Consider the following 56,164-nt stretch of genomic DNA (forward strand, 5'->3'; position numbering starts at 1 on the left):
GGCCTGTCCGCCGGCCGTGTGCAGTCGGTGGCGGTGCGTCTGGTGGTTGAGCGCGAACGCGACATCAAGGCGTTCGTGCCGGAAGAGTACTGGGAACTGCATGCCGATCTGCTGGCGAAGGGTGAAACCGCGCTGCAGATGGAAGTGACCCACGCGCACGACAAACCGTTCAAGCCGGTCAACCGCGAGCAGACTCACGCCGCGGTCAAGTTGCTGGAAAAAGCCCGCTACACGGTGCTGGATCGCGAAGACAAACCGACCAGCAGCAAGCCGGGCGCGCCTTTCATTACCTCCACGCTGCAACAGGCCGCCAGCACCCGCCTGAGCTTCGGCGTGAAGAAAACCATGATGATGGCGCAACGGCTGTATGAAGCCGGCCACATCACCTATATGCGTACCGATTCCACCAACCTGAGCCAGGATGCGCTCAACATGGTGCGTGGCTACATCGGCGACAACTTCGGCGATAAATACCTGCCGAAGGCGCCGAATCAGTACAGCAGCAAAGAGAATTCGCAGGAAGCGCACGAAGCGATCCGTCCTTCGGACGTGAACGTGCTCGCCGAGCAGTTGAAAGACATGGAAGCGGATGCGCAGAAGCTGTATCAGCTGATCTGGCGCCAGTTCGTCGCCTGCCAGATGACGCCGGCGCAGTACGATTCCACCACGCTGACGGTGAAAGCCGGTGATTATCAGCTGCGCGCCAAGGGCCGTACGCTGCGCTTTGACGGTTGGACCAAGGTGATGCCGGCGTTGCGCAAGGGCGATGAAGATCGCACCCTGCCATACGTCGAAATCGGCAGCGAGCTGGATCTGCAGAAACTGATCCCGAGCCAGCACTTCACCAAGCCGCCGGCGCGCTACAGCGAAGCCTCGCTGGTGAAAGAGCTGGAAAAACGCGGCATTGGCCGCCCGTCCACCTACGCCTCCATTATCTCGACCATTCAGGATCGCGGTTATGTGCGGGTGGAAAGCCGCCGCTTCTATGCCGAGAAAATGGGTGAGATCGTCACCGATCGTCTGGAAGAAAACTTCCGCGAGCTGATGAACTATGACTTCACCGCGCGCATGGAAGACGGCCTCGATGAGGTCGCCAACAACCAGGCCGAGTGGAAAGCGGTGCTGGACGAGTTCTTCGTCGACTTCAGCGAGCAGCTGGAAACGGCGGAGAAGGATCCGGAAGAAGGCGGCATGCGGCCTAACCAGATGGTGATGACCAGCATCGACTGCCCGACCTGCGGCCGCAAGATGGGCATCCGTACCGCCAGCACCGGCGTGTTCCTCGGCTGTTCCGGCTACGCGCTGCCGCCGAAGGAGCGTTGCAAAACCACCATCAACCTGGTGCCTGAAGCGGAAGTGCTCAACATCCTCGAAGGCGACGACGCGGAAACCAACGCGCTGCGCGCCCGCCGCCGCTGCCAGAAATGCGGTACGGCGATGGACAGCTATCTGATCGACAACCAGCGCAAGCTGCACGTCTGCGGCAACAACCCGGCGTGTGACGGCTATGAGATCGAAGAGGGCGAGTTCCGCCTGAAAGGTTATGACGGCCCGGTGGTGGAGTGCGACAAGTGCGGTTCGGAAATGCACCTGAAAATGGGGCGTTTCGGCAAGTACATGGGCTGCACCAACGAGAACTGCAAAAATACCCGCAAGATCCTGCGTAACGGCGATGTGGCGCCGCCGAAGGAAGATCCGGTGCCGTTGCCGGAGCTGCCGTGCGAGAAGTCCGACGCCTATTTCGTGCTGCGTGACGGCGCTGCCGGCGTGTTCCTGGCGGCCAACACCTTCCCTAAATCGCGCGAGACCCGCGCGCCGTTGGTGGAGGAGCTGGCTCGCTTCAAGGATCGTCTGCCGGAGAAACTGCGCTACCTGGCCGATGCGCCGGTGGCGGATGCCGAAGGCAACAAAACGCTGGTGCGTTTCAGCCGTAAAACCAAGCAGCAGTACGTCTCCTCTGAAAAAGACGGCAAGGCGACCGGTTGGTCCGCGTTCTACGTGGACGGCAAGTGGGTCGAAGGCAAGAAGTAAGGGCGATGTCCTGCCTGCAAGATGAAAAACCAGCCCTGGCGGCTGGTTTTTTTATTGGTGAAAAGGGGCAAACGGATCTATCCTTTGCTGTTTTTATCCCTCCGACACCGCCGTTTCACGTTGATACCAATGCAAAATAATCGTTATCATAGTGTGACGCGGATCTATACTTGAAGCTGCATCGTGGTATAGTGGTTATATAAAAAGTTTTTTTATTATTAAAGCTTATTAACAACGGCGTTTTCTTCACCATCAGGGTAGAACACGGGGTTTATGGCTTGTGAGTTTCAGCATACCGGGGCGACACCGATATACCTGGCTGCGGGTAAGCCGCAGTGTTTAACCTAGGATGGTATAAGATATGAAATTGCAGCAGCTTCGTTACATTGTGGAAGTGGTTAACCACAACCTGAATGTCTCCTCGACGGCAGAAGGGCTCTATACCTCTCAACCCGGCATCAGTAAACAGGTGCGCATGCTCGAAGATGAGCTGGGCATCCAGATTTTTGCCCGCAGCGGCAAGCACCTGACCCAGGTCACCCCCGCCGGCCAGGAAATCATTCGCATCGCGCGTGAAGTGTTGTCCAAAGTGGACGCCATCAAAGCCGTTGCCGGTGAACACACCTACCCGGACAAAGGCTCGCTGTACGTCGCCACCACGCACACTCAGGCTCGTTACGCATTGCCCAACGTAATCAAAGGCTTCATCGAGCGTTACCCGCGCGTCTCGCTGCACATGCATCAGGGCTCGCCGACGCAGATCGCCGAAGCGGTCTCCAAGGGCACCGCCGATTTTGCCATTGCCACCGAGGCGCTGCACTTGTACGACGATCTCATCATGCTGCCGTGCTACCACTGGAACCGTGCGGTGGTGGTGAAGCCCGATCATCCTTTGGCGGGAAAAAGCAGCATCAGCATCGAAGAACTGGCGGCTTACCCGATCGTCACTTACACCTTCGGCTTTACCGGCCGCTCGGAGCTGGACACCGCCTTCAACCGCGCCGGTCTGACGCCGCGCATCGTCTTTACCGCCACCGACGCCGACGTGATCAAAACCTATGTGCGTCTGGGACTGGGGGTAGGGGTGATCGCCAGCATGGCGGTGGATCCGGTGCAGGATCCGGATCTGGTGACGGTGGATGCGCGCGACATCTTCACCTACAGCACCACCAAAATCGGCTTCCGCCGCAGCACCTTCCTGCGCAGCTACATGTATGACTTCATTCAGCGCTTCGCGCCGCACCTGACGCGCGACGTGGTCGACAGCGCAGTGGCGCTGCGCTCCAACGAAGAAATTGAAGCGATGTTCAAGGACATCAAGCTGCCGATTAAATAATCGTTGACGATATCAAATCAAACCCGGTTAGGCGCCTGCCAAACCGGGTTTTTTTAGCCCGGAAACCCGCACCTTCCTTGTTTCTCAGGATCATCCTGAAAAGCCACCGTCCTCTTTTCAACCCGTTCACCTCTAAGTAGACTGCAAAACGTTCGGATAATTGAATAAGGAAATTCAACGTTATGCAGGCTTAACTACGCTGATTTATCAAGTGATGGCAAGATAGCGAAATTACGGTGCTATGGAGTGGGGACATTCGACGTGTTATCGGGTATCGAGCATTACATTAACAACCCAAACTGTTCGGATCGTGAAAAAGCCGCCATTCCTCCAGGAACATACTGGATCGTCGACAGACCACAGGGCAGTATTGCAAATCAAATTCGTTCTGAGTTGGTTGACCTGTATCATCTCTACAAGAATCGCCATTCTGAGTGGTTTGGTCTCTTCAGCAATGAAACTATGAGTGACTACCTCGCCGTAAATGGCGTCTTTCGAAACAGTTTTAGACTGCATCCACTTAACACAGATGGCACCGGTGTTTCTTGGGGATGTATTACTCTCTATCAGGCATCTGACTTTCAGATCCTTCGGGATGCGCTGCTAAGGCGTAGAAAGGTGAGAGTGCCTGGAGGTCGAGGGCTGATGGCGTACGGTCGTATAGATGTTCAAGGTGAGCCTGATTACAGTAAATGCGTGGTATCACAATGAAAAAAAGTCTCTGGATTGTTCTGTTCTTGTTGCTAACCTTTTTGTTGTTGCGCTACCTACCAGACGGAATTTTCGACAGCTTCGTTTCCAACAACATAGAAATTAGCGGTGATGGTGAAATAGGGATGAATAATTTCGACTCGGCTGTCATTGCCATTAAATTGGGGGTCTCTGCTATCATTGCTGCAGTTGTGCTCACAGTATGTCGCCGCCTGGTGCGCAAACCCCGTTAAAGCCGCGAGATTTTCCCTGCCAAAATGCCGCCTCGTTGCGGCGTTTTCGTTGACGCGTGGCCTAACCCCTTGGCTGCGCTCGCACTTCCTTCTTCTTGATTGTTCCCGCCTATCGTTGTGATCAAATCGTGTTGTTATCAAAACGTTAACTTGTCTTTGTGGTATCTTTAAACAAGACCTCACTGATTACCCTGTTTTAGTCACAATAAGAAATGGAGGAGCTATGTCGTCCGATCTTCGTGAAACAAGTCTGGATAAGCTGGTTGCGCTGAATAGCGAATATTACTACTACAGTCTGCCGCTGGCGGCGAAGCAGCTGGGTGCTATCGACCGGTTGCCGAAATCGATGAAAGTGCTGTTGGAGAACCTGCTGCGTCATGTGGATGGCGATACCGTGCAGGTTGACGACCTCAAGGCCATCGTCGCCTGGTTGCAAACCGGCCATGCTGACCGTGAAATCGCCTACCGTCCGGCGCGCGTGCTGATGCAGGATTTTACCGGCGTTCCGGCGGTGGTGGATCTGGCGGCGATGCGTGAAGCGGTGCGGCGGCTGGGCGGCAATGTCGACCAGGTGAACCCGCTGTCACCGGTGGATCTGGTGATTGACCACTCGGTCACCGTCGATGAATTCGGCGATGACAACGCCTTCGAAGACAACGTGCGTATCGAAATGCAGCGCAACCACGAGCGCTACACCTTCCTGCGCTGGGGGCAGAAAGCCTTCAACCGTTTCCGTGTGGTGCCGCCGGGCACCGGCATCTGCCACCAGGTCAACCTCGAATACCTCGGCCAAACGGTGTGGCACAGCGACGAAAGCGGCCGCCGCGTGGCCTATCCGGATACGCTGGTGGGCACCGATTCCCACACCACCATGATCAACGGCCTGGGCATCCTCGGCTGGGGCGTGGGCGGCATCGAAGCGGAAGCGGCGATGTTGGGCCAGCCGGTGTCGATGCTGATCCCGGATGTGGTCGGCTTCAAGCTGACCGGCAAGCTCCGCGAGGGCATTACCGCCACCGATCTGGTGCTGACCGTCACCCAAATGCTGCGCAAACACGGCGTTGTCGGCAAGTTCGTCGAGTTTTACGGCGACGGTCTGGCCGATCTGCCGCTGGCGGACCGGGCGACCATCGCCAACATGTCGCCGGAGTTCGGCGCCACCTGCGGCTTCTTCCCGGTGGATGACGTTACGCTCGGCTATATGAAGCTCAGCGGCCGCAGCGCCGAACAAATCGCACTGGTGGAAGCCTACGCCAAAGCGCAGGGCATGTGGCGCAATCCGGGGGATGAGCCGGTCTTCACCAGCTCGCTGGCGCTGGACATGTCGACGGTGGAGGCGAGCCTCGCCGGGCCGAAACGCCCGCAGGATCGCGTCGCGCTGCCGAATGTGCCGCAGGCGTTCAAGGCCGCTACCGAGCTGGATATCGGCGGCCACAAGGCCAAGACAGACGGCAAAACCTTTACGTTGGACGAGCAGCAGCACGAATTGCGCGACGGCGCGGTGGTGATCGCGGCGATCACCTCCTGCACCAACACCTCCAACCCGAGCGTGATGATGGCGGCCGGCCTGCTGGCGAAAAACGCCGTCAAGAAAGGGCTGCGCAGCAAACCCTGGGTAAAAACCTCGCTGGCGCCGGGTTCCAAAGTGGTGACCGACTACTTCGACAGCGCCAAACTCACCGCCTATCTGGAAGAGCTGGGGTTCAACCTGGTGGGATATGGCTGTACCACCTGTATCGGCAACTCCGGGCCGCTGCCGGATCCTATCGAGCAGGCGATCAAAGAGGGCGATCTGACCGTTGGCGCGGTGCTGTCGGGCAACCGTAATTTCGAAGGGCGCATCCACCCGCTGGTGAAAACCAACTGGCTGGCCTCGCCGCCGCTGGTGGTGGCTTATGCGCTGGCGGGCAGCATGAAGATCGATCTGACCAAAGAGCCGCTGGGCGAGGGTAATGACGGTCAGCCGGTCTATTTGAAGGACATCTGGCCGAGCAGCCAGGACATCGCTCAGGCGGTGGAAGAAGTGCGCACCGAGATGTTCCACAAGGAATACGGCGAAGTGTTCGATGGCGACGCCAACTGGCAGGCGATCCAGGTGACCGGTTCGGCGACCTATCAGTGGCAGGAGGATTCTACCTATATCCGCCATCCGCCGTTCTTCAGCACCATGCAGGTGAAGCCGGATCCGGTGCAGGACATCAAAGACGCGCGTATTCTGGCGATTCTGGCCGACTCGGTGACCACCGACCACATCTCGCCGGCGGGTAACATCAAGCGCGACAGCCCGGCGGGGCGTTACCTGAGCGAGCATGGCGTAGCGCCGCAGGATTTCAACTCCTACGGTTCACGCCGCGGCAACCACGAAGTGATGATGCGCGGCACCTTCGCCAACATTCGCATCCGCAACGAAATGGTGCCGGGCGTGGAAGGCGGCTATACCCGCCATATTCCGTCACAACAGCAGCTGTCTATCTACGACGCCGCCATGCAGTACCAGCAGGAAAAAGTGCCGCTGGCGGTGATCGCCGGTAAAGAGTACGGTTCCGGCTCCAGCCGCGACTGGGCGGCGAAGGGGCCGCGCCTGCTGGGCGTGCGGGTGGTGATTGCCGAATCCTTCGAGCGTATTCACCGCTCTAACCTGATCGGCATGGGGATTTTGCCGCTGGAGTTCCCGCAGGGGGTGACGCGCAAAACCCTGGGGCTGACCGGGGATGAGCAGATCAGCGTTGGCGGCCTGCAACAGCTGCAGCCGGGCCAGACGGTGCCGGTGCACATCACCTATGCCGACGGGCGCAAGGAAGTGGTCGACACCCGGTGCCGCATCGATACCGGCAATGAGCTGACCTACTACGAAAACGACGGCATCCTGCACTATGTGATCAGGAAAATGCTGTAATTAATCAATAAAAAGGGCGCCGTAAGGCGCCCTGATTGTTTCCGCGGCGGTGGCGATCACTTCTGGTCGAGCAAATGGCCCATTTTGGCGGCCTTGGTGGCCAGATAGCGTTCGTTCTTCGGGTTGCGACCGACGATCAACGGCACGCGTTCGCTGATGTTGATACCGGCTTCGGTCAGGATCTCGACCTTTTTCGGGTTGTTGGTCAGCAAACGCACCGCGTCGACGCCCAGCAGTTTGAACATGTCGGCACACAGGGTGAAGTCGCGCTCGTCGGCGGCGAAGCCGAGTTGGTGATTGGCTTCCACGGTGTCTGCGCCCTTATCCTGCAGGGCGTAGGCGCGGATCTTGTTCAACAGGCCGATATTGCGGCCCTCCTGGCGATGATAAAGCAGGATGCCGCGGCCTTCTTCCGCAATCTGCTCCAGTGCGGCTTCCAGTTGAAAACCGCAGTCGCAGCGCAGGCTGAACAACGCGTCGCCGGTCAGGCATTCGGAATGCACGCGTGCGAGCACCGGCGCTTCGCCGGAAATATCACCGAATACCAGTGCCAGATGGTCATGTCCGGTCGCCAGTTCTTCGAATCCTACCATCAGGAAATCGCCCCAAGGTGTCGGCAGTTTAGCCTCTGCCACCCGTTTCAGCTGCATGTCACTCTCCACAAAAACCTACGATTCAATCATTGTCGCGCATCCTAAGTCCGGTTCAGTAAATTGACCAAGACTAAAACGTGCTACGCCGATCTCTATTTCGTTAATTATCGGCTATTTTGCCACAACTTCTTGCCGGGCGGTGCTCAGCAAACCAGCAGATGGCGTTTTCTGACCACCTATTATTGCGATAGGTTTCCTATCTGTTTAATTTTTCGCGTGTTATCAATATTGCACTCTTGTTACACTGCAGCCTGATTCACGCAGAGGAAAACGGGAATGTATGAGATAGCAAAACGTACGGCGGGCGGCGCGCTGCTGCTGCTGTTGATGCCGCTGGTCGTATGGGCATCCGGCTGGCATTGGCAGCCCGGCGGTAATGATCGGCTGCTCAAAGCGCTGTTCTGGGTGACCGAAACCGTGACCTCGCCGTGGGGCATTCTGACCAGCGCTATCCTTTGCGGTTGGTTTTTGTGGTGCCTGCGCTTTCGGCTGAAAGCGGCCATCGGTCTGGCGATCCTGCTTTCCGCCGCGTTGGTGATTGGGCAGGGGGTCAAGTCGTTGATCAAGGATCGGGTGCAAGAACCGCGGCCGTTTGTGGTATGGCTCGAGCAAACCCACGGCGTGGACGGAAAATATTTCTATTCGCTGCATCGTAAAGAGCGCAGCGCGCTGGTGCGCGAGCAACTGCAAGACCAGACGCTGGTGCCGAACTGGCTGCGCAAGCACTGGCAGTTTGAAACCGGCTTCGCTTTCCCGTCGGGGCATACGATGTTCGCCGCCACTTGGGCGCTGCTGGGCGTCGGATTGCTGTGGCCGCGCCGCCATTATAAAACCGTCGCGCTGCTGATGGTGTGGGCAACGGGGGTGATGGGTAGCCGTCTGCTGCTGGGCATGCACTGGCCGCGCGATCTGGCGATGGCTACGCTGATCAGTTGGCTGCTGGTGGTGATCACCTGCTGGCTGGCGCAGCGTTGGTTCGGCCCGTTGACCCCGCCGCCAAAAGAGCAGCAGGAAATCGCGGCGCGCAAGCCGGAGATATGAACGATATGTGACCGCGTCACAAAATAGGCGGCATCGGACCGGTGCCGCATTAACCGCTTACATTTTCCCGCCATTGCAATTCGCCCGGTTGCCCCCATATCCTTATAAATTCGACGTTTTGAGAAGCTTTCTCATCAATTTGTTCGCTAAGACCGTTTACTGCCGAATATGCCAGCAGATATGTGGTTTTATCGTGCGGCAGGGTTTCCCTGCCGCAGCGGGAAATGCTAACTTAAGGGTTAGGGACGCCACATTTTGGCATCGTTCATCCGATTCACTCGGCATCGCGGGAAAGAATGTGAAATATTTGCTGATTTTTTTGTTGGTTCTGGTGATCTTCGTGATTTCCGTCACCTTGGGTGCGCATAACGATCAGGTGGTCAATTTTAACTATCTGGTTGCGCAGGGGGATTATCGCGTATCGACCCTGTTGGCCACGCTGTTTGGCGCCGGTTTCGTTCTCGGCTGGATCATTTGCGGCCTGTTCTACCTGCGCACGCGTATTGCGCTGGGTCGCGCCGAGCGCAAAATCAAAAGGCTGGAGCTGCAGCTTGAGCAGCCCGCTGAACCGGCGGCTCAGCCTGTTGTCAGCAAGGAATAATCCTCTATGTTAGAACTGCTGTTTCTGTTGCTGCCCGTGGCTGCCGCGTACGGTTGGTACATGGGGCGCAGAAGCGCTCAGCAGGATAAACAGCAAGAAGCCAACCGCCTGTCGCGCGAATATGTGGCAGGGGTGAACTTTCTGCTTTCCAACCAGCAGGACAAGGCGGTCGATCTGTTCCTCGACATGTTGAAAGAGGACAGCAACACCGTTGAAGCCCACCTGACCTTGGGTAACCTGTTCCGCTCGCGCGGCGAAGTCGACCGCGCCATCCGCATCCATCAGGCCTTGATGGAAAGCGCCTCTCTGACCTTCGAACAGCGCCTGCTGGCGGTGCAGCAACTGGGCCGCGACTATATGGCGGCCGGGCTGTACGATCGCGCGGAAGACATGTTCAGCCAGTTGACTGACGAAGCGGATTTTCGCGTCTCGGCGCTGCAGCAACTGCTGGTGATCCATCAGGCGACCAGCGACTGGCAGAAAGCGATCGACGTGGCGGAAAAGCTGGTCAAGCTGGGCAAAGAGAAGCAACGCGTCGAGATCGCGCACTTTTACTGTGAGTTGGCGCTGCAGGCGATGGGCAGCGACGATCTCGATCGGGCGATGAGCCTGCTCAAACGGGCGGCCGCCGCCGATAAACAGTGTGCGCGCGTGTCCATCATGTTCGGGCGCATCTACATGGCGCAAAACGACTACGCCAAAGCGGCAGAGTCGCTGCAACGCGTTCTGAGCCAGGATAAAGAGTTGGTCAGCGAGACGCTGCCGATGCTGCAGGAATGCTACACGCATCTGCCGGAACAACAGCACAACTGGGCTGAATTCCTGAAGCGCTGCGTGGAAGAGAACACCGGCGCCACCGCCGATCTGATGCTGGCCGAGATTATCGAGCAGCACGAAGGGCGCGACGTGGTGCAGGTCTATATCAACCGCCAGCTGCAACGCCATCCGACCATGCGGGTGTTTTACCGGCTGATGGATTATCACCTGGCGGACGCCGAAGACGGCCGGGCGAAAGAGAGTCTGCTGCTGTTGCGCGATATGGTCGGCGAGCAAATTCGCACCAAGCCGCGTTACCGCTGCCACAAATGCGGCTTCACCGCGCACTCGCTCTATTGGCATTGCCCGTCGTGCCGCGCCTGGTCATCGGTTAAACCGATCCGCGGTCTGGACGGCCAATAATGCGGCGGGGCGACAAAACAAAACGGGGCGATTTATCGCCCCGTTTTTTATGTTCGTCTGTTCGTCGCTTATTTTTTCTTGCCGCCTTTGGCGCCGGTTTTCAACAGCTGGCGGAGTTTCTTCAGCTCTTTCTGGCTCAGCGGCTGTTCAATTTCTTCTTCGGTGCTTTGATTGTCGATCTCGCCGTGGTGCAGGTCATCCGCCTTTTTGGCCGGTTTTTCTGCTTTGGTGGCGGGCGCGCTGAAACTGCTTTCCAGGCGCTGGCACACTTCCACGCTCAACGAAAATTCGTTTTCAGCGGCGGCGGCACGGATTTTTTCCTTGAGTTCCAGAGGAATTTTTATGGTAAGTGTCGATATCTCGCTCATTTTGAAAGCCTTTCTGCAGGAAGATGCCTTCAAGCTAAGCCACTGGCGATCGGGTGTCTAGTGTGTAATAAAAATTTAATATTTATGTAACAAATGAGGGCGGGGCAAACGCGGGTTTTTTTAGGCGAGAAACAGAGGCAGGGCCCGAGCGTGCGGGCCCTGTACCGGAAACATTATTTGTAGATGATCGCGGTGCCGCTCAGCATGTTGTTACCGCCGGCGGAGATGATGCGGTAGCTGCTGGCGCCCTGAGCGTCGGCTTTAGCGGCCAGCTTTTTTTCCAGGCTGCTGAGGGTGGTCGCGTGGCCTGCGGAAACGATGCCGGTGGCGGTCAGGTTATCGGCCTGCTGGCTATTGATCGGTTCAGCGGCGAAAGTGGCGAAAGAGGTCAGTGCGATAGCGGCAGCGGTTGCAAAATATTTGATGGTTTTCATAGGTGACTCCAGTCTGTTCATTTAGGAAGGAAGCCATTCGCTTCCGATGGGTTGAATAATAAAGCATCTACGTCGATTGAAAATCTGATAATGCTGAGTAATTCATTCAAAATATCTGATCAACAATTTACGCATCTTTACGGCGTTTTACGCTGCGTGGTTTATCGCTAACGCGCTTTCGTTGACGCGCCATGACAAAGGTGAGCGGTAACATGACAGAGCGCCGGTGCGCGCTGCGGCTGGGATTTCTGGCCTTCGGCATGTAGAATGCGGCGGTCAGTTTCGCGGGTGAGTCCCTGATTATGTCTATTTTACAGAAGGTAGAAGAAATGAAGTCTGAGAATAACACTAATAACAATGACTTAAAATCATCTCCAATCGTTGTGGCGTTAGATTACGCCGATAAGAACGCCGCGCTGGCGTTCGCCGACCGTATCGATCCGCAAGACTGCCGGCTGAAAGTGGGCAAAGAAATGTTCACGCTGTTTGGGCCGCAATTGGTGCGCGATCTGCATGGGCGCGGCTTCGACGTATTTCTTGACCTGAAATTCCACGATATTCCCAATACCACCGCGCATGCGGTCGCGGCGGCGGCCGAACTGGGCGTTTGGATGGTCAACGTCCATGCCAGCGGCGGCGCGCGCATGATGACCGCCGCTAAAGAAGCGCTGGCGTCATTCGGGGCGGATGCGCCGCTGTTGATTGCCGTGACGGTGTTGACCAGCATGGAAGCGGAAGACCTGCGCGGCATCGGCATTGAGGCCAGCCCGGCGGAACACGCCGAGCGCTTGGCGCGCCTGACCCGCGACTGCGGGCTGGACGGCGTGGTGTGTTCGGCACACGAAGCGCAGCGGCTGAAGGCGGCCTGCGGGCAGGCTTTCCAACTGGTTACGCCGGGGATCCGCCCAGAAGGCAGCGCGGCGGGCGATCAGCGCCGTATTATGACGCCGGTGCAGGCGCAGGCCGCCGGCGTGGACTACATGGTGATTGGGCGTCCGATCACCCAATCTGCCGATCCGGCCGCGACGCTGCGCGCGATCCGCGCCTCTTTGGCCTGAGGAACCGCCGATGAATGACGATAACAGCCGCCTGGTGTATTCCACGGACACCGGCCGCATCAAGCAGGAAGAGGTTAAACCGCAACGCGCCAAGGGCGACGGCATCGTGCGCATCCAGCGTCAGACCAGCGGCCGCAAGGGGAAGGGCGTATGCCTGATCGCCGGCGTCGATCTGGATGATGCTGCGCTCGACAAACTGGCGGCCGAGCTGAAAAAGAAATGCGGCTGCGGCGGTTCGGTGAAAGACGGGGTCATCGAGATCCAGGGCGATAAACGCGATCTGCTCAAGCAACTGCTGGAAGCCAAAGGCATGAAGGTCAAACTGGCGGGCGGTTGAGGTGAATCGCCATGCCGCGGTGCAATGCCGTGGCATGGCTTGAGGTTGTTGCTGCCGGGGATTAGCCCGTTAACGGCAAAAGAACCATAGACTTAAAGTAAAACAGACCTGAAATCATCGTTATTGGTTAATACGTCAAAGCGCCAAAGCGCTTTTGCCAGCCTGTCGGCCGAGGGCGCTCGGTCAGGTTATTTACCAACCTGGTGACCGATAATGCCCCCTACCGCAGCCCCGCCCAGCGTACCCAACGCGCTGCCGTCTGTCAGCACTGCGCCGCCGACTGCACCTGCGCCGGCACCGATAGCGGTGTTGCGATCGCGTTTGGACATGTTGGAACAGGCACTGAGTGAAAACGCCAGAGTCAGTGCCAGAGCGGCGGTGGCGAAACGTTTATTGATAATCATCATAATGACTTCTCCTTAGCATTGGCTATATGGAAGTGCCCTATAAGTATAGGCGTTAACCATAAATCAGGCCTGCTGTTGATTCCCGTACAGTATCGATATAAAAAATGGCATTTTTTGTTAACGGCCGAATAATTAGCAGGTTACGGCCCAAAAGTCGCCGAAACTGAGTATAGGTTTCTCGGGAAGGATAAACAGGTAAATAGTCTTAAAATCCTGCGGTGCAAGGGGAAAGACGCGCGGCGTGGCCCGCGCGGTGCGGCGGTGATCTGCGTTATTCGTTGACCAATTCCACCTGTACGCCCTGACGTTTCAGCTGATGCTGATACTCCAGCGCCAAACGCGAATCGGTGATCACCCGGCTGATTTGCCCCGGCTGCGCCAGCGGGTTAGGCTGGATCTGGCCGAATTTGCTGGAATCCGTCAGCACGATATTCTCCACGCCCTTGGCCAGTACCGCGCTGACCACGTCGGCGCGCATCATGTCGCGGCCGGTAAAGCCGGTTTCGGCCTGAAAGCCGTCAATGCCGATAAACGCCTTGTTGAAATGCACCTGCTGAATGCACAGCCGCGTGAGCGGGCCGACTACGGTCTCGCTTTTCTTCTGGTACATGCCGCCCAGCACAATCACGTCGCAGTCGGTTTCTTTCAGCAGGTTGGCGATGTAGTGGCTGACGGTGATCAGCGTAATGCGCTTGCGCTCGGCGATGTAGCGCGCCAGCAGGGCGTTGGCGCTGCCGCTCTCGATAAAGATCGTCTCGCCGTCGTTGACCTGCGCGGCGGCGTATTGCGCCAGCCGCTGCTTGAGGGTGAAATTGGACATCATGCGGGCGTCGACGTCATCACTCTCCAACGCCACGGCGGAGCCGTGCACCCGCTTCAGATAACTGCGTTTTTCCAGCAGGTTGAGATCCTGCCGGATGGTGACTTCCGAGACGCCCGAGGCGCGCGCCAGCTCATTGACGCTGATCCGCCGGCGATCGTTAACCAACTGCAATATGGTCTGTTGTCGTAAATTCATATCGGCCTGATGATGCGGCCGCCAAGGCGCGGCCGCTAAGAGTCAAAGGTTTAAAGAGTATGTTCTGTGCGCGCAATAATATCATCCTGCGCCTCAGGGGATAATGCGGTAAAGAAGGCGGAATAGCCAGCTACGCGAACCACTAAATCACGATATTGGTCAGGGTGTTGCTTCGCCGCCAGCAGCGTTTCGCGCGACACGATGTTGTACTGCACATGCCAGCCGCGATAGCTCTCGAAGAAGGTGCGCAACATCAGCATTAGCTTTTCCCGATCGCGCGGGTTGTCCAGCGTCGCCGGGTTCAGCTTTTGGTTGAGCAGCACGCCGCCGAGGATCGCCTCGGTCGGCAACTTGGCGAGTGAATTGAACACCGCCGTCGGCCCCAGGTGGTCGGTGCCGGACGCCGGACTGGCGCCTTCCGCCAGTGGCGCGTGCGCCTTACGTCCATCGGGCGTGGCCAGAGTGGCGGCGCCGAAGGGCACGTTGGCCGAAATCGACGAGGTGCCGGCGTAGTAACCGCCGCCGATCGGCCCGCGGCCGAAGCGGGTGTTGCGATACTGCTTCAGTTCTTCGATATAGGTTTGGTAGGCGCGCACCAGCAGCCGATCGACCTCGTCCACATCGTTGCCGTATTTGGGCGCGGCGTTGAGCAGCCGCTGGCGCAGCTGCTCGCCATCCAGCCCGGCGAAGTCGTCGGCCAGCGCGGTCGCCAGCTGCTGCTGGCCGATCGCCCCCTGGTCGAACACCAGTTTGCGCACCGCCGCCAGGCTGTTGCCCAGGTTGGCGATGCCGACCTGCAGGCCGGAAACCCAATCGTATTTGGCGCCGCCTTGCTTGATGCTTTTACCGCGTTCGATGCAGTCATCCACCAGCGCGGAACAGAGGATATCGTGGGCATTCTCTTCCAGTACGCTGTCCACCACGCATTCGATCTCGATCGACTTGCGCGTGTAGTAGCGGATTTGCCGATCCCAGGCGGCTAAGACCTGCTCGAAATCGACGAAGTTTCCTTTGGACAGCGCTTGTTCCTGCGGCATGAATATTTGCCCGGAGGTGGCGTCACGGCCCTGTTCCAGCGCTGCCAGTAGCACGCGGGCGAAGTTGATGAAGCTCATGCCGGTGCAACGATAGCCCCATTTGCCGCCGACGGCGGTCTCGATGCAGCCGATGGCGGCGTAGTCGTAGGCGTCTTGCGGCTCAACCCCCAGCTTGATGAATTCGGGAATGACGATTTCGTCGTTGTTGAACGCCGGCATGCCGAAACCGCAGCGGATCACCTGCACGCAGGCGTCGAGGAAGTCGGCGCTCATCCCGGCATGGTAACGCACGCTGAGGTTGGGTTGGGTGGAGCGCAGGCGGCCGCAGGACTCGAGAATGGCGTAGGACAGCGGGTTGACCGCATCGCATGGCCGGCCGTCGATCAGCTTCTGTCCGCCGATGGTGACGTTTTGGTACAGCGGGCTGCCGGCGGAAGCTTTGGAATGCGAGCCAGAGCGGATCTTGTTGACCTCCAGCAGCTTCAGCCAGCAGCTGTGCAACAGCTCGATGGCGTCTTCCCGCGCCAGCTTTTGCTCCAGCTCCACCTCACGTCGATACCAGGGATAGAGGTATTGATCGAGGCGGCCGAAGGAAACCGAATGGCCGTTGGATTCGATCTGCAACGTCAGTTGGATGAAATAGCACAGCTGCAGCGCCTGCCAGAAGGTGTGCGGCGGGCGATGGGCGATCCGGTCGCAGTTGCCTGCGATGGCCTGCAGTTCGGCGCGCCGCCAGTCGCGCGGTTCGTTTTGCGCCATGTCGCGCGCCAGGCGGGCGAAGCGCAGGATGTGCTCGCTCAGCGCCGCCAGCGCGATGTCGATGGCGTTGAGAAACTGCGCTTTGTGCAGATCTTCCCACTCGGTCAGGTGCAGACGGCCGCGGCGCGCGTTCACTTTTTCACGCAGGCCGTCGAGACCTTTCTCCAGCAGCAGCGGGAAGTTAACCGCCAGGTGGGCGTCGCCGGAGGTCATGTTGCCCTCGGCCTTGATGATGCCGGTGGCCAGCAGCGCCTTTTGTTCGTCGGTGAACATGCCGTAGCAGCGATCCTGCACCGTTTGGCCGCGCCACCAGGGGCACAGGCGATGCAAAATCGCCTTGTTCTCTTCGCTGATCGAAAAACCGGCGCCCGGCCGGTCGGCCAATTGGTCTATTTCGTTTTCTATCCAGCCGACGGTGTATTCGGGAAAGATCGGCGCGGCGCGCAGCTCGCTGGCCTGGTTGCCGACGATCAGTTCGTCGTTGGCGATCCAGATGGTGCGCTTCGCCAGATGGTTAGCCAGCGCCAGCGCGCGGCGCACCGGCAGCGGCCGATCCTGATGCTGTTGATAGGCTTCGGTATAGTGCTGCGCGCGTTCGGTGCACACCGGCGGTTTGACGATGTGAATCAGCGCGTTCTTATGCGCCTGAATGCGGGCGCTGAGGGTGGTCAAATCCAACGTGGTCATGGCGTTATCCTCGCAAAATGGCGGTCAGGCCTTTGGCGCCGGCATAGTCTTCGGCGAAGGCCAGCAGATCGGGCGCGTCCAGCGGCGTGCGGGCGGCGCGGTAGGGCTCGCCGAGCAGGTGGTACTTGTTGATGCCCAGCGTGTGGTACGGCAGAAAGTGGATCTCCGACACGCCGATCTCGTCGGCGGCGAAGTCGACGATCGCACGGACAGAGCGACGATCGGCGTTGAAATCGGGGATCAGCGGCACGCGCACGGTCATTGGCACGCCGTGCGCCGCCAGCCGGCGGAAATTGTTCATCACCCGGCGGGCGGAGCCGCCGGTCCAGGATCTAAAGCGCGCTTCGTCGGTGTGTTTGAGGTCGGCCAACAGCAGATCCAGCCACGACAGCGAAGGCGCGATGTAACGCCACGGAACGTGCAGGCAGGATTCGACGGCGGTGTGGATGCCGGCTTCGCGGCCGCGCCGTAGCAGTTCCGCTGCAACCTCCGGCTGCATAAAGGGTTCGCCGCCGGACAGCGTTAAACCGCCGCCGCTGCGCAGGTAGAAAGGCTTATCCCGCATCACCTCGGCCATGATATCGTCGGGGTTGACCGGGCTGCCGCACAGGCTGAGCGCGCCGGTCGGGCAGGCGGCGGCCAGCGCCGCGTAGTCGTTTGCGCTGATGACTTCACGCTGCAGCGTCAACGCCTCTTCGTCACGCTGCAGGCCTTGCGGGCAGCGCTCGGCGCACAGCGTGCAGCCGCTCAGGCACAGGCGTTCGTCAAACAGCAGGTCTGCATGGCGCGAGCGGCTTTCCGGGTTCTGACACCAGCGGCAGCTCAGCGGGCAGCCTTTTAAAAAGACCACGCTGCGGATGCCGGGGCCGTCATGGGTCGAGTAGCGCTGCAGATTGAAGAACATGAGTCACCCGTTTGGCGTTGCTGAATCTTTCGCCATTAAAGATGTTTCGAATGAAAGTTGAATTGATTTTGATCAAAAGTTAGCGCGGTTTTTGCCCTATGATGATCAGAGTTTGAGTCCGCCCACAGAACATGACACAGGAGTCCGTGATGGAGCTTTATCTCGATACCGCCGATGTGACCGCGGTAAAACGCCTGGCGCGCATTCTGCCGCTGCACGGCGTCACCACCAACCCGAGCATCGTGGCGAAGGAAGGCAAGCCGATCTGGGAAGTGCTGCCCGCGCTGCGCGACGCCCTCGGCGGCACCGGCAAGCTGTTCGCGCAAGTGATGGCGGCCGATGCGGAGCGCATGGTGGCGGAGGCGGCGCTGCTCAGTCAGCGCGTCCCGGGGCTGGTGGTCAAGATCCCGGCGACCGCCGAAGGGCTGGCGGCGATCAAGAAACTCAAAACGATGTCCATCCCGACGCTGGGGACGGCGGTGTACGGCGCCGGGCAGGGGCTGTTGGCGGCCTTGGCCGGGGCGGAATATGTGGCCCCTTACGTCAATCGGGTGGACGCGCAGGGCGGCGACGGCATCGAAATGGTGCACGAGCTGCAGCAGTTGTTGAGCCTGCATGCGCCGTCGGCGCAGGTGCTGGCCGCCAGTTTCAAGACGCCGCGCCAGGCGCTGGAGTGCCTGTTAGCCGGCTGCCAGGCCATCACGCTGCCGGTGGACGTCGCGGAGCAGTTCCTCAGCGCGCCGGCAGTGCAGGCCGCGGTCGAGAAATTCGAACAGGATTGGCAGGGGGCGTTCGGCTCAACGCTGTTAGGCTAAAGCCAGTAAAAAGGGCGCCGCGGCGCCCTTGCTTGATGCTCGGTTCGCTTAGCCGCGGCCGGTCTCCTCTCGCAGTGCGGCGCTGACCTCGTGCACCGTCGGTTGTTCGGAACGCAGCGCCCGGCGGATGGCGAAGAAAGCGGCGATCAGCATGGTCACCGCCACCAGCATAAAGAACCCGCACAGCGCGGCGTTGATCTGGTTGCTGAATACGATGGTTTCCATGTCTTTCAGCGATTTGGCCGGCGCAATAATCGTGCCTTGCTCGATGCCGGTGGAGAATTTCTTCGCCTGCGCCAGGAAGCCGATGCTCGGTTTTTCGTGGAAGATCTTCTGCCAGCCGGCGGTCATGGAGGTCACGAACAGCCAGGCGGTCGGCAGAATTGTCACCCAGGCGTAGCGCTGCTTTTTCATCTTGAACAGCACCACGGTGCCGAGGATCAGCGCCATCGACGCCAGCATCTGGTTGCCGATGCCGAACAGCGGCCACAGAGTATTGATGCCGCCGAGCGGATCGACCACCCCCTGATACACGAAGAAGCCCCAGCCGGCCACCGCCACCGTGGTGCCCGCCAGGTTGCCGAACCAGGAGCGGTTGTTGGCCAGCTGCGGCACCGCCACGCCCACCAGATCCTGCACCATAAAGCGGCAGGCGCGGGTGCCGGCGTCGACGGCGGTCAGGATGAACAGCGCTTCGAACAGAATGGCGAAGTGATACCAGAACGCCATCATCGCCCGGCTGTTGAACACCTCACTGATGATGTGCGCCATGCCCACGGCGAAGGTCGGGGCGCCGCCGGCGCGCGACAGAATGGAGTTCTCACCCACCTCTTTGGCGATCAGCGCCAGCGTTTCCGGCGTGACGATAAAGCCCCAACTGTTGATGACCTGCGAAGCATTTTCCACCGTGGTGCCGATCAGCGCCGCCGGCGAGTTCATGGCGAAGTAAACGCCCGGATCCAGCACCGAGGCGCAGATCAACGCCATGATGGCGACGAAAGATTCCATCAGCATGGCGCCGTAACCGATAAAGCGCATGTGGCTTTCGCGCTCCACCAGCTTCGGCGTGGTGCCGCTGGAAACCAGCGCGTGGAAGCCGGAAATGGCGCCGCAGGCGATGGTGATGAACAGGAACGGGAACAGGGCGCCGGCGAACACCGGGCCGCTGCCGTCGATAAAGCGTGAAACCGCCGGCATTTTCATCTCCGGCATGGCGAAGACGATGCCGATGGCCAGGCCGATGATGACGCCGATTTTCATAAAGGTGGAAAGGTAGTCGCGCGGCGCCAGCAGCAGCCACACCGGCAGCACCGAGGCGACGAAGCCATAGATCACCAGCACCCAGGTCAGGGTGGTGCCGTGCAGCGTGAAGAATGGCCCCCAGTAGGGATCTTGCGCCACGTTGCCGCCGTAAACGATCGCCAGCAGCATCAGCACGAAGCCAATCACCGAAATTTCGGCGATCTTGCCCGGCCGGATAAAACGCATGTAGATGCCCATGAACAGCGCGATCGGGATGGTGGCGGCGATGGTGAACAGCCCCCATGGGCTGTCGGCCAACGCTTTTACCACCACCAGCGCCAGCGCCGACAGGATGATGATCATAACGCCCAACGCGCCGAGCATGGTGATCACCCCGGCGAACGCGCCCAGTTCTTGCTTGGCCATTTCCCCCAGTGAACGCCCGTCGCGGCGGGTGGAGATGAACAGCACCAGGAAATCCTGCACCGCGCCGGCCAGCATGACGCCGACCAGGATCCAGATGGTCCCCGGCAGGAAGCCCATCTGCGCGGCCAGGATCGGCCCCACCAGCGGCCCGGCGCCGGCGATCGCGGCGAAGTGGTGGCCGAACAGCACCCATTTGTTGGTGGGCACGTAGTCCAGGCCGTCGTTATGGCGTTCCGCCGGGGTCAGACGACGGTCATCCAGCTCAAAGACCTTGTCGGCGATGAACCGGCTGTAGAAGCGGTAGGCGATGCTGTAGCAGGCGACGGCGGCGACCACCAGCCAGACGGCGTTGACGTGCTCGCCGCGGCTTAGCGCCAGCATGGCGAAAGCGAAGGCGCCGACCAACGCCACCAGCAGCCAGATAAGTCCGGACCTGATGTTTTTCATGAAACAACTCCTTGGCGTGCAGAGGTAAAAATCAACGTTGTTATTAGGAATGACGTTTTAACAGTAGAAGTTTTGCCGCCGAACCGCGGCAGGTCGGATGAGAAATGTGAAGCCGGTGGGGTTTTAGTGTAGAAACAACGTGATGAAACAGCGTTGGCGCAGGCTGTCGCCCACATAATCCTGAGCAGTTATTCATTCGGCATTTTCACGGCGCGTACAGCGAATTATCGTCGTTTTTTATCTGGGCACGGTGTCTGGCGGATTATTATTTTATCTGTCGAGGTGTGCCGAAATAAAATTACTCATGCTGTGTTATACCTTTATTTTCACCCATGGGCTTAATTATTCATCAAATAAATAATAAAGCTACTAAAGGAATTTAATTATGATAAATAAAATCATCGAAGGGTATTTACCTCAGCTCACGGCCATTCGGCACGATATTCATCAGCACCCTGAATTGGGTTTCGAAGAGTTCCGCACCAGCGATCTGGTCGCGGATTATCTGAGCTCGTGGGGCTACGAGGTGCATCGCGGATTGGCGGGCACCGGCGTGGTGGGGACGCTGCGGGTGGGCGACGGCGTTAAACGCCTTGGGCTGCGCGCCGATATGGACGCCTTGCCGATAGAGGAAAACAACGGCAAACCCTGGCGCAGCAGCGTGGCCAACCGCATGCATGCCTGCGGCCATGACGGCCATACCACCATGCTGCTCGGTGCCGCCCGCTACCTGGCGCAAACGCGCAACTTCAACGGCACGCTGCACCTGATTTTCCAACCGGCGGAAGAGATGCTGAACGGCGGCGCGCGCATGGTGGAGCAGGGGCTGTTCGAACGCTTCCCCTGCGACGCCATCTTCGCCATGCACAACATGCCGGGGATGGCGCTCGGCGAGTTCTTCTTCCAACACGGCCCGTTTATGGCCTCGATGGATCAATTCAACGTGCGGGTGCAGGGGCGCGGCGGCCACGGCGCCATCCCGCAGCTGGCGGTCGATCCGGTGCTGGTGGCCTCGCATATCACCGTTGCCCTGCAGAGCATCGTTTCGCGCAATATCGATCCGCTGGAGGCGGCGGTGATCACCGTTGGCAGCATCAAGGCCGGCGAGGCGGCCAACGTGATCCCGGACAGCGCGGAGATGAAGCTCAGCGTGCGCTCGCTGGATCGCCAGGCGCGCGCTACGCTGCTGGCGCGCATTCCGGCGCTGATCGAGGCGCAGGCGGCAAGCTTCGGCGCCCACGCGACGGTGGAACACGTTAACGGCACGCCGGTGTTGGTCAACGACGAAGCGATGACCCGTTTCGCCCACCGCGTGGCGGAGCAGCAGTTCGGCGCCGCCCGCGCGCACTACGGCGCTAGGCCGCTGATGGGCAGCGAAGACTTCGCCTTTATGCTCGATGCGCATCCGCAGGGCTGTTACCTGATCGTTGGCAACGGCGACGTCGAAGGCAGCTGCATGGTGCACAACCCGGGATATGACTTCAACGACGGCTGCCTGGCGGCCGGCAGCCAGTATTGGGGGGCATTGGCTGAAGCCTATTTAAAATAAACGCGAAAAATAATAACAGGGAAGATAATGATGAGTGAAAATACGGCTGAAACCCAAACGGAAATAATATCGGCCCCGAAGATCGGTGGCAAAAAGATCATCTTCGCCGCCTCCTTCGGCAATGCGCTGGAATTTTTCGATTTCGGTATTTATAACTTCTTCGTCATTTATATTAGTGTGCTGTTCTTTCCGCCGTCGAGCGATCCTAATTTGGCGTTGCTGTTGGCGTTCGCCACGTTTGGCGTCAGTTTTTTCATGCGGCCGCTGGGCGGTATTTTGATCGGCGCCTATGCCGATCGCCATGGCCGCAAGCCGGCGATGATCCTGACGATTTCACTGATGAGCCTGGGCACGGCGATGATCGGTTTTGCGCCGACTTACGCCAGCGCCGGCTATTGGGGAACCGTCACACTGGTGGCGGCGCGTTTGATCCAGGGCGTGGCGGCGGGCGGCGAGGTGGGGGCATCGATGTCGTTGCTGGTGGAGTCGGCGCCACCTAACCGGCGAGGCTTCTATTCCAGCTGGTCGCTGGCGACGCAGGGCATCGCCACCGTGGTCGGCGGTGTCACCGCGCTGGCGCTCAGCGCGGTCTTGCCGGTGCTTTCCGGCGAGCCGAACGCCATGGCCGAGTGGGGATGGCGCATTCCGTTCTTTATTGGCGTGGCGCTGGCGCCGCTCGGTTGTTGGCTGCGTCTCGGATTGGAAAGCGACCGGCCGCCGGTGTCGCGGGCCCATGAACCGCCGGCGCAGCTGCGACGGCACTCGCGGGCGGTGGTGCTTGGCGTGATGCTGACCATTGGCGCTACCGTCGCCACTTACATCTCGATGTATTATCTCGGCACTTACGCGGTGAAATACTTAGGCATGCCGCAAGCCTACGGCTATGCCGCGATGCTGCTGGCGGGGCTGGTGACCTTCGGCGGCAGCCTGTTGGTCGGGCACTGGTGCGATCGCTATGGCCGTTTGCCGCTGATCCGGGGCTCGCGCATCGCTATCTTGATCGTGGCCTTGCCGGCGTTTTGGTGGCTGAGCGCCGCGCCGCATCCGGCGGTGCTGCTGCTGATTGTCGCGATATTGGTCGGATTGACCACGCTCGGCTCGGTGCCGACCATGCTGATGATTTCGGAGCTGTTTCCGCAGCGCATTCGCGCATTGGGGTTTGCGTTGGTCTATAGCCTCGGCGTGGCGATTTTCGGCGGCTTTGCCCAATATATCGCCTCGCAGTCGATCGCGTTGAGCGGCTCGCTGCTGGCGCCCGCCGTCTACCTGATGCTGGCGACGCTGGCTTCGCTGGCGGTGCTGCCATTGCTGCGTGAAACCGGCGGCGATCCATTGCGCTAGCGAGCGCGGGCGAAAAAAAGCGCCGGCGGTTTTCACCGTCGGCGCTTTGCGTTGCGACCGTTTCAGGCTGGCGTTCAGGCCACCGGACGGGCGATCACGCTGCGGGTTTCCATGCGCACTTCGGCGATGGTGACCTGCAAGGTATCGCTTTGGCGGTAAACCACTTCACCTTTGATCTGCACGGTGCCGGTTTCCTGGCTGCACTGCATTTCGTCACGCACTGCGTGAATGAACGGCGCCGGGATGAAGGCAACCGCGCCGTTGTCCAGCAGGCGCACACGCAGGCCGCCACGGGTTACGTCGATAATCTCGGCGTTGAAGCGGGTATCGGTGCCGGCCTTGTCCTGCAGGAAGCGGGCGTACAGCCAGTCGCCGACGTCGCGTTCCGCCATGCGGTTCAGGCGGCGGCGCTCCGCCAGCTGCACCGTCACGTCATCCTGCGGTTTTTCCGCCGACTGCTGGTTGATGACCGCCTTCAGCAGGCGGTGGTTGACCATATCGCCGTATTTACGGATCGGCGATGTCCAGGTGGCGTAAGCCTCCAGACCCAGACCGAAGTGTGGCCCTGGCGTAGTGCTGATCTCGGCGAAGGTCTGGAAGCGGCGGATGCGGCTGTCGAGGAACTGGGTCGGCTGCGCGTCCAGGTGGCGGCGCAATTCGCAGAAACCGTCGAGGGTCAGCAGCTTCTCGGCTTCGGCTTCGACGCCGTTGGCCTGCAGTACGGTGACCGCTTGCTCAACCAGCGCAGGATCGAAACCGGTGTGCACGTTGTACACGCCGAAGCCTAGGCGATCGCGCAGCACGATGGCGGCGCAGACGTTGGCGGCGATCATGCACTCTTCAACAATACGGTTGGCGCTGCGGCGCTGCTCGGTAACGATCTCCAGCACGTCGCCTTTTTCACCCAACACGAAGCGGTAGTCCGGGCGATCTTTGAATACCAGCGCATGCTGGTGGCGCCAAGCGTTACGCGCGTCGCAAACGCGTTTCAGCAGGGTGATCTGTTGCGCGATGGCGTCGCTAGGCGGTTGCCAGCCGGCAATGCCGTCCAGCCAGTCGGAGACTTCGTCGTACACCAGTTTGGCTTTGGACTCGATCTCGGCGGCGAAGAACTGAATATCTTCGCCCAGCGCGCCGTCGGCGGCGATGGTCACGCGGCAAGCCAGCACCTGACGGCGCTCGTTAGGGCGCAGCGAGCACAGGTTGTCCGACAGATCGCGCGGCAGCATCGGGATGTTGAAGCCCGGCAGATAGTTGGTGAAGGCGCGCACGCGGGCGATATCGTCCAGCTTGCTGCCTTGCTCGACATAAGCGGTCGGATCGGCGATGGCGATGGTCAACTGCAGCGAACCGTCACCGTTGTCGGTCACGTACAGCGCATCGTCCATGTCTTCGGTGCTGGCGCTGTCGATGGTGACGAATTCGAGCGCGGTCAGATCTTCACGCACCAGCGCAGCGTCCGGCTCGCTGAGAGCCTGCATCTCCGGCGCCTCTTTTTCCAGATTGTGACGCGCCAGCGTCACCCACCACGGGGCGAAATGGTCTTCACCGTCGGTGATAAACTGGGTCAGGTCGGCGTTGAAGCCGCGATCGCCTTTCAGCGGATGACGGCGCATTTCCGCCACCGCCCAGTCGCCGGCCTGGAAGTTGTGGGTCAGTTCACGCACCGGGCGGCACGGAATCGCCTCTTTCAGCAACGGATGATCGGGCACGATGGACAGGCGATCGTCGCGCTTTTGCACGCGGCCGACGAAGCGCGACAGGAACGGCTCGACCAGGGTTTCCGGCTCGGCGATTTCGCGCTCTTTCTCGGTGTGCAGGGTGGCGATAATGCGATCCCCGTGCATGACTTTCTTCATGTACGGCGGTGGAATGAAGTAGCTTTTTTGACCGTCTACTTCAAGAAAGCCAAAGCCTTTCTCAGTCCCTTTCACGACGCCTTCAACGCGCGGGGTCTGAGAGTGAAGTTGCTGTTTAAGCTGCGCCAGCAGCGGGTTATCTTGAAACATATCGTCCAGTGAATGGGTTGTGAGTGGCAAGATTTGCGGCTGACAGTTTTACGCGAATCACCCGCTGCGAGCAAGCCTAACGTCACGGAACCCCGCGTTGCCGCGCGATTTTGCGCAAGAATGGTCAATCGAAGGGCGAACGATGAAAAACCCCGGCTCGCAGGCCGGGGTGAAAGGCGTGGGACAATCAGTCCCGCAGCGGCGTCGGCTGCAGGATTTCAATCCAGTAATCGTCCGGATCGCGAATGAACGCCACGTAGTTCATGCGGCCTTCATGCAGGCGTTTCTGGAAGGTGACGCCCAGGCGTTCAAACCGCTCGCAGGCGGCGCGCACGTCCGGCACCGTGACGCACAGGTGGCCAAAGCCGCGCGGCTCGCCGTTGCCGTTGTGGTAATGGAAATCCGCCTGATTTTCGGTGCCGTGGTTATGGGTCAGCTCGAGAATGCCCGGCTGGCTCAGCGCCCAGCGTTTGCGTTCGTCGTCATCCTGCGGGATCTGCTCGCGCGGGCTGCGCGTCAGGTAGCAGATGGTGAAGGCGGCTTCTTTGAACTCTTCCAGATAGACCGGGGTAAAGCCCAGCACGCGCGTATAGAAATCCAACGCTTTGGTCAGGTCTTTCACGCGGATCATGGTGTGGTTGAACACGTAACCGTCGGTTACCGTATCCGGTTGGGCCGCCACGCCGGGCAGCGTCAGTAAGTCATTCAGTGGCATCAGTGATCCTCCTCAGGGTGTCGACAGACTGTAGGTGAAATCGATGCTAATCTAAAGTGATTGTTTTTAACTAAAACGCTAACTAAAAGTGAAGGATAGATGAAGCTGAGCCAGCTGAAGTTTTTCTGCACCGTGGTGGAACACAAAACCATCGCCGCCGCCGCCCGTGAGCTGCACTGCGTGCCTTCCAACGTCACGCTGCGGCTGCGCGAGCTGGAAGAGTCGCTGGGCGGCGAGCTGTTTTTCCGCGACAAGAACCGGCTGTACGTGAATCCCAAAGGCCGGCTGTTCTACCAGCAGGCGCGCGACATCGTGGCGCAGGCCGAGCGCAGCAAACAGCTGTTCGCCGGCGAGCAACAGCATGGGCTGCTGAACCTCGGGGCGCTGGATTTTTCGCTGGTCAGTCACTTGCCGGCGCGCATCGCCCGGCTGCGCCGTTTACAGCCCCATTTGCACATCAACGTGCTGAGCCGCGACTCGCTGGTGCTGGAACGCATGTTGATCGACAGCGATCTCGATCTGGCGATCACCGACGGCCCGATTGAGCATCCGCTGCTGGCCAGCCAAAAGGCGTTTGACGAACGGCTGGTGCTGCTGATGCCGGCGGATGTCGGGCAACCCGACGCCGCCACGCTGGCGCCGCTGGAGTTTTACACGTTCAGCCGCGAGTGCTCGTTCCGGCTGAAGGTCGATCACTGGCTGGCCTCGCGCGGGCTGAAACCGCGCATGACGCTGGAAATGGAATCTTATGCCGCGATGGCAGCCTGCGTGAAGGATGGTTGCGGCGTCGCCTGCGTGCCCGGCTCGTTGCTGCCGCTGATCTTGCCGGCGCCGGGGCTGAAGGTGGTGGAAATGGGCGAGGAGGGCGTGAGCGATCTCTATTTCGTCTGGCGGCGGCATCAGCTGTCCGAGGAATTGCAGACTATCCTGGAAATATTGGCGCGCCCGGTGTGAACCGGGCGCGTGTTTTCAGGCGATGCGCAGCGACGGTTGCTGCTCGCTGCGGCGAATCGCCACCGGGATCGACTTCGACGTCGGAGTGCCGGTGCCGTCGCCGAAGCTGGCCAGCGGCACCAGCGGGTTGGTTTCCGGGTAGTAGGCCGCCAGGTTGCCACGCGGAATGTCGTAACTCACCAGCTTGAATCCATCCACCTTACGTACCACGCCGTCGTTCCACAGGGTTTCTATCTCTACCCGTTCGCCATCCTGCAGGCCCAGCGCCGCCAGATCTTCCGGATGGATGAACAGCACTTCGCGCTGACCGTAAACGCCGCGGTAGCGGTCATCCAGACCATAGATGGTGGTGTTGTACTGATCGTGCGAGCGCAGCGTCTGCAGGGTGAACGGCGCTTGCTCGCCGCCCAGCTGCGGGAACAGGGTGGTCGGCAGCGCGGCGTCGCTGAATTCCGCCTTGCCGCTTGGCGTGGCGAAGCGCAGTTCGGCGGCGGCATTGCCCAGGTAGAAGCCGCCGGGTTGCTCGCAGCGCCGGTTGAAATCCTCGAAGCCGGGAATGGTGGCGGCGATGTGATCGCGGATCAGCGAGTAGTCGTCGGCCAATTCCAGCCAGTCCAGCTGTTGCGTACCCAGCACGGCGTCGGCGATGCCGCAGACGATCGCTGTCTCCGAACGTTGAGTGTCCGCCAGCGGTTTGCCGATGCCTTCCGAGGCGTGCACCATGCTGAACGAGTCCTCGACCGTGATGTACTGTGAGCCGCTGGCCTGCATGTCCAGTTCGGTGCGGCCGAGCGTCGGCAGGATCAGCGCGTCTTTGCCGGTCACCAGGTGGCTGCGGTTAAGCTTGGTGCTGATATGCACCGTCAAATCGCAGTTGCGCAGGGCGCGGGCGGTGCGCTCGGTGTCCGGCGCCGCGGCGGCCAGGTTGCCGCCCAGCGCGATCAGCACTTTCACTTCGCCGCGCAGCATCGCTTCGATCGCTTCCACCGTGTTGTGGCCCAGCGCGCGATTGGCGGTGAAGTTAAAGTGGCGTTCCAGGCTGTCGAGCAGCGCCTTCGGCGACTTCTCATCGATCCCCATGGTGCGGTTGCCCTGGACGTTGCTGTGGCCGCGTACCGGGCACAGACCGGCGCCCGGTTTGCCCAGTTGCCCGAACAACAACTGCAGGTTGGTGATTTCACGCACCGTTGCAATAGAGTGCTTATGCTGAGTCACGCCCATCGCCCAGGTGCAGATCACCCGTTCGGCGCCCTGGTAGGTGGCCGCCGCCTGGCGCAATTGCGCTTCGCTCAGGCCCGATTGCGCGGTAATGGTCCGCCATTCGGTGGCGTCCACCTGCGCCAGATAAGCCTCTACGCCGACGCTGTGCCGTTCGATAAACGCCAGGTCAAACAGGGCGGGTTCACCGGCGGCGAGGCGCTGACGGTGGGTTTCCAGCAGGGCTTTCACCATGCCGCGCACCGCCGCCATATCGCCGCCCAGATTCGGCTGGTAATAGGAAGAGCTGATCGGCGAGGATTTTGGCGTCAGCATCTGCACCGGATCCTGCGGATCGGCGAACCTTTCCAGCCCACGTTCGCGCAGGGTATTAAAGCTGACGATGCGCGCGCCGCGTCGGGCGGCGTTTTTCAGGCTGTGCAGCATGCGCGGGTGGTTGGTGCCGGGATTTTGACCGAACACGAAGATGGCGTCGGCCTTTTCGAAGTCATCGATGCGGATGGTGCCTTTGCCGACGCCGATGCTCTGCTTCAGCCCAACGCCGCTCGCCTCGTGACACATGTTGGAACAGTCGGGGAAGTTGCTGGTGCCGAGCATGCGGCCAAACAGCTGATAAAGGTACGACGCTTCGTTGCTGGCGCGGCCCGAGGTATACAGCTCGATCTGGTTCGGGTTGTCCATGCCGTTGATGTGTTTGGCGATCAGCGCCAGCGCGTCCGGCCAATGGATAGGCTCATAGTGGTCGGTTTCGGCGTTGTAGCGCATCGGATGGGTGAGGCGCCCTTGATACTCGAGGAAATAGTCGCTCTGCTGCTGCAGGGTGCTGACGCTGTGGGCGGCGAAGAACTCAGGCTCCACGGCGCTGCGCGTCGCTTCCCAACTGACCGCTTTGGCGCCGTTTTCGCAAAAGCTGAAGGTGCTGTGATTGTCGTCGCCCCAGGCGCAACCGGGGCAGTCGAAGCCGCGCGCCTTGTTGACGCGCATCAGGTTGCGCATGTTTTTTAGCGTTTGTTTACTGTCGAGGACAAAGCGGGTGGTGGCTTCAAGCGAACCCCAGCCGCCCGCCGGGCCGGTATAAGGCTTGATTGACGGTTTGAATTTCATGGTGACACTTCGCAGGTGGTTGTAGCTAAAAAGTAAACGCTTTTTTATGCGTTTTGCGTATTTATGTCACAAGTTTAGGAGCGCGGCAGGCGGGCGTCTAATCGAATGGTGCAATGGCGGCATAGAGCATATCTATCGCAGATGGATGTTGACCTAAACAAATGGTTGCATAAAGACACCCGCTGCAAAAGAGTAAAGGTTTCGTCTGAAAGTGAATTCATGCAGTCTATCTCGCGGATTATATTGGCATTTTATTTAGCCTGCGGGCCTGAGGAACACAGCGTGAAGCGTTCAGTATCAGTAGTGATCGGTGGTATGTTATTGCCTTTGGCGGCGCAGGCGGCGGAAATGACGCCTCATTTTCCCACCATGACGCCACCGGCGATAGACGCCGCCTCTTACGTTTTGATGGATTACACCACCGGCCAGGTGCTGGCCGCCGGCAATGCCGACGAGCGGCGCAATCCGGCCAGCCTGACCAAACTGATGACCGGCTTGGTGATCGACCACGCGCTCGACCAGCACAAGATTGGCCTCGACGATGTCGTCACCGTGGGGAAAGACGCCTGGGCGCAGGGCAACCCGGTGTTCAAAGGCTCCTCGCTGATGTTCTTGAAGCCTGGTGACAGGGTCACTGTTCGCGATCTCAGTCGCGGCATTATCATCGATTCCGGTAACGATGCCTGCGTGGCGATGGCCGATTATGTGGCGGGTAGCCAGGCCAACTTCGTCAAGCTGATGAACGAGAAGAGCGCCCAGCTGGGATTGCAGAACACCCATTTTGAGACGGTACACGGGCTGGATGCGCCTGGGCAGTTCACCACTGCCGGCGATCTGGCGGTGATTGCGCGCGCCATCATTATGAGCGAGCCGGCGGAATACCACATGTACAGCGAGAAATCGCTGACCTGGAACGGCATCACGCAGCAGAACCGCAACGGCCTGCTGTGGGATAAGACCCTGCACGTCGACGGCCTGAAAACCGGGCACACCGCCTCGGCCGGCTTCAACATCATCGCCTCCGCCACCGAAGGGGATCGCCGCCTGATTGCCGTGGTGATGGGCGGCAAAAGTTCCAAAGGCCGCGAGGAACAGGCGCGTAAGCTGTTGACGTGGGGGCTGCGCGACTTTACCACGGTGCACCTGTTCAGCGCCGGCCAGAGCCTGGGGGACGAACCGGTCTGGTACGGAGAAAGCCACCGCTTGCCGGTCGGCAGCGCGCAAGAACAGTCGCTCAGCCTGCCGAAAAGCGAGGCGGACAAACTGAAGGCGCAGTACGTGATCAATGCCGCGCGGCTGGAAGCGCCGATCAACAAAGGACAAACCGTTGGCGAGATCCGCATCAGCGATAATGGCCAGGTGGTGAAAACCCTGCCGCTGGTGGCGCTGCAGGCGGTGCCGCAGGGCGGCGTGTTCTCGCGCCTGATGGATTACATGAAGCTGAAGCTCTGACTCACCGGGCGAGCGACGACGCCCGGTGGTATACTGAGCGCGAATGCCGATCATTGAGCCGCGCTATGGATATTAAACAACTGATTTATTTGTGTAATTTAGAACGGGAACGCCACTTCGGTCGGGCGGCGGAGGCCAGCTTCGTCAGCCAGCCGACGCTGTCCATGCGATTGAAAAACCTGGAAAAAGAGCTGGGCGTTTCGCTGATTAACCGCGGCAACCATTTCGGTGGTTTTACCGCCGAAGGCGAGCGGGTGCTGGCGTGGGCGCGTGAGATTGTCTCGGTTTACCAGGGGCTGAAGCTGGAGGTGGAGTCGCTCAAGCACGGTTTGCACGGCACGTTGCGCCTTGGCGTGGTGCCGCAGTGCAGCATCTCGGTGGCGGAAATGCTCAAGGCGGTCAGCGAGCGTTATCCGCATCTTGATTACCGGCTGGCGGTGCTGAGCGCCGATCAACTGCTGGAGGCGCTGACGGCGCATACCGTCGACATCGGCATCGGCTTTTTCGAGCTATCGACGCTGAAGGAACTGCATTTTCAATCGCAACCGCTGGTGGAAACCGGCGTCGAGCTGGTATTTCATCCGCAACACTTCCCTAAGCTGGTGGGCGACACGCCGTTGCCGCTGGAGGCGGTGGCCGCCTTGCCGCTGTGCCTGGCCGAACCGACGCGTTATTTCCGCCGCTATCTCGATCAGCACTTCCGCGACGCCGGGTTGACGCTGCACACGCGGCTCGAGACCGCGTCGATCTTCCAACTGCTGGAGGGGATTTTCGTCGGCCTGGGCTGCGGGCTGTTCCCGCGTGGCCAGCTGCAATCGCCGCTGATGCCCGAGCTGCAGCGGCGCCCGGTGGCCATCGGCGCCATGCCGCGTCATGCGGCGGTGGTGGTCGATATGGCGGAGCGCGCTACGCCGTTGGCGCAAAAATTCTTCGACGCCGCCAGCGAGTGGCTGCGTCGGCAAAAGGAATAGAGACGTTTATGTTTATCCGACGTTCCAGCCATGATGATGGCCCCGTGGGGCCATCATCATGTTTGCGCTAACGGCCGATGAAATTATGTTAATTGCTGATGGTAATGGTCGGATCCCAATAGAAATAACCCAGTAATTTCTGATCGCCGCCGTTTGGCCGATAATAAAGGCCAAATTGAATGCAATAGTTTTCCGTACCGGTATTGGTAATGTCTGCCTGTATAAACCAATAGGTTTGGTTGGTGAAGCTGACGGGGAATACGGTATTTTGCGCCGGCATCATCGAGCTGCGGGTGTACATTTTGAAGGTCGGGTTGGAGAAAACCTGGGTGCCGCTGCCGAACTGCGGCAGCCCGTAGATCAGCACGCTGGCGTCGAAATTGGCGGATTCTGAGGTGCCGGTCCAGCGAATGACGTCGCCGACATTGGCCTTAAAGTTCAGGTCCGCCGTGCCGGAGCCGCCGATCACCTGTTCGGAGGTGACGACCATATAGGCGTATTGATGGCCAATGCCCGTCGGGTTGCCGGCGTCCTGGCTGGGATTGTTATTCTCGAATGCTTCTATCAGGGCATCGGTATCGATGACGACAATCACGTTAACGATACTGTTGCTGGATTTAAGTTCTTGTTCAGACATAGGGTTACCTCACAATATTTTTTGCTGTGATAGAAAATTGAAAATAATGAGAATAACGGCGAGCTTTTATCTTTGTTGAATATTTAAAATGGGTCATCACAACGCCGCTATCGGCTTAATCATAGAAACTAAATAGCAAGACGACCACTGCTGAAAGGTTAGGGGTTTTAATGAGTCCATCTATTAATTAGCAGGGTTAAAACCTTGTTTTACTGCTTCTGCGATGAGAACGGTTACAGAATTGAGCGATGGCGCAATCTGCCTATTGCTTTGTTTGCAGACATAATTTTGACGAACCCTGTGTTTCGCCGGTGGCAGAATAAAACGAATCATAATCCTGATAAATGAAGTGTGTTTGGATTTTTGCTTTATCAATTTATATTTTGGTGAAGTTTTTCGCCGAAACAGAGAGGGGGAGTTAACGGCGAAGAACGTTAGCCGTCAACTCAGTGATGACAGATCACAGCGCCGGTTGTACCGGTTCCGCATCGCCCAACGTTTGGCGCAGGCGATTTTCCCAAGCGTAGAGCGCGGCGGTGAGGATCACTTCCAGCGCCTGCGCCTGATTCAGGCCGCTGTTGAACAACGGCTGCACGCTCTGCGGGGTAAATTTCTCCGGTGCGCGCGTCAGCTCGGCGGCGGTGTGGATCACCGCGCGTTTGACGGCATCCTCGGTAAATGCCAGCCCCTGAGGCAGCCCGGCGAACAGCGCCTGGGCCAGTCCGTCGTCCTGGAGCTCTTGCGTCACCGTGGCCGCGCAATAATGGCTGCCGTTGATGCGCGAAACCGCCAGCGTCGCCAGCGCCTTCAGGCGGCTCGATAACCCATATCCTTCGGCATTGATGCCGTTGAACACCCCGTTACGCTCGCGCAGTGCGGCGGCATCGTGCGCCAACAGCAGATAATAAGATTCGGCGCGCGCCTGCGGGTGACTCTGATCCAGCACGTCAAGCTGTTCGGCGGCGGCGGCTTCCGTGTCGATCGGCGGCAGACGCGCGGTCCAGCTTAACTCTTCGGCACTGAAAGCGACGCCAACGGCGTCTTCGACGTTAGGGAAGCCGGGCACCACCGCCGCCGGCCGGCCGGCCAACGCCGCGACGCCCGCGACCACGCGCGCTTGATAGCTGACAAAACCGATGATTTGCGAAAAGGTGACGATATCCGCCGGGCTCAGCCCGACGTCGCCAAGCTGTTGCAGCGCCTTGCGGCAAATCAGCGTGGGCTGGCTGGCAAGCTGGCGGGCGTATTGGGTGATCTGGGCGAGGCGGATATTGCTTTCCCGGGAAGCATCCGGGCTGTGCAGCGGGGCGAGGCGGGCGGCATAGTGGCTACAAAGCGACTGCACGCCCGTCACCTGAGCGACGGTCAACGCGGTGCTGAGGCGATCATATGGTGACATTGTCACGTATCGTGATAATGGCACCTGATCGGGAAACAGCGCGTGGTAGCCGGCCAATGAGGCGTTGAACACCCCGGCGCGAGCGCTGAGCGCATTGTTTAAGGCTTCATCGGCGAAGGCGCCCAGCCCCAGCAGAAAGCGATCGCGAAGGGTGGCCGCCTGAGGCTCCAGCGGCGCATCGCCCCGCACGCTGCTTTGGGTTTCGTGATACCACTGGGCATTATGTTGTCGACGGAGTCGTTCCATAGGGTCAATCCTTAATCATGATCAACAGCCAACGCTGCGTACGGCAGCGGCGGCTGGACAAAGAGGCAACATGCCCCCAGGCGGGGCGAAAGGCGGATTTAGCGCAGCTCATCGCAGCACAGCGCGTGGCCGTAAACAGAGAAACCGGCGGCCAGGGTGAGCAAAAGCTGCGTGAGGCGGCGGTGGCGAAGGCTGTTCATCAGTGCGATATCCTGTCGTATGAGAGACTCAACGTAGGGGATATCCTCACCGATCGCCCTGGCGAGATAAAATAATGTTACGGACTAATCAATAACTGAAAGGAATAAAATATAAGGATATATAACAAGAATGTAATTTGTATGTGCGTTTTCTTGCTAAGCGGCAGGCGCGTACCGCAATAAAAAACCCGCCGCAGCGGGTTTGGCGGTGACGGCGCGACTCAAAAACGGCCGCCGTCGCGCCGCCAGGCGTCGGCGGTCAGCGCCTCGCCGAAGTGGCTGGCGATAAGACGCTTGGTCAATTCGTGCAGCGGCGCCGCCAGCACCTCGGCGGTGCTGCCGCGTTCGACGATTTCCCCTTCATGCATCACCAGCACCTGGTCGCTGATATGCTTCATCATGCCGAGATGTTGGGTGACATAAATATAGGAAATACCGTGTTTTTCCTGCAGCTCCAGCATCAGGTTGATGATTTGCGAGCGCATCGACATGTCCAGCGAGGCCAGCGCCTCATCGGCGACAATCACCTTCGGCTGCAGGATCAGCGCACGCGCCAGCGCGACGCGCTGTTTCTGCCCGGAAGCCAGCATGTGCGGATAGTAGTAGGCGTGATCCGGCAGCATGCCGACCTGGCGCAGCGTCTGGTTGATGCGCTGCTCGCGCTCGGCGGGTTCCAGATCGGTGTTCAGCCGCAGCGGCGCATCCAGCAACTGGCCGATGCGTTGGCGCGGATTGAGCGAGGTGCTCGGATCCTGAAAAATCATGCGAATGCGCTGGCTGCGATAGCGATAATCGCCGAACGCCAGCGGATGATCGTCGATCAACAGCTCGCCGGCGGTCGGCTCCACCATGCCGGAGAGCATCTTCGCCAGCGTGGATTTGCCGGAGCCGTTCTCGCCGATCACCGCCAGCGTCTGGCCTTCGCGCAGGGTAAAGCTGACCGATTTCACCGCCTCGACGTGCTGGCGGCGGAACAGCCCGGTGCGATAGCGGTAGGTTTTGCTCAGGTTGCGCACTTCCAACAGCGTTTCCATGTTATTGCTCCTCCATGTTCAGCGGGAAGTGGCACGCGAAGAAGTGGTTTTTGACCGGGCGCAGGCGCGGCGTTTCGATGCACTTCTTCTGTGCGTAAGGGCAGCGCGGCCCCAGGCGGCAGCCGATCGGCAGGTGTTCCAGCGAAGGAATGGCGCCCGGCAGCGTGTTTAAACGGCTCTTGTGCGGCAGCGAGCGGCCGAAGTCCGGCATGGCGCGGATCAGCGCCTGGGTGTAAGGGTGGTGCGGCGCCGCCAGCAGTTCTTCGCACTGGGCGCTTTCCACCGTTTGCCCGCAGTACAAGACGTTCACCCGGTCGGCCCACTTGCTCATCATCTGCAGGTCGTGACTGATCAGCAGAATGGTGGTGTTGTTGTTCTGGTTGAGACGCGCCAACAGGCGGAAAATCTGCGCCTGCGTGGTCGGTTCCATGGCGTTGGTCGGTTCATCGGCGATCAGCAGGCGCGGTTGGTTGGCCAGCGCGATGGCGATCATCACTTTCTGGCACTCGCCTTCCGTCAGCTCGTAGGGGAAGCTGCCCATGATGTCGTCGTGATCCTTGATGCCGACGCGGTGCAGCAACTCGATGGCGCGGCGTTTGCGCCAGTTGAAGCGCTGCCACCAGTGGCCCTTGTAGGTCCAGCCCGGGATGGCCTGCGCCAGCTGACGGCCGATGCTCTCGGAAGGGTCGAGACAGGACTGCGGCTCCTGGAAGATCATTGAGACGTTGTGGCCCACCAGCTTGCGCCGCTCGCGCGGGCTCAGCTGCAGCAGATCGATGTCGTCGAAGCGGAAACGATCGGCGGTGACGCGCCAGTTGTCTTTGGTCACGCCGCAGATGGCCTTGGCGATCAGGCTCTTGCCGGAGCCCGATTCGCCCACCAGGCCGCGCACCTCGCCCTCGGTCAGCGTCATGCTGACGCGATCGACCGCCTTGACCGGCCCTTCGGCGGTCATAAATTCAATCGTCAGATTGCGGATATCGAGTAACGGCATTATTCCACCCCGGCATTGATTGCGCGGCGCATACCGTCGCCCAACAGGTTAACCAGCAGCACGCTGACGAGGATGGCCGCGCCGGGCAGCATCACCGTCCAGGGCGCGACGTACACCAGCTCGAGCGAATCGCCGAGCATCGCTCCCCATTCCGGCGAAGGCAACTGCGCGCCGAGATCGAGGAAGCCAAGCGCGGCGATATCCAAAATAGCCATCGACAGCGCGCGGGTGAACTCGGTCACCAGCACTGCCGCGATGTTCGGCATGACTGCATACCACAGGATCTGCAGCGTGGAAGCGCCGTCAAGGCGCGCCGCCACCACGTACTCTTTCTCCAACTCATCGTGCACCGCGCTGTAGATGGTGCGCACCATGCGCGGCAGCAGAGCCAGCCACACCGCCAGCATGGCGTGTTCGAGTTTGGGCCCGATAAACGCCACCACCACGATCGCCAGCAGTAACGACGGAATAGACAGCAGAGTGTCGAGAATGTGGTTAAGCACCGCTGAGCGCAGCCCGTGGGTGACGCCGGCGAACACGCCGAGGATCACCCCGCAGAACGCCGCGGCCAGCGTCACCGCCAGCGCGGAACCGAAGGTGGCGGCGGTGCCGGTCAACAGGCGGCTGAGGATGTCGCGCCCGAGATCGTCGGTGCCGAGGAAGAACGACACGTTGCCGTAGCGCGACCAGGACGGCGGCAGCAGCTGATAACCGAGGAACTGCTGATCCAGCGCGTAGGGCGCCAGCAGGCTACCGAACAGCGACAGCAGCAGCAGGGCGATCACGCCGTAAAAACCGATCATCGCCAGCGCGTCGCCGTAGAAAATCCGCCAGGTGTAGCGCAACGGGCTCGGCATCTTTTTCTCGCGGTATACGTTATCGAAGGGCATACCATTCCTTATGTTTCAGCGGGTTGGTTGCCGCACCCAGAATGTCGGCCAGAACGTTAATGGTGATCACCAGCGTGCCGACCACCATGACGCCGGCGGAGATCGCCGCATAGTCCTGCTGGCGAATGGCGTTGATCAGCCACCGGCCGAGGCCCGGCCAGCTGAACACCACTTCGGTGATCATCGCCAGCGTGAGCATGGTGGAGAACTGCAGCCCCAGCTTGGGCACGATCGGCGGCAGCGCATTGTGCAACACGTGGCGGCGGATGATGGTGAAGCGCGACAGGCCGCGGGTGGCGGCGGCCTTGATGTAGTTTTGGCTCAGCACGTCGTCGGTGCTGATGCGCATCAGGCGCACCACTTCGGTGGTGGGCGCCACCGCCAGCGCGGCGATCGGCAGGATCATGTGGCGCAGGGCGCTGCCGATCATCTCGGCGCGGTACGGCGAATCCGACAGCCAGGCGTCGATCAGCGCGAAACCGGTGATGGGCTTCACCTGATACAGCAGGTCGAAACGGCCGGATACTGGCAGCCAGCCCAGGTGCAGCGAGAAGAACAGCATCAGCAGCAGCGCCAGCCAAAACACCGGCATCGAGAAGCCCAGCAGCGCGAAGGTGCTGATGGCGGTGTCCTGCCACTTGCCGCGCAGCACGCCGGCGATGATGCCCAGCGGAATGCCGATGAACAGCGCCATAGCGAAGGCCAGCAGGCACAGTTCCATGGTAGCCGGGAACACTTCGCGCAGCTGTTCGCTGATCGCTTGGCCGTTGATGCTGGAGACGCCGAAGTCCCAGTGCAGCAGGCTGACGAAGTAGAACTGATAGGCGTCCAGCAGGGCGGCGCCGTTCAGCGGCGCGCGCGGCGTGAAATAGCTCAGGCTGAAACTGACCAGCGTCAGGAAGAACAGCGTGATCAGCAGCAGCAGAATGCGGCGCAGGGTAAAGATAATCACTTTTTCACCTCCGGCGCGGATTCACGGTACACCCCGGCGAACGAGGCGTTGCCGAACGGGCTCAGCACCAATCCCTTGATGTCGTAACGATAGGCCTGCAGGCGCAGAGAAGACGCCAACGGCAGCACCGGCAATTGCTGCTCGAGGATCTTCTGCGCCTTGCGGTAGTTGTCGATGCGCTGAGACAGCTGCTGCGACAGCAGCGCGTTCTGCAGCACTTCGTCAAAGCCCGGATCACACCAGTGAGCATAGTTGGTTTGCGAACGGATTGCCGCGCAGCTCAGCAGCGGCCGGAAGAAGCTGTCCGGATCGTTGCTGTCGGTGGCCCAGCCGGTCAGGGTCAGATCGTGGTTCATCTCCATCAGGCGCGCTTCCTGGAAACGGCCCTCCACCGGCACGATGGTGACGTTGATGCCCACCTGGCCGAGATCGGCCTGGATCAGTTCGGCGGTTTTCAGCGGGCTCGGGTTGTAAGACTGCGAGGCGGTCGGCACCCACAGCTTCAGGTTCAGCTGGCTGACGCCGGCCTGCCGCAGCATCTCGCGCGATTTGGCCGGATCGTATTCGGTGACGTGCGCATCGTTGTCGTAGGCCCAGGAGGCGCGCGGCAGGATCGAGGCGGCGGTTTCCGCCGTGCCGTAATAGATCGACTGCATCAACCGCTGGTTGTTGATCGCCAGCGAGATCGCCTGGCGCACGTTGAGATTGTCGAGCGGCGGTTTGCGGGTGTTGAACGCCAGGTAGGCGATGTTCATCCCTGGGCGCAGCGTCAGGCGCAGGCGCGGATCGTCGCGCAGGATAGACAGCTGGCTGGCCGCTGGATAGGCCAGCACGTCGCACTCGCCGGTCAGCAGCTTGGAGAGGCGGCCGGTGCCGCCGGCGCCCAGATCGATCACCACCTGCGGCATGCGCGGCAGGCCTTTCCAGTAGGCGGCGTTGCGCGCCAGCCGAATATATTGCCCCGAGCGGTATTCGTTGAGCAGGAATGGGCCGCTGCCGACCGGCTCGCGATCGATCAGCTCCTGATGGCCTTCCCGCGTCAGCGTGTCGGCGTATTCGGCGGACAACACCGGCGCATAATGAGTCGCCAGGTGCCACAGGAACGAGGCATCGGGCGACTGCAGGCGAATTTCCACCGTGTAGTCGTCGAGCTTTCTCACGCTCTGCACCGAATCGCCGAACTGCAGGCTGTCGAAATAGGGGTATTCGCCGCCGTTGACGTCGTGATACGGATGTTTCTGATCGAATACGCGGGCAAAGCTGAACACCACGTCGTCGGCATTCATCTTGCGGGTGGGCGTGAACCAGGCGGTGGTCTGGAACGGCACGTCCTTGCGCAAATGGAAGCGGTAGGTAGCGCCGTTATCCAGCACTTCCCAGCTTTGCGCCAGCTCGGGGATCAGGCGATAGGTGTAGGGATCGACGTCCAGCAGGCGATCGTACAGCTGGGCGGCCAGGGTATCCACCGTCAGGCCACTGCTGGCCATTTGCGGGTTGAAGGTATTCAGTATGCCGCTGACGCAATAGACAAAGCCGCTCTGGCGAATGTCCGGCAGCGGCGCCGCGGCGGCGGGCGCGGGCGGTGTTGTCGCGGCCAGGGCAGAGCCCGTCAGGCACAACGACAGTATCCAAAAGGGTAAACCACGCATAGAGGCTCATGGGTTAATCAGCAATAGCGTTAGTGTATCGCACTCTGACCGGCAGCCCAATCCATTGAGCAAAATCGCTGAGTTTTCTGCGACTTGATTAATCAGGCCGTTCAGCGGCAATAAAAAAGTTTTTTATGTTATGTTATAATATAACAAAAACATGTTACCGTTCCCCGGCAAAGTCACAACAACGCAAGGGGATGTATGAACGAAGTTGCACTTCCACCACGCCGTTCGCTGCCGGACGCTCAGGCAGGGCGCGGCGAAATGAGTGATGTCGGGCTCGATTGGGTCGGGATGCAAGGGATCGCGCTGCCGCTGGAGCTGGCCGGCAAGCCATTGATGGCGAAGGTCGACGCCGGTATCAACCTGCGCGCCGAGGCGGCGGGGGAACGCGGCATTCACATGTCGCGGCTGTATCTGGCGCTGGACGAATTGACGCAGGGAGAGCTGACGCCGCAGCGCATCGGTCGGACGCTGCAGGGTTTTCTGGATTCGCAGCCGGAACACAGCGATCGCGCCAGCCTGACGCTCAGCGGCGAGCTGTTGCTGTCGCGCCCGGCGCTGCTGTCGCCGCAGCGCGGTTGGAAAGCTTATCCGCTGCGCATCGAGGCCACCCTGGCAGGCACGCTGACGCTGGCGCTGACCGTCGGCGTGCCTTACTCCTCCACCTGCCCGAGTTCGGCGGCGCTCAGCCGCCAGCTGGCGCAGCAACAGTTTCAGTTTGATTTTGAACAGGCGGCGGAGCGCGTCAGCCAGCGGCAGGTGAGCGAGTGGCTGCTGGATCAAGGGATGCCGGCCACCCCCCACAGCCAGCGCAGCTGGGCCTGGATCACCGTAACGCCCGAGAATGAAAGGGCGTTCGAACCGGTGAAACTGATTGACCGCATCGAACACGCATTGGGCACGCCGGTGCAAACGCTGGTGAAACGCCGCGACGAGCAGGCCTTCGCGCTGGCCAACGGTCAGAACCTGATGTTTTGCGAGGACGCGGCGCGGCGTCTGTATCGCATGCTGCGCAGCCAGTGCGACTACCGCGCCTTCTCGCTGCGCGTCGAGCATCAGGAGAGTTTGCATGCCCACAATGCGGTGGCGGAGCTGAGCTGGCGGGGAGAACACCATGCTGCGTAAAAATCCCAGCGGCCATCTGCCGCAGGTTTCGCCGCTGGCCTACATCGATCCCACCGCCATTATTTGCGGCCGGGTGATCGTCGAAGATTTCGTCTACGTCGGCCCGTATGCGGTGATCCGCGCCGACGAGTTGAACGCAACCGGCGACATGGAGCCGATCGTCATCGGCTCGCACTCCAATATTCAGGACGGCGTGGTGATCCATTCCAAGAGCGGGGCGGCGGTCACCATCGGCCGTTACAGCTCGATCGCCCACCGCGCCATCGTGCACGGCCCGTGTCGCATCGACGATCGGGTGTTTATCGGTTTCAACAGCGTGCTGTTCAACTGCCACGTTCAGTCCGGCTGCGTGGTGCGCTACAACGCGGTGGTGGACGGCGTGACGCTGCCGGAAAACCGCTATATCCCCTCGACCGAGCGCGTGGGGCCGGACAGCGATTTGTCGCGTTATCGCCAGGTCGATCGCGGCGCGCTGCAGTTTTCGGAAGAAGTGGCCGCCACCAACGTCGAACTGGTGCGCGGTTATCAGGCATTACGCAATGAATTTTAATGAGGTTTCCATGAAACAACTTCCCGTGACCGTGCTTTCCGGCTTTCTCGGCGCCGGCAAGACCACGGTGCTGAACCATATCCTGAACAACCGGCAGGGCATGCGCGTGGCGGTGATTGTCAACGACATGAGCGAAGTGAACATTGACGCCGCTCTGGTAGAGAATGAAGTGCATCTCGATCGCCAGGAAGAGAAGCTGGTGGAGATGAGCAACGGATGCATCTGCTGCACGCTGCGCGAAGATCTGCTGGTGTCGGTGCGCGAACTGGCGCAGGAGGGGCGTTTCGATTACCTGTTGATCGAATCGAGCGGCATCTCGGAGCCGCTGCCGGTGGCGGAAACCTTTACCTTTGAGGATGAAGCGGGCGAAAGCCTGTCCCAATTCGCCCGGCTGGATACGCTGGTGACGGTGGTCGACGGGGTGAATTTCATTCAGCAATACCAACAGGCGCAAAGCCTGCAGGAGGCCGGCCAAAGCCTGGGCGAGGACGATCTGCGCAGCGTGGCGGACCTGTTGATCGAGCAAATTGAATTTTGCGACGTGATCCTGGTCAGCAAGACCGATCTGTTGACGCCAACGCAGCAGGGCGAAGTGATGGCGCTGCTGGCCAGCCTGAATCCCGACGCCCGCATTGTGCCGATCGCGCCGGGCAAACTGCCGCTGGAGGCGGTGCTGAATACCGGCAGCTTCAGCTTTGAAAAGGCGCAGCAGGCGCCCGGCTGGCTGAAAGAGCTGCGCGGCGAACACGTGCCGGAAACGGAAAGCTACGGCATCAGCAGCTTTGTCTATCAAGCGCGGCGGCCGTTTGCGCCGGACAAGTTCTACCGTGTGATCAACGGCGACTGGGGCGGCGGCAAGCTGCTGCGTTCGAAAGGCTTCTTCTGGCTGGCGACGCGTCCGCGACAGGCCGGGCAGTGGAGCCAGGCCGGCGGCATCGCCCATTACGGCCTGGCGGGCACCTTTTGGCGCGCTATCCCGCAAGATAATTGGCCGCAGGATCCGGAAACGCGGGCACATATTCAGGAGAAATGGGTGGAGCCGTTCGGCGACATGCGGCAGGAGTTGGTGTTTATCGGCCAGCACTTGCAACAGGCGGCGATCGTGCGTTTGCTGGATGACTGCCTGCTGAGCGACGATGAAATGGCCGCCGGCGTGGACTATTGGCTGGATATGGCGGACCCGTTCCCTGAGTGGTAATTGCGCAATCTTCGTGTGGTAATGAGAAAAATTCTCAACAAAGTGCTTTACAGACGATACTGATAACTATTATCATCGCCTGGCAGTTCACGGAAGGCCGCGGTTTGCGGCTCTGATGTGGAAGGCACGACATTGCTCACATTGCTTCCAGTGTTTTTTAAGCCAGCTCGGGTGCTGGCTTTTTTTTTGCCCGCTATTCCTCGTCCGCTTCGCCGTTTTGCAGCAGCGCATGTTTTTTCAGCATGCCGCGTAGCTGATGGTAGGTGAGCCCCAGCAGCTGCGCCGCCTTGCGCTGATTGAACCGGCCTTGCTGCAGCGCCGCTTCGAGAAGCGCCTTCTCCTGCTCGAGCTGCCAGTGTTTCAAATCCAACGGCAGCGGCGGCAACGCGGCGGCGTCTTCAGGAATGGGCGCGACCGGCGTGGCCTCGCGCGGCGCAAACGGGTTGATGACGATCTCATCCAGCGGGCTGTCGCTGTCGCCGTGACGATAGACCGAACGTTCCACCACGTTTTTCAGTTCGCGCACGTTGCCCGGCCAGCCATATTCGAGCAACGTCTGCCTGGCGCGTTCGGTAAAGCCGGTAAACAGCGGCAGCCCCAGCTCGCGGCACATTTGAATGGCGAAGTGCTCGGCCAGCAACATGATATCGGGCCGGCGTTGGCGCAGCGGCGGCAGCTGCACCACGTCGAACGCCAGCCGATCCAGCAGATCGGCGCGAAACTTGCCCGCCGCCGCCAGCGCCGGCAGATCGTCGTTGGTGGCGCACACCAACCGCACATCCACCCGCAGCGGCTGGCTGCCGCCCACGCGTTCCAGCTGACCGTATTCGATCACCCGCAGCAATTTCTCCTGCACCAGCATCGGCGCGGTCGCCAGCTCATCGAGGAACAGCGTGCCGCCGTCGGCGCGCTCGAAGCGGCCCAGATGACGTTTCTGCGCGCCGGTAAAGGCGCCGGCCTCGTGGCCGAACAGCTCGGAGTCCAGCAGATTTTCGTTCAGCGCCGCGCAGTTGAGCGAGATGAACGGCCCTTGCCACCGGTTGGAGAGGTAGTGCAGGCGGTGGGCGATCAGCTCCTTGCCGGTGCCGCGCTCGCCGATCACCAGCACCGGTTTGTTCAGCTTTGCCACCTGGGAGACTTGCTCCAATACGTCGACGAAGGCGTTTGCTTCGCCCAACAAATTCTCTGGCTGTTCGTTCATGATGAAATTCGCCAATGTTTGGTGAAAATAATCACTCTACAGCAAGCGCTCGGAGAGTCAAAAATAAAGAATTGTTGTTTTTCAATGATATAAAAGTTGGCACGGGTTTTGATTATATCTTTGGGCAAGCTGTACGACTTAACGCGGCGCTTCAGACGCCATCAGAACCAAGAGGAAGTGAATTATGGGTATTTTTTCTCGTTTTGCCGACATCGTGAACGCCAACATCAACACCCTGCTGGACAAGGCGGAAGATCCGCAGAAGCTGGTGCGGTTAATGATCCAAGAGATGGAAGACACGCTGGTTGAAGTGCGCTCTACATCGGCGCGCGCGCTGGCGGAAAAGAAACAGCTGCTGCGCCGCATCGAGCAGGGTGAAAGCCAGGTAAGTGACTGGCAGGAAAAAGCCGAACTGGCGCTGCGTAAGGATAAAGAAGACTTGGCCCGCGCGGCGCTGATCGAAAAACAAAAGGTGGCCGATCTGATCGCCACGTTGACGCAGGAAGTGGCGACCGTAGAAGAAACGCTGGCGCGCATGAAGAGCGAAATCGGCGAGCTGGAAAACAAGCTGACCGAAACCCGCGCGCGGCAGCAGGCGCTGGCGCTGCGTCATCAGGCCGCGTCTTCTTCCCGTGAAGTGCGCCGTCAGCTCGACAGCGGCAAGCTGGATGAGGCGATGGCGCGTTTCGAACAGTTCGAGCGCCGCATCGACCACATGGAAGCCGAAGCGGAAAGCATCAGCATCGGTAAAAAGAAGTCGCTGGACCAAGAGTTTGCCGAGCTGAAAGCCGACGACGCCATCAGTGAGCAGCTGGCGGCGCTGAAAGCCAAGATGAACCGCTCAGAGTAAGGCGAACCGCGGCCACACGCCGGAGGTGGCCGCCAATCCAGGACCCGATAAGAAGGAATAACAATGAGTGCTTTATTACTTGCCATTCCGCTGACAATTTTCGTGCTGTTTGTCGCGCCGATTTGGCTTTGGCTGCATTACAGCAATCGGCAACAGACCGGCATCCAGCTGAGTCAGCAAGAAATGCAGCGCCTGGCGCAGCTGGCGGAAGACGCCAAACGCATGCGTGAACGCATTCAGGCGCTGGAAGAGATCCTCGATGCGGAACACCCGAACTGGAGACAGTCCTGATGAGCAATACGCTGGGCAGTAAAAAGCTTTATCGCGTACCCGAAGAAGGCATGGTGAAAGGCGTCTGCGCCGGTTTGGCCCATTATTTCGACGTGCCGGTGCGCCTGATCCGCGTGATGGTGGTGCTGTCGCTGTTCTTTGGGCTGTTCTTCTTCACGCTGGTGGCCTATATCGCGCTGGTCTTCGTGTTGGACGAAGCGCCGGCCAGCCGTTTCGAGGGCGAGCATCAGAAAACGCCGCGCCAGCTGCTCGATCAGCTGGAATATGAGCTGGGCAGCGGCGAACAGCAATTGCGTCAGGTCGAGCGTTACGTGACGTCCGACACCTTCGGCGTACAGAGCCGTTTCCGCAAGCTATAACCCTTCTTGCGATGCCCGGCCTGCGCAGGCCGGGCATCTTCGCCGCCGTTATCCCGTTGAGGGTCATCTTAATCGTCTTGTGCCGGAGGGCATTGTCATGAATAAAATCGATGTCGCGAACACCGCCAGAACGGGTGGATTTAAACGAGGAGCGGCGGCAATGTTGAAGACATTGGCTAAAGTCATCATCATAGCGTTATTGAACTATGGCCCGGCGGGCGCCGCCGGCTGGCTGTTGAAGACCGTCGGCCGCAAACCGGTGCGCTTCGTGCTGGCGCTGGTGTTGGAACCGCTGTTCCGTAAAGGTCTGAACAAGGCATTCGGGCGTTACGTCAAGGAGAGCAATGAAACGACTGCAAAATGAGTTAACCTCGCTGGTCAACCGCGGAATGGATCGCCATCTGCGCCTGGCGGTGACCGGCCTGAGCCGCAGCGGCAAAACCGCCTTTATCACCGCCTTCGTTAACCAACTGCTGCATGTGCACAGCGGCGCGCGCATGCCGCTGTTTTCACCGGTGCGCGAAGAGCGCCTGCTGGGCGTTAAACGCATCCCGCAGCGCGATCTCGGCATCCAGCGTTTCACCTATGACGAAGGGCTGGCGCAGCTGTACGGCACGCCGCCGGCCTGGCCGACGCCGACGCGCGGCGTCAGCGAAATCCGGCTGGCGTTGCGCTACCGTTCCAACGACTCGCTGCTGCGCCACTTCAAAGACACCTCCACGCTGTACCTGGAGATCGTCGATTATCCCGGTGAATGGTTGCTTGATCTGCCGATGCTCGAGCAGGATTACCTGGCCTGGTCGCGCCAGATGACCGGGCTGCTGCAGGGCGAACGCGCCGAATGGGCCAAGCCCTGGCTTGAGCTGTGCAAAGCCTGCGATCCGCTGGCGCCGGTCGACGAAAACCGCCTGGCGGCGATCGCCCAGGCCTACACCGATTATCTGCTGCGCTGCAAAAGCGAAGGGCTGCACTTCATTCAGCCGGGGCGTTTCGTGCTGCCGGGCGATATGGCCGGCGCGCCGGCGCTGCAGTTTTTCCCGTGGCCTGACGTGGCCACTATCGGCGAATCGAAGCTGGCGCAGGCCGACAAACACACCAACATCGGCATGTTGCGCGCTCGCTTCAACTATTACTGCCAGTCGATCGTCAAAAACTTCTACAAAGAACACTTCGTTCGTTTCGATCGGCAAATCGTGCTGGTTGACTGCCTGCAGCCGCTCAACAGCGGCCCGCAGGCGTTCAACGACATGCGTCTGGCGCTGACCCAGCTGATGCAGAGCTTCCATTACGGCAAGCGCACGCTGTTTCGCCGCTTGTTCTCGCCGACCATCGACAAACTGATGTTCGCCGCCACCAAGGCGGACCATATCACCGCCGATCAGCACGCCAATCTGGTGTCGTTGCTGCAACAGCTGGTGCAAGAGGCGTGGCAGAACGCGGCGTTCGAGGGCATCAGCATGGATTGCGTCGGCCTGGCCTCGGTGCAGGCGACCGAGAGCGGCATCGTCGATCATCAGGGGCAGCGTATCCCGGCGCTGAAGGGCAACCGCCTGAGCGACGGCGCGCCGCTGACGGTGTTCCCCGGCGAGGTGCCCGCCCGTCTGCCGGGGCCGGCGTTCTGGCAGAGCCAGGGGTTCCACTTCGATGAGTTTCGTCCGCGCGCCATGAGCGTGGACAGCCCGTTGCCGCACATCCGTCTGGATGCGGTGATGGAGTTTTTATTGGGAGACAAATTGCGATGAGCGAGCCGATCAAACCGCGTATCGATTTTGACGAGCCGCTGCAGCCGCCGCAGGAGCCGGCGTTGCGCGCCGGCGTCGCTTTCGATGCCGAACAGGCGGAAAGCTTCTTTCCGGCGGCGCCGGAGCTGCAGCAGGAAGAGGAAGAAGGGCGCGCCGAAGGCATCATTAACGCCGCGCTGAAACCTAAACGCAGCCTGTGGCGCAAAATGGTCACCGCCGGCCTGGCGCTGTTCGGCGTCAGCGTAGTGGCGCAGGGCGTGCAGTGGGTGCATACCGCCTGGGTGCAGCAGGACTGGATCGCCATGGGCGGCGGCGTGGCCGGCGGCCTGATCGTGTTCGCCGGCGTCGGTTCGGTGGTCACCGAGTGGCGGCGTTTGTATCGGCTGCGCCAGCGCGCGGAAGAGCGCGACGTGGCGCGCGAGCTGTTGCACAGCCACGGGCTGGGGCAAGGGCGCGAATTCTGCGAGAAGCTGGCGCGCCAGGCCGGTCTGGATCAGGGGCATCCGGCACTGCAGCGCTGGCAGGCGTCGCTGCATGAAACGCAAAACGATCGTGAAGTGGTGGAGCTGTACGCCAAACTGGTGCAGCCGGTGCTCGACAACCAGGCGCGGCGCGAAATCAGCCGCTCCGCCGCCGAGTCGACGCTGATGATCGCCGTCAGCCCGTTGGCGCTGGTGGATATGGCGTTTATTGCCTGGCGCAACATCCGTTTGATTAACCGCATCGCCGCGCTGTACGGCATCGAGTTGGGCTACTTCAGCCGCATTCGTCTGTTCCGGCTGGTGCTGCTCAACATCGCCTTCGCCGGCGCCTCCGAACTGGTGCGCGAAGTGGGCATGGACTGGATGTCGCAGGATCTGGCGGCGCGGCTGTCGGCGCGCGCGGCGCAGGGCATTGGCGCCGGGTTGTTGACCGCGCGGTTGGGCATCAAGGCGATGGAACTGTGCCGCCCGCTGCCGTGGCTGGAAGGGGAAAAACCGAAGCTTGGCGATTTCCGCAGCCAGCTGATCGGCCAGTTGAAAGATACGCTGAAAAAGAGCGACGGCAAGGCCAAATAACCCCGCGACGGCGCTCTCAGGAGCGCCGTTTTCTCAACGGCGCCGACGCCGGACGTAACCGAGACTTGACGACAGTCGATCCCCCTGTGATTACGTGATAAATCTCTGCAAAATTAATTCTGGTTGTGATAACTCTCTGTTTGTAGGCTAAAATGACGCCGATGCTGTTATCCGCTTGCGTTTAAAATCAGCAACCACGGCAATAAATCAGAGTTCTGTCAACTTTTGCTGACAGATCGCTTCTACCGCCCGGTACGAGGGAGTATCATCATCGTCAACGATCCCCGCACCTGCAGAGATAAGGCCAACACTGATGCGTTTGGAAGTATTTTGCGAAGACCGCCTCGGTCTCACTCGAGAATTACTCGATCTTTTGGTATCGCGCAGCATTGACTTACGTGGCATCGAAATCGATCCCATCGGCCGCATTTACCTCAATTTCTCCCAGCTGGATTTCGATACTTTCCGCGCGTTGATGGCGGAGATCCGCCGCATCGCCGGCGTAACCGACGTGCGCACCGTCAGCTTTATGCCTTCCGAACGCGAGCATCGCGCGCTGCGTGCGCTGCTGGAGTCGATGCCGGAACCGGTGTTCTCGATCGACATGAAAGGCAAGGTCGAGCTGGCCAACCCGGCGGCGCAGGCGCTGTTCAGCCTGAGCGAAGACAAGATCCGCAACCAGACCGCCGGGGCGCTGATCGGCGGCTATAACTTCAGCCGTTGGCTGGAGAGCGAGCATACGGCGCCGCACGCCGAGCGGGTGGTGATCCGCAGCCAGGACTTCCTGATGGACATCACGCCGATTTATCTGGAAGACCAACAGCAGCAGCCGGCCGCGGTTGGCGCGGTGGTGATGCTGAAGTCCACCGCGCGCATGGGCCGCCAACTGCAAAATCTGTCGGTGAACGACGATACCGAATTCGACCACATCGTCGCGGTGAGCGCCAAGATGCGTCATGTGCTGGAGCAGGCGCGCAAGCTGGCGATGCTCGATGCGCCGCTGCTGATCGTCGGCGATACCGGCACCGGCAAGGATATTCTGGCCCGCGCCTGCCATTTACGCAGCCCGCGCGGCAAACAGCCGTTCCTGGCGCTGAACTGCGCCGCGCTGCCGGATGACGTGGTGGAGAGCGAGCTGTTCGGCCATGCGCCGGGCGCTTATCCCAACGCGCTGGAAGGCAAGAAAGGCTTCTTCGAGCAGGCCAACGGCGGTTCGGTGCTGCTGGATGAGATCGGCGAAATGTCGCCGCGCATGCAGACCAAACTGCTGCGTTTCCTCAACGACGGCACGTTCCGTCGCGTCGGTGAGGAGCATGAGGTGCACGTCGACGTGCGCGTGATCTGCGCCACCCAGAAAAACCTCACCGAGCTGGTGCAGCGCGGCGAATTCCGCGAAGACCTCTATTATCGCCTCAACGTGCTGACCATCACCATCCCGCCGCTGCGCGAACGTCCGCAGGACATCATGCCGCTGACCGAACTGTTCGTGGCGCGCTTCGCCGATGAACAGGGCGTAGCGCGGCCCAAGCTGGCGAGCGATCTGGGCGGCTTCCTCAGCAAATACGGCTGGCCGGGCAACGTGCGTCAGCTGAAAAACGCCATCTACCGCGCGCTGACGCAAACCGAAGGCTACGAGCTGCGGCCGCAGGACATCGTGTTGCCGGAGTTCGAGGTGGAGATGTCGTTGGGCGACGAGGTGCTGGACGGCTCGCTGGACGACATCAGCAAACGTTTCGAGCGCTCGGTGCTGACGCGCCTGTATCGCACCTATCCCAGCACCCGCAAGCTGGCGAAGCGACTGGGCGTTTCCCATACCGCCATCGCCAACAAGCTGCGCGAGTATGGCCTGAGCAGCCGCAAAGGCGGCGCTGAGGGCGAAGAATAAAAAAGGCGCCTTGCGGCGCCTTTAGCGTGTTTCCAAAGCCGGCGTTCGCCGGCTTTGTTATTTCAGCGCAGCCAGCGCCGCGTCGTAGTCCGGCTCGGTGGTGATTTCGTTCACCAGCTCGCTGTACAGTACGTTGTCCTGGCCATCCAGCACCACGACCGCGCGCGCGGTCAGGCCCGCCAATGGGCCTTCGGTGATTTCGACGCCGTACGCCTGCTTGAACTCGGCGCCGCGCAGGGTGGACAGGGTGACCACGTTGCTCAGGCCTTCCGCGCCGCAGAAACGAGACTGCGCGAACGGGAGATCGGCGGAGATGCACAGCACCACGGTGTTATCCAGGCCGCTGGCCAGCTGGTTGAATTTACGCACCGACGTCGCGCAGACGCCGGTATCGATGCTTGGGAAGATGTTCAGGACTTTGCGTTTACCCGCGAAGCTGCTCAGCGCCACGTCTGACAGGTCTTTGGCAACCAGCGAGAAGGCCTTGGCCTGTTCGCCCTGCTGTGGCAGCTTGCCCGCTACGCCGACCGGATTGCCTTGAAAATGTACTGTCTGAGTCATTGCTAGATTCCTTTTACAGGTGTTTATACAAAGGGTATGAACCTGATGAAACGGTGCGCCGACAACGGCAGTTAACATCAGGTTCACACCCTGGCGCCAGTTTATGACAACCGGGACGGATTGGATATCAAAGTTTGCTAAATAGTTGTATATATTAGACTGTTCTATAAAACATCACCGGCGCATCAGCCTGGCTGAATGCGCAGTTTTCGCTCAGGAGCCGTTATGAGAGACATGCGTTTTTACCCGGAAGCCTGGCCGCTGCATACCGCCTTCGTGATTGCGCGCGGCAGCCGCACCGAAGCCCGGGTGGTGGTGGTCGAAATCGAACAGCAGGGCGTGCGCGGCACCGGTGAATGCACGCCGTATCCGCGCTACGGCGAGAGCGAGGAATCGGTGATGGCGCAGCTGGCAGAGATGGCGCCGGCGATCGCGCGGGGCATCACCCGCGAGCAGTTGCTGACGCAGATGCCGGCGGGCGCGGCCCGCAACGCGCTGGATTCGGCGCTGTGGGATCTGGAGTGCAGGCTGCACGGGCAGAGCCTGTGGCAGCGCAGCGGCGTGACGGCGCCGGCGCAGATCCGCATGGCGCAGACCGTCAGCATTGGCACGCCGGAAGCGATGGCCTTCGCCGCGCGCGAGCTGGAGCGGCAGGGCGCCACACTGCTGAAGATCAAACTCGACGATCACTATATCAGCGAGCGGCTGGTGGCGATCCGCGCCGCGGTGCCGCAGACGACGCTGATCGTCGACGCCAATGAGTCATGGCAGGCGGAAGGGCTGGCGGCGCGCTGCCAGCTGCTGGCCGATCTCGGCGTGGCGATGCTGGAGCAACCGTTGCCGGCCGGTGACGACGCCGCGTTGGAGCACTTTATTCATCCGCTGCCGATCTGCGCCGATGAAAGCTGCCACACCCGCGCCGATCTGCCGCAGTTGGCGCAGCGCTATCAGATGGTCAACATCAAATTGGACAAAACCGGCGGCTTGACCGAGGCGTTGGCGCTGGCGCAGGCCGCGCGCGAACAAGGGTTCGCCATCATGCTCGGCTGCATGTTGTGTACGTCGCGGGCGATATCCGCTGCCTTGCCGCTGGCGCCGGCGGCGCGCTTCGTCGATCTGGACGGCCCGACCTGGCTGGCGCGGGACGCCGAACCGGGCCTGGCGTTCGAATGCGGGGCGATCGTCGATATCGCCCCGTAGGGATTAATTCGGGTAGGTCAACAGCTCGGTCATCGCGTCGATGTAACGCTCGCTGGCGGCATCGGCGGAGATCGGCGGGAATTCGGCGGTGATGCACGGCAGCGACAGATCCGCGCACCAGCTGCCGAACGAGCCGGGCGTTTCATAACCGACGCTGGTCACCAGCGGCAGCTCGAACTTGTGCGACAGCCAAACGCCGAGCCGCGAACTGGCGGGATCTTCGATGCAGGCCAGCGGCTCGTGGAACGACACCACCCAGTGCGGCTTCAGGCGATGGATCAGGTGACACAGCGCCTGGGTTTCCGGTTCGGAACCGGGGCGCCCGCCGGTGGAGAGTTTGACGTCGCGCACCGGCGCCGCGCTGTTCCAACGGTAGACGGTGTCGCCGGAGCGCCAGTTGGCGGCCGGGAAGTTGCGGTTCAGATCGACGCCGTTGGCATTGGCGCGCAGCCCCAGCTGACAGCCGTCGGGGTTGACCGCCAGCACCACGTGGTGGCGCAACTGCTCGGGGGCGATGCTGCGCAGCGCGCAGGACAGGGTCACGATGGCGGCGCTCTCATCGCCGTGGGTGCCGGCGATGATCAGCCCGGTCTGCGGGCCGCCGTTCGCCGCCGGGAAATAGAGCAGCGGCGCGCCCAGCAGCGAGCTGCCGTAGTTCTCTCCTGCGATGGCCAACTGGCCACGTTCACTGCGTGGTCGATGTTCGGTCATGGTGTTGTCCCTGGATGAAAGGTCGAGAGTCATTGTCATTTTATTCAGTGTATTACGCTTTGAGACATCTTTCCCATCGCAATTGTGCGGCGTTTGCGCGATCTGTGAGGCCGCTGCGGTGAAAACGCCAATTAAACCGCACCTGGCCTGACGCTATTGTTATACTAACGGCAGTGCTAAGCCAATCACCCGCAAGAGGATTTAACATGCCAGTAGCCAGAATCATCGCCAGCTATAGCGAAAATGAAAATGACACCATCACGCTGCTGTGCGGCGTGGACGCTGAAAACCAGATCCGCCAGGGGGAATGGTTCGGCGTGGTGAAAAACGACGACGGGCGCGGTGACGAATCGAACTATCCGTTCACCCTGCATATCGATTACCAGAAAGATGCCTTCTACCTCGACTACGGTTATGACGACGCCGACGCGCGCCAGCTGCAAAAAACCGATATCTCGGCTCGTCCGCTGGCCGAGAAAGGTTTTTTCACCGTGTTCGATGAAGAAGAGGGCGAAGAGTTCAGCTACCGCATCAACAGCATCCACCTGTACGACTGACGGTCGCCGCTGCAAACACCGCCCGTGCCGCCCTGCGCCGCACGGGTTTTTTATCGCCTGAATCGCACTTTTTGCAACTTCTCGACCGCGGGCTCTAGGCCGGATGGATCTTGTGCTATATGATAAAAAATTCAGATGGTTAACGGGGGAAAATCATAATGACGGGAAGAAGAATGCAACGGGGTTTTCGTTTGGCGCTTTGCGCGGCGGCGATCGGCGCCTGTATGAGCAGCGCTATGGCGGCGCAGGTTCCCCCGGGCACCGCGTTGGCGGCCAAACAGGAAATCGTGCGCCACATTAAAGACGAACCGGCCTCGCTCGATCCGATCAAAGCGGTAGGCTTGCCGGAGGCTCAGCTGGCGCGCGATTTGTTCGAAGGGCTGGTCAATCAGGACGCCAGCGGTAAAGTGATCCCCGGCGTCGCCACGCGTTGGCAGACCAGCGACAACCAGACTTATATCTTCCATCTGCGCAAAGACGCGCGGTGGTCAAACGGTGACCCTGTCACGGCGAAGGATTTCGTTTACAGCTGGCAGCGGCTGGTAGAGCCGAAAAACCTGTCGCCGTTCGCCTGGTTCGCGCAGCTGGCGGGGATCCAGAACGCCGAGCAGATCATCAGCGGCAAATTGCCGGCCGATCGTTTAGGCGTGTCGGCGCCGGACGACTACACGCTTAAAGTGCAGCTGGACAAACCGGTGCCGTACTTCGTCAGCCTGACGGCCAACTTCAGCCTGTTCCCGGTCAATAAGACGGTGGTGGAAAAATACGGCAATGATTGGACCAAGGTCGGCAATCTGGTGGGCAACGGCGCGTTCAAGCTGCAGGAGCGGGTGGTGAACGAGAAGCTGGTGCTGACGCCTAACGACCATTACTGGGATCATGCGCGTACCGTGCTGACTAAAGTGACCTTCGTGCCGATCAACCAGGAATCTAACGCCACCAAGCGTTACCTGGCGGGTGACATCGACATCACCGAATCCTTCCCGAAAAACATGTATCAGAAGCTGCTGAAAGACATTCCGGGGCAGGTGCACACGCCGGATCAACTGGGCACCTATTACTACGCGTTCAACACCCTGCGCGCGCCAACCAACGACGTGCGGGTGCGCCAGGCTTTGTCCTACGCCATCGATCGCAAGATTATCGCGGAAAAAGTGCTGGGCACCGGCGAAAAACCGGCCTATCACTTCACGCCGGATGTGACCGCCGGGTTCAAACCGGAAGCGAGCTTGCTGCAACAGCAATCACAGGCGGAGTTGGATGCACAGGCCAAGGCGTTGCTGCAGGCGGCCGGTTACGGCCCGAACAACCCGCTGAAACTGACGCTGCTGTATAACACCTCGGAAAGCCACCAGAAGATCGCCATCGCCGTGGCCTCGATGTGGAAGAAAAAGCTCGGTATTGACGTCAAGCTGCAGAATCAGGAGTGGAAAACCTATATCGACAGCCGCAACACCGGCAATTTCGATGTGATCCGCGCCTCCTGGGTGGGTGACTATAACGAGGCGTCGACCTTCCTGTCGCTGCTGACCTCCACCCACAGCGGCAACATCGCCAAGTTCAAGAACGCGGACTACGACAAGCTGCTGGCGCAGGCGGGGCGGGAAACCAATCCGGCGGCGGTGACCGCCGATTACAACAAAATGGAACAGATCATTGCCGATCAGGCGCCGATCGCGCCGATTTACCAATACACCAATGGCCGCCTGATCAAACCGTGGGTAAAAGGCTACCCGATCACCAATCCGGAAGACGTGGCCTATAGTCAAACGATGTATATCATCAAACACTGAGTCGATTTATTGATCGCCCCCGTCTAATGCGGGGGCTTTATTTTCTCGACGCTGCAACAACGAAGGTAATTAATTTTTCCACGCGATAAACCCCGTTTAATAATAAACAGGGTTGCCATCATCACATTATTGTTTCGCTATTTCAGCGAGTGGTTACGCTTATAGACAGTCCCGCATGGCATCCACCACCACACGGCCACTCATGTCGGTTTGGGTGATGCGGTAGCTGGTGGGGTAAGAGCGACGAGTGCTGAAACGATCGTGGACGGAGACCTTGCCAATCTGCAAGCCGGCGGCGTTTTTCACCACGAACTCACTGATCTCTTCCTGGCCCTGGTTTTGCAAATGGATATTGCTGATTTTTTCCAGCGTATCGCTGGCGTTTATTTTTAAATGGTCGCGTAACATAACTACCTCCTCGTAGTGAGAAAAGTATATGCCCCTAAAATTTGCGCTGAAACAGCTTTGTGTTGATTTATTATTATCATTTTGAATTAAAATTGATAGCAATATGTTAAGTCATAATAATAACGCTATTGCCAGCGCTTTATCGGCGATATTGTCCGATTTATCGGCAAGGGTTTATTTCATTGCCGTTATTATTAGTCTGCATTAATGGGGAAAAGCGCCTGCCTGGCCGTCGGGGCGGGAAAGACGCAGGCGACATTGTGCCCGCAGCCGGGAACGATCGTTAACCGATGCGGCTTCTGGGGCGCCAGGTAACGCCGATCGTAGTCGGCGTAGGCCAGGGCGCGCTGCAATCGATAGGGGCCCTGCAGCTGGGCGGCGCAGGATTTGTCGAGTATCCGATAGTAGGCGCCCGGCGTCGTGCCGGTATCATCGGCGGCGGCCAGATAGGTGATATCGGCCGCAGCATAGCGCCGGCGAGCCGCGTCTGCGGCGCGCTGCAGGTGAGCGGGAAGCGCTTCCAGACCGAATTTCCAGCGATTGGCCTGCGGACAGCGGCCGGCGTCCAGCGTTTGCCAGCGGAAGCGGCAGGTTTTCTCACTGCCGCAGCTTCCCCAGCTTGTGGGCAGAGGGCGCAGACGATCAAAATAGAGCCAGCTGCCGGGATCGGCCACCACATAGCGCAGACGCACTCCGCTTGGCGGTTGAGCAAAGCCGACATAATGTTGCACGAAC

Annotated in this window: 54 protein-coding genes (2 of these 54 only partly in view); 31 read left to right on the forward strand and 23 right to left on the reverse strand. The window is 60.0% G+C overall.

Going from position 1 to position 56,164, the window contains the following annotated elements; all coding sequences use genetic code 11:
- The 6 genes from topA to acnA form a co-directional block, all read left to right on the forward strand.
- Positions 1–2,031, forward strand: partial view of a type I DNA topoisomerase gene (gene topA, locus CRO23_RS10820; RefSeq protein WP_004930691.1) — the 3' portion only. 567 nt of this gene lie to the left of the window's left edge; only the last 2,031 of its 2,598 coding nucleotides appear in the window; its start codon lies beyond the left edge, outside the window; it ends in the stop codon at positions 2,029–2,031.
- Positions 2,032–2,036: 5 nt separating this feature from the next.
- Positions 2,037–2,171 (forward strand): hypothetical protein, encoded by a 135-nt coding sequence (locus CRO23_RS25275; protein WP_255253503.1) that lies wholly within the window; start codon positions 2,037–2,039, stop codon positions 2,169–2,171.
- A gap of 221 nt (positions 2,172–2,392) precedes the next feature.
- Complete coding sequence (gene cysB / locus CRO23_RS10825) at positions 2,393–3,367, forward strand: HTH-type transcriptional regulator CysB (protein WP_004930690.1); 975 nt, start codon at positions 2,393–2,395, stop codon at positions 3,365–3,367.
- Between the two features lie 246 nt (positions 3,368–3,613).
- The gene (locus CRO23_RS10830; protein WP_313958302.1) at positions 3,614–4,078 is read left to right on the forward strand and encodes a DUF2778 domain-containing protein; all 465 of its coding nucleotides are present in this window, start codon (positions 3,614–3,616) and stop codon (positions 4,076–4,078) included.
- A complete protein-coding gene (locus CRO23_RS10835) occupies positions 4,075–4,311 on the forward strand; it encodes a hypothetical protein (protein ID WP_079449787.1) in 237 nt (78 codons plus the stop codon). Before CRO23_RS10830 ends, CRO23_RS10835 begins: the two co-directional genes overlap by 4 nt.
- Before the next feature lie 223 nt (positions 4,312–4,534).
- Positions 4,535–7,207 carry an aconitate hydratase AcnA gene (gene acnA / locus CRO23_RS10840; RefSeq protein WP_097101920.1) on the forward strand — a complete coding sequence of 891 codons (2,673 nt, stop codon included), beginning with the start codon at positions 4,535–4,537 and terminating at the stop codon, positions 7,205–7,207.
- Between the two features lie 56 nt (positions 7,208–7,263).
- Here acnA and ribA read toward each other — a convergent pair whose 3' ends face one another.
- Positions 7,264–7,857 carry a GTP cyclohydrolase II gene (gene ribA, locus CRO23_RS10845; RefSeq protein ID WP_004930678.1) on the reverse strand — a complete coding sequence of 198 codons (594 nt, stop codon included), beginning with the start codon at positions 7,855–7,857 and terminating at the stop codon, positions 7,264–7,266.
- A gap of 279 nt (positions 7,858–8,136) precedes the next feature.
- On the opposite strand from ribA, the gene pgpB reads away from it, so the two are divergent.
- The 3 genes from pgpB (at position 8,137) to lapB (ending at position 10,681) form a co-directional block, all read left to right on the forward strand.
- Positions 8,137–8,901 (forward strand): phosphatidylglycerophosphatase B, encoded by a 765-nt coding sequence (gene pgpB, locus CRO23_RS10850; protein ID WP_016927531.1) that lies wholly within the window; start codon positions 8,137–8,139, stop codon positions 8,899–8,901.
- Positions 8,902–9,199: 298 nt separating this feature from the next.
- Positions 9,200–9,502, forward strand: coding sequence for a LapA family protein (locus tag CRO23_RS10855; protein ID WP_004930650.1), 303 nt, complete (start codon positions 9,200–9,202; stop codon positions 9,500–9,502).
- Between the two features lie 6 nt (positions 9,503–9,508).
- Complete coding sequence (gene lapB, locus CRO23_RS10860; protein ID WP_016927532.1) at positions 9,509–10,681, forward strand: lipopolysaccharide assembly protein LapB; 1,173 nt, start codon at positions 9,509–9,511, stop codon at positions 10,679–10,681.
- Between the two features lie 68 nt (positions 10,682–10,749).
- On the opposite strand, the gene CRO23_RS10865 is transcribed toward lapB, so the two are convergent.
- Both CRO23_RS10865 and bhsA read right to left on the reverse strand, forming a co-directional pair.
- Positions 10,750–11,049 carry an Arc family DNA-binding protein gene (locus CRO23_RS10865; RefSeq protein ID WP_004930644.1) on the reverse strand — a complete coding sequence of 100 codons (300 nt, stop codon included), beginning with the start codon at positions 11,047–11,049 and terminating at the stop codon, positions 10,750–10,752.
- A 173-nt stretch (positions 11,050–11,222) separates the two neighbouring features.
- A complete protein-coding gene (bhsA, locus tag CRO23_RS10870; protein ID WP_016927533.1) occupies positions 11,223–11,483 on the reverse strand; it encodes a multiple stress resistance protein BhsA in 261 nt (86 codons plus the stop codon).
- Positions 11,484–11,812: 329 nt separating this feature from the next.
- Between bhsA and pyrF the strand changes: the two genes are divergently transcribed.
- A complete protein-coding gene (pyrF, locus tag CRO23_RS10875) occupies positions 11,813–12,541 on the forward strand; it encodes an orotidine-5'-phosphate decarboxylase (RefSeq protein ID WP_028127463.1) in 729 nt (242 codons plus the stop codon).
- A 10-nt stretch (positions 12,542–12,551) separates the two neighbouring features.
- Positions 12,552–12,878, forward strand: coding sequence for a stress response translation initiation inhibitor YciH (gene yciH, locus CRO23_RS10880; protein WP_016927535.1), 327 nt, complete (start codon positions 12,552–12,554; stop codon positions 12,876–12,878).
- A gap of 188 nt (positions 12,879–13,066) precedes the next feature.
- On the opposite strand, the gene osmB is transcribed toward yciH, so the two are convergent.
- From osmB to CRO23_RS10900, 4 genes are all read right to left on the reverse strand, one after another.
- The gene (gene osmB / locus CRO23_RS10885; RefSeq protein ID WP_004945176.1) at positions 13,067–13,285 is read right to left on the reverse strand and encodes an osmotically-inducible lipoprotein OsmB; all 219 of its coding nucleotides are present in this window, start codon (positions 13,283–13,285) and stop codon (positions 13,067–13,069) included.
- 271 nt (positions 13,286–13,556) lie between these two features.
- On the reverse strand, positions 13,557–14,303 hold the full coding sequence (locus tag CRO23_RS10890; RefSeq protein WP_004930631.1) for a DeoR/GlpR family DNA-binding transcription regulator: 747 nt from the start codon (positions 14,301–14,303) through the stop codon (positions 13,557–13,559).
- A gap of 50 nt (positions 14,304–14,353) precedes the next feature.
- A complete protein-coding gene (locus tag CRO23_RS10895; RefSeq protein ID WP_097101922.1) occupies positions 14,354–16,786 on the reverse strand; it encodes a formate C-acetyltransferase/glycerol dehydratase family glycyl radical enzyme in 2,433 nt (810 codons plus the stop codon).
- A gap of 4 nt (positions 16,787–16,790) precedes the next feature.
- Positions 16,791–17,690, reverse strand: a complete 900-nt coding sequence (locus CRO23_RS10900; protein ID WP_016927537.1) for a glycyl-radical enzyme activating protein — start codon at positions 17,688–17,690, stop codon at positions 16,791–16,793.
- 149 nt (positions 17,691–17,839) lie between these two features.
- Between CRO23_RS10900 and fsa the strand changes: the two genes are divergently transcribed.
- Complete coding sequence (fsa, locus tag CRO23_RS10905) at positions 17,840–18,505, forward strand: fructose-6-phosphate aldolase (protein ID WP_016927538.1); 666 nt, start codon at positions 17,840–17,842, stop codon at positions 18,503–18,505.
- A 48-nt stretch (positions 18,506–18,553) separates the two neighbouring features.
- Here the strand turns inward: fsa and CRO23_RS10910 are convergent, their stop codons facing one another.
- Positions 18,554–20,620, reverse strand: coding sequence for a carbon starvation CstA family protein (locus CRO23_RS10910; RefSeq protein ID WP_016927539.1), 2,067 nt, complete (start codon positions 20,618–20,620; stop codon positions 18,554–18,556).
- Positions 20,621–21,005: 385 nt separating this feature from the next.
- Here CRO23_RS10910 and CRO23_RS10915 point away from each other — a divergent pair, with 385 nt between their 5' ends.
- Together CRO23_RS10915 and CRO23_RS10920 are read left to right on the forward strand one after the other, a co-directional pair.
- Complete coding sequence (locus tag CRO23_RS10915; RefSeq protein WP_097101924.1) at positions 21,006–22,169, forward strand: M20 aminoacylase family protein; 1,164 nt, start codon at positions 21,006–21,008, stop codon at positions 22,167–22,169.
- A gap of 30 nt (positions 22,170–22,199) precedes the next feature.
- The gene (locus CRO23_RS10920; RefSeq protein WP_097101926.1) at positions 22,200–23,510 is read left to right on the forward strand and encodes an MFS transporter; all 1,311 of its coding nucleotides are present in this window, start codon (positions 22,200–22,202) and stop codon (positions 23,508–23,510) included.
- A gap of 74 nt (positions 23,511–23,584) precedes the next feature.
- Here the strand turns inward: CRO23_RS10920 and CRO23_RS10925 are convergent, their stop codons facing one another.
- Both CRO23_RS10925 and gloA read right to left on the reverse strand, forming a co-directional pair.
- Complete coding sequence (locus CRO23_RS10925; RefSeq protein ID WP_097101928.1) at positions 23,585–25,519, reverse strand: exoribonuclease II; 1,935 nt, start codon at positions 25,517–25,519, stop codon at positions 23,585–23,587.
- 187 nt (positions 25,520–25,706) lie between these two features.
- A complete protein-coding gene (gene gloA / locus CRO23_RS10930) occupies positions 25,707–26,234 on the reverse strand; it encodes a lactoylglutathione lyase (RefSeq protein ID WP_016927543.1) in 528 nt (175 codons plus the stop codon).
- A 99-nt stretch (positions 26,235–26,333) separates the two neighbouring features.
- Between gloA and CRO23_RS10935 the strand changes: the two genes are divergently transcribed.
- On the forward strand, positions 26,334–27,188 hold the full coding sequence (locus CRO23_RS10935) for a LysR family transcriptional regulator (RefSeq protein WP_097101930.1): 855 nt from the start codon (positions 26,334–26,336) through the stop codon (positions 27,186–27,188).
- 15 nt (positions 27,189–27,203) lie between these two features.
- Here CRO23_RS10935 and CRO23_RS10940 read toward each other — a convergent pair whose 3' ends face one another.
- On the reverse strand, positions 27,204–29,510 hold the full coding sequence (locus tag CRO23_RS10940; protein WP_016927545.1) for an FdhF/YdeP family oxidoreductase: 2,307 nt from the start codon (positions 29,508–29,510) through the stop codon (positions 27,204–27,206).
- 282 nt (positions 29,511–29,792) lie between these two features.
- On the opposite strand from CRO23_RS10940, the gene dacD reads away from it, so the two are divergent.
- Together dacD and CRO23_RS10950 are read left to right on the forward strand one after the other, a co-directional pair.
- Complete coding sequence (gene dacD, locus CRO23_RS10945; RefSeq protein ID WP_097101932.1) at positions 29,793–30,962, forward strand: serine-type D-Ala-D-Ala carboxypeptidase DacD; 1,170 nt, start codon at positions 29,793–29,795, stop codon at positions 30,960–30,962.
- Positions 30,963–31,027: 65 nt separating this feature from the next.
- Positions 31,028–31,933 (forward strand): LysR family transcriptional regulator, encoded by a 906-nt coding sequence (locus tag CRO23_RS10950; RefSeq protein WP_016927547.1) that lies wholly within the window; start codon positions 31,028–31,030, stop codon positions 31,931–31,933.
- Positions 31,934–32,021: 88 nt separating this feature from the next.
- Here the strand turns inward: CRO23_RS10950 and CRO23_RS10955 are convergent, their stop codons facing one another.
- Positions 32,022–32,570 (reverse strand): inclusion body family protein, encoded by a 549-nt coding sequence (locus CRO23_RS10955; protein ID WP_015378018.1) that lies wholly within the window; start codon positions 32,568–32,570, stop codon positions 32,022–32,024.
- Between the two features lie 460 nt (positions 32,571–33,030).
- Positions 33,031–34,215, reverse strand: a complete 1,185-nt coding sequence (locus CRO23_RS10960; protein ID WP_016927548.1) for a CMD domain-containing protein — start codon at positions 34,213–34,215, stop codon at positions 33,031–33,033.
- A 17-nt stretch (positions 34,216–34,232) separates the two neighbouring features.
- On the opposite strand from CRO23_RS10960, the gene CRO23_RS10965 reads away from it, so the two are divergent.
- Complete coding sequence (locus tag CRO23_RS10965) at positions 34,233–34,490, forward strand: hypothetical protein (protein ID WP_016927549.1); 258 nt, start codon at positions 34,233–34,235, stop codon at positions 34,488–34,490.
- Positions 34,491–34,636: 146 nt separating this feature from the next.
- On the opposite strand, the gene sapF is transcribed toward CRO23_RS10965, so the two are convergent.
- Genes sapF through sapA form a run of 5 tightly spaced genes read right to left on the reverse strand, consistent with a single transcriptional unit; the run spans position 34,637 to position 39,934 of the window.
- Positions 34,637–35,449: a putrescine export ABC transporter ATP-binding protein SapF gene (sapF, locus tag CRO23_RS10970; RefSeq protein ID WP_016927550.1), complete on the reverse strand. Its 813-nt coding sequence runs from the start codon at positions 35,447–35,449 to the stop codon at positions 34,637–34,639.
- 1 nt (position 35,450) lies between these two features.
- Positions 35,451–36,443 carry a putrescine export ABC transporter ATP-binding protein SapD gene (gene sapD / locus CRO23_RS10975; RefSeq protein ID WP_016927551.1) on the reverse strand — a complete coding sequence of 331 codons (993 nt, stop codon included), beginning with the start codon at positions 36,441–36,443 and terminating at the stop codon, positions 35,451–35,453.
- Positions 36,443–37,333 (reverse strand): putrescine export ABC transporter permease SapC, encoded by an 891-nt coding sequence (gene sapC / locus CRO23_RS10980; RefSeq protein ID WP_004930580.1) that lies wholly within the window; start codon positions 37,331–37,333, stop codon positions 36,443–36,445. The genes sapD and sapC overlap by 1 nt, the downstream gene beginning before the upstream one ends.
- Positions 37,320–38,285 (reverse strand): putrescine export ABC transporter permease SapB, encoded by a 966-nt coding sequence (sapB, locus tag CRO23_RS10985; protein WP_016927552.1) that lies wholly within the window; start codon positions 38,283–38,285, stop codon positions 37,320–37,322. Before sapB ends, sapC begins: the two co-directional genes overlap by 14 nt.
- Positions 38,282–39,934 carry an ABC transporter substrate-binding protein SapA gene (sapA, locus tag CRO23_RS10990; protein WP_016927553.1) on the reverse strand — a complete coding sequence of 551 codons (1,653 nt, stop codon included), beginning with the start codon at positions 39,932–39,934 and terminating at the stop codon, positions 38,282–38,284. Before sapA ends, sapB begins: the two co-directional genes overlap by 4 nt.
- Before the next feature lie 204 nt (positions 39,935–40,138).
- On the opposite strand from sapA, the gene folE2 reads away from it, so the two are divergent.
- From folE2 to zigA, 3 genes are read left to right on the forward strand one after another with little or no spacing between them, the layout of a single operon-like run.
- Positions 40,139–41,065: a GTP cyclohydrolase FolE2 gene (folE2, locus tag CRO23_RS10995; RefSeq protein WP_097101934.1), complete on the forward strand. Its 927-nt coding sequence runs from the start codon at positions 40,139–40,141 to the stop codon at positions 41,063–41,065.
- Positions 41,055–41,615, forward strand: coding sequence for a carbonate dehydratase (locus tag CRO23_RS11000; protein ID WP_016927555.1), 561 nt, complete (start codon positions 41,055–41,057; stop codon positions 41,613–41,615). The genes folE2 and CRO23_RS11000 overlap by 11 nt, the downstream gene beginning before the upstream one ends.
- A gap of 10 nt (positions 41,616–41,625) precedes the next feature.
- Entirely contained in the window at positions 41,626–42,813 is a 1,188-nt protein-coding gene (gene zigA / locus CRO23_RS11005; protein ID WP_016927556.1) for a zinc metallochaperone GTPase ZigA, read from the forward strand.
- Between the two features lie 193 nt (positions 42,814–43,006).
- Here the strand turns inward: zigA and pspF are convergent, their stop codons facing one another.
- Positions 43,007–44,014, reverse strand: coding sequence for a phage shock protein operon transcriptional activator (gene pspF, locus CRO23_RS11015; protein WP_097101936.1), 1,008 nt, complete (start codon positions 44,012–44,014; stop codon positions 43,007–43,009).
- 184 nt (positions 44,015–44,198) lie between these two features.
- Here pspF and pspA point away from each other — a divergent pair, with 184 nt between their 5' ends.
- The 7 genes from pspA (at position 44,199) to tyrR (ending at position 50,199) form a co-directional block, all read left to right on the forward strand.
- Positions 44,199–44,864, forward strand: a complete 666-nt coding sequence (pspA, locus tag CRO23_RS11020) for a phage shock protein PspA (protein WP_004930555.1) — start codon at positions 44,199–44,201, stop codon at positions 44,862–44,864.
- 63 nt (positions 44,865–44,927) lie between these two features.
- Positions 44,928–45,155, forward strand: coding sequence for an envelope stress response membrane protein PspB (gene pspB / locus CRO23_RS11025; RefSeq protein ID WP_004930553.1), 228 nt, complete (start codon positions 44,928–44,930; stop codon positions 45,153–45,155).
- Entirely contained in the window at positions 45,155–45,514 is a 360-nt protein-coding gene (gene pspC / locus CRO23_RS11030; RefSeq protein WP_015378011.1) for an envelope stress response membrane protein PspC, read from the forward strand. Before pspB ends, pspC begins: the two co-directional genes overlap by 1 nt.
- 97 nt (positions 45,515–45,611) lie before the next feature.
- Positions 45,612–45,878 (forward strand): phage shock protein PspD, encoded by a 267-nt coding sequence (gene pspD, locus CRO23_RS11035; protein ID WP_031299672.1) that lies wholly within the window; start codon positions 45,612–45,614, stop codon positions 45,876–45,878.
- A complete protein-coding gene (locus CRO23_RS11040) occupies positions 45,859–47,256 on the forward strand; it encodes a YcjX family protein (RefSeq protein WP_016927559.1) in 1,398 nt (465 codons plus the stop codon). Before pspD ends, CRO23_RS11040 begins: the two co-directional genes overlap by 20 nt.
- Entirely contained in the window at positions 47,253–48,314 is a 1,062-nt protein-coding gene (locus CRO23_RS11045; protein ID WP_004930545.1) for a YcjF family protein, read from the forward strand. Before CRO23_RS11040 ends, CRO23_RS11045 begins: the two co-directional genes overlap by 4 nt.
- Positions 48,315–48,627: 313 nt before the next feature.
- On the forward strand, positions 48,628–50,199 hold the full coding sequence (gene tyrR / locus CRO23_RS11050; protein ID WP_033634193.1) for a transcriptional regulator TyrR: 1,572 nt from the start codon (positions 48,628–48,630) through the stop codon (positions 50,197–50,199).
- A gap of 57 nt (positions 50,200–50,256) precedes the next feature.
- Here tyrR and tpx read toward each other — a convergent pair whose 3' ends face one another.
- Positions 50,257–50,760 (reverse strand): thiol peroxidase, encoded by a 504-nt coding sequence (tpx, locus tag CRO23_RS11055; RefSeq protein ID WP_016927561.1) that lies wholly within the window; start codon positions 50,758–50,760, stop codon positions 50,257–50,259.
- 225 nt (positions 50,761–50,985) lie between these two features.
- On the opposite strand from tpx, the gene ycjG reads away from it, so the two are divergent.
- The gene (ycjG, locus tag CRO23_RS11060; RefSeq protein WP_033640164.1) at positions 50,986–51,960 is read left to right on the forward strand and encodes an L-Ala-D/L-Glu epimerase; all 975 of its coding nucleotides are present in this window, start codon (positions 50,986–50,988) and stop codon (positions 51,958–51,960) included.
- Positions 51,961–51,963: 3 nt separating this feature from the next.
- On the opposite strand, the gene mpaA is transcribed toward ycjG, so the two are convergent.
- Positions 51,964–52,671: a murein tripeptide amidase MpaA gene (gene mpaA / locus CRO23_RS11065; protein WP_028128339.1), complete on the reverse strand. Its 708-nt coding sequence runs from the start codon at positions 52,669–52,671 to the stop codon at positions 51,964–51,966.
- Between the two features lie 206 nt (positions 52,672–52,877).
- Here mpaA and CRO23_RS11070 point away from each other — a divergent pair, with 206 nt between their 5' ends.
- Positions 52,878–53,228, forward strand: a complete 351-nt coding sequence (locus CRO23_RS11070; protein ID WP_015378006.1) for a hypothetical protein — start codon at positions 52,878–52,880, stop codon at positions 53,226–53,228.
- Between the two features lie 158 nt (positions 53,229–53,386).
- Complete coding sequence (locus CRO23_RS11075) at positions 53,387–55,021, forward strand: peptide ABC transporter substrate-binding protein (protein WP_176519321.1); 1,635 nt, start codon at positions 53,387–53,389, stop codon at positions 55,019–55,021.
- Positions 55,022–55,180: 159 nt separating this feature from the next.
- On the opposite strand, the gene CRO23_RS11080 is transcribed toward CRO23_RS11075, so the two are convergent.
- The gene (locus CRO23_RS11080) at positions 55,181–55,429 is read right to left on the reverse strand and encodes a hypothetical protein (protein WP_004930507.1); all 249 of its coding nucleotides are present in this window, start codon (positions 55,427–55,429) and stop codon (positions 55,181–55,183) included.
- A gap of 194 nt (positions 55,430–55,623) precedes the next feature.
- Positions 55,624–56,164, reverse strand: the end of a protein-coding gene (locus CRO23_RS11085; RefSeq protein WP_097101940.1) for a hypothetical protein. The gene runs 551 nt beyond the window's last position; 541 of the gene's 1,092 nt are visible here — the last part of the coding sequence; its start codon lies off the right edge, out of view; its stop codon occupies positions 55,624–55,626.

It is taken from the genome of Serratia sp. JKS296, assembly GCF_900215445.1.
In the GTDB taxonomy this organism is placed as follows: domain Bacteria; phylum Pseudomonadota; class Gammaproteobacteria; order Enterobacterales; family Enterobacteriaceae; genus Serratia; species Serratia marcescens.

Coding starts and splice junctions, on each gene's coding strand:
- CRO23_RS25275 (WP_255253503.1), top strand. CDS start 2,037: ATGTCCTGCCTGCAAGATGAAAAACCAGCCCTGGCGGCTGGTTTTTTT.
- cysB (WP_004930690.1), top strand. CDS start 2,393: ATGAAATTGCAGCAGCTTCGTTACATTGTGGAAGTGGTTAACCACAAC.
- CRO23_RS10835 (WP_079449787.1), top strand. CDS start 4,075: ATGAAAAAAAGTCTCTGGATTGTTCTGTTCTTGTTGCTAACCTTTTTG.
- acnA (WP_097101920.1), top strand. CDS start 4,535: ATGTCGTCCGATCTTCGTGAAACAAGTCTGGATAAGCTGGTTGCGCTG.
- ribA (WP_004930678.1), bottom strand. CDS start 7,857: ATGCAGCTGAAACGGGTGGCAGAGGCTAAACTGCCGACACCTTGGGGC.
- pgpB (WP_016927531.1), top strand. CDS start 8,137: ATGTATGAGATAGCAAAACGTACGGCGGGCGGCGCGCTGCTGCTGCTG.
- lapB (WP_016927532.1), top strand. CDS start 9,509: ATGTTAGAACTGCTGTTTCTGTTGCTGCCCGTGGCTGCCGCGTACGGT.
- CRO23_RS10865 (WP_004930644.1), bottom strand. CDS start 11,049: ATGAGCGAGATATCGACACTTACCATAAAAATTCCTCTGGAACTCAAG.
- bhsA (WP_016927533.1), bottom strand. CDS start 11,483: ATGAAAACCATCAAATATTTTGCAACCGCTGCCGCTATCGCACTGACC.
- pyrF (WP_028127463.1), top strand. CDS start 11,813: ATGAAGTCTGAGAATAACACTAATAACAATGACTTAAAATCATCTCCA.
- yciH (WP_016927535.1), top strand. CDS start 12,552: ATGAATGACGATAACAGCCGCCTGGTGTATTCCACGGACACCGGCCGC.
- osmB (WP_004945176.1), bottom strand. CDS start 13,285: ATGATGATTATCAATAAACGTTTCGCCACCGCCGCTCTGGCACTGACT.
- CRO23_RS10890 (WP_004930631.1), bottom strand. CDS start 14,303: ATGAATTTACGACAACAGACCATATTGCAGTTGGTTAACGATCGCCGG.
- CRO23_RS10895 (WP_097101922.1), bottom strand. CDS start 16,786: ATGACCACGTTGGATTTGACCACCCTCAGCGCCCGCATTCAGGCGCAT.
- CRO23_RS10900 (WP_016927537.1), bottom strand. CDS start 17,690: ATGTTCTTCAATCTGCAGCGCTACTCGACCCATGACGGCCCCGGCATC.
- fsa (WP_016927538.1), top strand. CDS start 17,840: ATGGAGCTTTATCTCGATACCGCCGATGTGACCGCGGTAAAACGCCTG.
- CRO23_RS10910 (WP_016927539.1), bottom strand. CDS start 20,620: ATGAAAAACATCAGGTCCGGACTTATCTGGCTGCTGGTGGCGTTGGTC.
- CRO23_RS10915 (WP_097101924.1), top strand. CDS start 21,006: ATGATAAATAAAATCATCGAAGGGTATTTACCTCAGCTCACGGCCATT.
- CRO23_RS10920 (WP_097101926.1), top strand. CDS start 22,200: ATGAGTGAAAATACGGCTGAAACCCAAACGGAAATAATATCGGCCCCG.
- CRO23_RS10925 (WP_097101928.1), bottom strand. CDS start 25,519: ATGTTTCAAGATAACCCGCTGCTGGCGCAGCTTAAACAGCAACTTCAC.
- gloA (WP_016927543.1), bottom strand. CDS start 26,234: ATGCCACTGAATGACTTACTGACGCTGCCCGGCGTGGCGGCCCAACCG.
- CRO23_RS10935 (WP_097101930.1), top strand. CDS start 26,334: ATGAAGCTGAGCCAGCTGAAGTTTTTCTGCACCGTGGTGGAACACAAA.
- CRO23_RS10940 (WP_016927545.1), bottom strand. CDS start 29,510: ATGAAATTCAAACCGTCAATCAAGCCTTATACCGGCCCGGCGGGCGGC.
- CRO23_RS10950 (WP_016927547.1), top strand. CDS start 31,028: ATGGATATTAAACAACTGATTTATTTGTGTAATTTAGAACGGGAACGC.
- CRO23_RS10955 (WP_015378018.1), bottom strand. CDS start 32,570: ATGTCTGAACAAGAACTTAAATCCAGCAACAGTATCGTTAACGTGATT.
- CRO23_RS10960 (WP_016927548.1), bottom strand. CDS start 34,215: ATGGAACGACTCCGTCGACAACATAATGCCCAGTGGTATCACGAAACC.
- CRO23_RS10965 (WP_016927549.1), top strand. CDS start 34,233: ATGATCAACAGCCAACGCTGCGTACGGCAGCGGCGGCTGGACAAAGAG.
- sapF (WP_016927550.1), bottom strand. CDS start 35,449: ATGGAAACGCTGTTGGAAGTGCGCAACCTGAGCAAAACCTACCGCTAT.
- sapD (WP_016927551.1), bottom strand. CDS start 36,443: ATGCCGTTACTCGATATCCGCAATCTGACGATTGAATTTATGACCGCC.
- sapC (WP_004930580.1), bottom strand. CDS start 37,333: ATGCCCTTCGATAACGTATACCGCGAGAAAAAGATGCCGAGCCCGTTG.
- sapA (WP_016927553.1), bottom strand. CDS start 39,934: ATGCGTGGTTTACCCTTTTGGATACTGTCGTTGTGCCTGACGGGCTCT.
- folE2 (WP_097101934.1), top strand. CDS start 40,139: ATGAACGAAGTTGCACTTCCACCACGCCGTTCGCTGCCGGACGCTCAG.
- CRO23_RS11000 (WP_016927555.1), top strand. CDS start 41,055: ATGCTGCGTAAAAATCCCAGCGGCCATCTGCCGCAGGTTTCGCCGCTG.
- zigA (WP_016927556.1), top strand. CDS start 41,626: ATGAAACAACTTCCCGTGACCGTGCTTTCCGGCTTTCTCGGCGCCGGC.
- pspF (WP_097101936.1), bottom strand. CDS start 44,014: ATGAACGAACAGCCAGAGAATTTGTTGGGCGAAGCAAACGCCTTCGTC.
- pspA (WP_004930555.1), top strand. CDS start 44,199: ATGGGTATTTTTTCTCGTTTTGCCGACATCGTGAACGCCAACATCAAC.
- pspB (WP_004930553.1), top strand. CDS start 44,928: ATGAGTGCTTTATTACTTGCCATTCCGCTGACAATTTTCGTGCTGTTT.
- pspC (WP_015378011.1), top strand. CDS start 45,155: ATGAGCAATACGCTGGGCAGTAAAAAGCTTTATCGCGTACCCGAAGAA.
- pspD (WP_031299672.1), top strand. CDS start 45,612: ATGAATAAAATCGATGTCGCGAACACCGCCAGAACGGGTGGATTTAAA.
- CRO23_RS11040 (WP_016927559.1), top strand. CDS start 45,859: ATGAAACGACTGCAAAATGAGTTAACCTCGCTGGTCAACCGCGGAATG.
- CRO23_RS11045 (WP_004930545.1), top strand. CDS start 47,253: ATGAGCGAGCCGATCAAACCGCGTATCGATTTTGACGAGCCGCTGCAG.
- tyrR (WP_033634193.1), top strand. CDS start 48,628: ATGCGTTTGGAAGTATTTTGCGAAGACCGCCTCGGTCTCACTCGAGAA.
- tpx (WP_016927561.1), bottom strand. CDS start 50,760: ATGACTCAGACAGTACATTTTCAAGGCAATCCGGTCGGCGTAGCGGGC.
- ycjG (WP_033640164.1), top strand. CDS start 50,986: ATGAGAGACATGCGTTTTTACCCGGAAGCCTGGCCGCTGCATACCGCC.
- mpaA (WP_028128339.1), bottom strand. CDS start 52,671: ATGACCGAACATCGACCACGCAGTGAACGTGGCCAGTTGGCCATCGCA.
- CRO23_RS11070 (WP_015378006.1), top strand. CDS start 52,878: ATGCCAGTAGCCAGAATCATCGCCAGCTATAGCGAAAATGAAAATGAC.
- CRO23_RS11075 (WP_176519321.1), top strand. CDS start 53,387: ATGACGGGAAGAAGAATGCAACGGGGTTTTCGTTTGGCGCTTTGCGCG.
- CRO23_RS11080 (WP_004930507.1), bottom strand. CDS start 55,429: ATGTTACGCGACCATTTAAAAATAAACGCCAGCGATACGCTGGAAAAA.